At 64.6% G+C, this 56,620-nt stretch carries 51 protein-coding genes (1 of these 51 cut by a window edge); 34 read left to right on the forward strand and 17 right to left on the reverse strand.

From position 1 onward, the window contains the following. The first annotated feature begins 780 nt into the window (after window positions 1-780). Together WDM24_RS32485 and WDM24_RS32490 are read left to right on the forward strand one after the other, a co-directional pair. Window positions 781-1,809 (forward strand): MerR family transcriptional regulator, encoded by a 1,029-nt coding sequence (locus WDM24_RS32485; protein WP_338828667.1) that lies wholly within the window; start codon window positions 781-783, stop codon window positions 1,807-1,809. Between the two features lie 86 nt (window positions 1,810-1,895). After that, on the forward strand, window positions 1,896-2,891 hold the full coding sequence (locus WDM24_RS32490) for a LysR family transcriptional regulator (protein WP_338828668.1): 996 nt from the start codon (window positions 1,896-1,898) through the stop codon (window positions 2,889-2,891). 32 nt (window positions 2,892-2,923) lie between these two features. Here the strand turns inward: WDM24_RS32490 and WDM24_RS32495 are convergent, their stop codons facing one another. After that, the gene (locus WDM24_RS32495) at window positions 2,924-3,316 is read right to left on the reverse strand and encodes a hypothetical protein (protein WP_338828669.1); all 393 of its coding nucleotides are present in this window, start codon (window positions 3,314-3,316) and stop codon (window positions 2,924-2,926) included. Window positions 3,317-3,680: 364 nt separating this feature from the next. Between WDM24_RS32495 and WDM24_RS32500 the strand changes: the two genes are divergently transcribed. From WDM24_RS32500 to WDM24_RS32515, 4 genes are all read left to right on the forward strand, one after another. Further along, on the forward strand, window positions 3,681-4,004 hold the full coding sequence (locus WDM24_RS32500) for a hypothetical protein (protein ID WP_338828670.1): 324 nt from the start codon (window positions 3,681-3,683) through the stop codon (window positions 4,002-4,004). A gap of 265 nt (window positions 4,005-4,269) precedes the next feature. Beyond that, window positions 4,270-4,722, forward strand: coding sequence for a signal peptidase II (locus tag WDM24_RS32505; protein ID WP_338828671.1), 453 nt, complete (start codon window positions 4,270-4,272; stop codon window positions 4,720-4,722). Between the two features lie 44 nt (window positions 4,723-4,766). Beyond that, window positions 4,767-5,228 carry a GNAT family N-acetyltransferase gene (locus tag WDM24_RS32510; protein WP_338828672.1) on the forward strand — a complete coding sequence of 154 codons (462 nt, stop codon included), beginning with the start codon at window positions 4,767-4,769 and terminating at the stop codon, window positions 5,226-5,228. A gap of 250 nt (window positions 5,229-5,478) precedes the next feature. Then, entirely contained in the window at window positions 5,479-6,627 is a 1,149-nt protein-coding gene (locus tag WDM24_RS32515; protein ID WP_338828673.1) for a calcium-binding protein, read from the forward strand. Window positions 6,628-6,713: 86 nt separating this feature from the next. On the opposite strand, the gene WDM24_RS32520 is transcribed toward WDM24_RS32515, so the two are convergent. After that, window positions 6,714-6,926, reverse strand: coding sequence for a hypothetical protein (locus WDM24_RS32520; protein ID WP_338828674.1), 213 nt, complete (start codon window positions 6,924-6,926; stop codon window positions 6,714-6,716). Window positions 6,927-7,308: 382 nt separating this feature from the next. Between WDM24_RS32520 and WDM24_RS32525 the strand changes: the two genes are divergently transcribed. Beyond that, window positions 7,309-7,677: a YciI family protein gene (locus WDM24_RS32525; protein WP_338828675.1), complete on the forward strand. Its 369-nt coding sequence runs from the start codon at window positions 7,309-7,311 to the stop codon at window positions 7,675-7,677. A 159-nt stretch (window positions 7,678-7,836) separates the two neighbouring features. Next, window positions 7,837-8,985: an ABC transporter substrate-binding protein gene (locus tag WDM24_RS32530; RefSeq protein WP_338828676.1), complete on the forward strand. Its 1,149-nt coding sequence runs from the start codon at window positions 7,837-7,839 to the stop codon at window positions 8,983-8,985. A gap of 14 nt (window positions 8,986-8,999) precedes the next feature. Here the strand turns inward: WDM24_RS32530 and WDM24_RS32535 are convergent, their stop codons facing one another. From WDM24_RS32535 to WDM24_RS32545, 3 genes are read right to left on the reverse strand one after another with little or no spacing between them, the layout of a single operon-like run. After that, window positions 9,000-9,245, reverse strand: coding sequence for a hypothetical protein (locus tag WDM24_RS32535; protein WP_338828677.1), 246 nt, complete (start codon window positions 9,243-9,245; stop codon window positions 9,000-9,002). Window positions 9,246-9,276: 31 nt separating this feature from the next. Then, a complete protein-coding gene (locus WDM24_RS32540; RefSeq protein WP_338828678.1) occupies window positions 9,277-10,395 on the reverse strand; it encodes a M48 family metallopeptidase in 1,119 nt (372 codons plus the stop codon). Between the two features lie 4 nt (window positions 10,396-10,399). Beyond that, window positions 10,400-11,545 carry a DUF898 family protein gene (locus tag WDM24_RS32545; protein WP_414645781.1) on the reverse strand — a complete coding sequence of 382 codons (1,146 nt, stop codon included), beginning with the start codon at window positions 11,543-11,545 and terminating at the stop codon, window positions 10,400-10,402. A 327-nt stretch (window positions 11,546-11,872) separates the two neighbouring features. On the opposite strand from WDM24_RS32545, the gene WDM24_RS32550 reads away from it, so the two are divergent. The 5 genes from WDM24_RS32550 (at window position 11,873) to WDM24_RS32570 (ending at window position 19,704) form a co-directional block, all read left to right on the forward strand. Continuing rightward, on the forward strand, window positions 11,873-12,232 hold the full coding sequence (locus tag WDM24_RS32550; RefSeq protein ID WP_166298448.1) for a hypothetical protein: 360 nt from the start codon (window positions 11,873-11,875) through the stop codon (window positions 12,230-12,232). A 243-nt stretch (window positions 12,233-12,475) separates the two neighbouring features. Then, the gene (locus tag WDM24_RS32555) at window positions 12,476-13,747 is read left to right on the forward strand and encodes a cytochrome P450 (protein WP_338828680.1); all 1,272 of its coding nucleotides are present in this window, start codon (window positions 12,476-12,478) and stop codon (window positions 13,745-13,747) included. 30 nt (window positions 13,748-13,777) lie between these two features. Beyond that, window positions 13,778-15,052: a cytochrome P450 gene (locus tag WDM24_RS32560; protein ID WP_338828681.1), complete on the forward strand. Its 1,275-nt coding sequence runs from the start codon at window positions 13,778-13,780 to the stop codon at window positions 15,050-15,052. A 322-nt stretch (window positions 15,053-15,374) separates the two neighbouring features. Next, a complete protein-coding gene (locus tag WDM24_RS32565; protein WP_338828683.1) occupies window positions 15,375-17,624 on the forward strand; it encodes a hypothetical protein in 2,250 nt (749 codons plus the stop codon). Window positions 17,625-17,862: 238 nt separating this feature from the next. Beyond that, on the forward strand, window positions 17,863-19,704 hold the full coding sequence (locus WDM24_RS32570) for a class I SAM-dependent methyltransferase (RefSeq protein ID WP_338828684.1): 1,842 nt from the start codon (window positions 17,863-17,865) through the stop codon (window positions 19,702-19,704). A 72-nt stretch (window positions 19,705-19,776) separates the two neighbouring features. Here WDM24_RS32570 and WDM24_RS32575 read toward each other — a convergent pair whose 3' ends face one another. Next, a complete protein-coding gene (locus WDM24_RS32575; protein WP_338832487.1) occupies window positions 19,777-20,730 on the reverse strand; it encodes an ABC transporter substrate-binding protein in 954 nt (317 codons plus the stop codon). Between the two features lie 166 nt (window positions 20,731-20,896). Next, window positions 20,897-22,624, reverse strand: a complete 1,728-nt coding sequence (locus WDM24_RS32580) for a cache domain-containing protein (protein WP_338828685.1) — start codon at window positions 22,622-22,624, stop codon at window positions 20,897-20,899. Between the two features lie 359 nt (window positions 22,625-22,983). Here WDM24_RS32580 and WDM24_RS32585 point away from each other — a divergent pair, with 359 nt between their 5' ends. Beyond that, window positions 22,984-23,544, forward strand: a complete 561-nt coding sequence (locus tag WDM24_RS32585) for a phosphonopyruvate decarboxylase (RefSeq protein WP_338691526.1) — start codon at window positions 22,984-22,986, stop codon at window positions 23,542-23,544. Beyond that, window positions 23,544-24,137: a thiamine pyrophosphate-dependent enzyme gene (locus WDM24_RS32590; protein ID WP_338691527.1), complete on the forward strand. Its 594-nt coding sequence runs from the start codon at window positions 23,544-23,546 to the stop codon at window positions 24,135-24,137. The genes WDM24_RS32585 and WDM24_RS32590 overlap by 1 nt, the downstream gene beginning before the upstream one ends. 14 nt (window positions 24,138-24,151) lie before the next feature. Here the strand turns inward: WDM24_RS32590 and WDM24_RS32595 are convergent, their stop codons facing one another. After that, a complete protein-coding gene (locus WDM24_RS32595; protein WP_166298456.1) occupies window positions 24,152-25,075 on the reverse strand; it encodes a LysR substrate-binding domain-containing protein in 924 nt (307 codons plus the stop codon). A 122-nt stretch (window positions 25,076-25,197) separates the two neighbouring features. Here WDM24_RS32595 and WDM24_RS32600 point away from each other — a divergent pair, with 122 nt between their 5' ends. From WDM24_RS32600 to WDM24_RS32620, 5 genes are all read left to right on the forward strand, one after another. Beyond that, window positions 25,198-26,367: an acyl-CoA dehydrogenase family protein gene (locus WDM24_RS32600; protein ID WP_338828686.1), complete on the forward strand. Its 1,170-nt coding sequence runs from the start codon at window positions 25,198-25,200 to the stop codon at window positions 26,365-26,367. Window positions 26,368-26,378: 11 nt separating this feature from the next. Continuing rightward, the gene (locus WDM24_RS32605) at window positions 26,379-27,476 is read left to right on the forward strand and encodes a CaiB/BaiF CoA-transferase family protein (protein WP_338828687.1); all 1,098 of its coding nucleotides are present in this window, start codon (window positions 26,379-26,381) and stop codon (window positions 27,474-27,476) included. Window positions 27,477-27,700: 224 nt separating this feature from the next. Continuing rightward, on the forward strand, window positions 27,701-28,549 hold the full coding sequence (locus WDM24_RS32610) for an FAS1-like dehydratase domain-containing protein (protein ID WP_338828688.1): 849 nt from the start codon (window positions 27,701-27,703) through the stop codon (window positions 28,547-28,549). A 105-nt stretch (window positions 28,550-28,654) separates the two neighbouring features. Then, window positions 28,655-29,707, forward strand: coding sequence for a histidinol-phosphate transaminase (gene hisC / locus WDM24_RS32615; RefSeq protein ID WP_338828689.1), 1,053 nt, complete (start codon window positions 28,655-28,657; stop codon window positions 29,705-29,707). A 141-nt stretch (window positions 29,708-29,848) separates the two neighbouring features. Next, window positions 29,849-30,739, forward strand: coding sequence for an MBL fold metallo-hydrolase (locus WDM24_RS32620; RefSeq protein WP_338828690.1), 891 nt, complete (start codon window positions 29,849-29,851; stop codon window positions 30,737-30,739). A 59-nt stretch (window positions 30,740-30,798) separates the two neighbouring features. Here WDM24_RS32620 and WDM24_RS32625 read toward each other — a convergent pair whose 3' ends face one another. Further along, on the reverse strand, window positions 30,799-31,404 hold the full coding sequence (locus WDM24_RS32625) for a VOC family protein (RefSeq protein WP_338828691.1): 606 nt from the start codon (window positions 31,402-31,404) through the stop codon (window positions 30,799-30,801). Window positions 31,405-31,518: 114 nt separating this feature from the next. Between WDM24_RS32625 and WDM24_RS32630 the strand changes: the two genes are divergently transcribed. The 4 genes from WDM24_RS32630 to mdlC all read left to right on the forward strand — a co-directional run bounded on the left by WDM24_RS32630 (window position 31,519) and on the right by mdlC (window position 35,319). Beyond that, window positions 31,519-32,025, forward strand: coding sequence for a helix-turn-helix domain-containing protein (locus tag WDM24_RS32630; RefSeq protein ID WP_338828692.1), 507 nt, complete (start codon window positions 31,519-31,521; stop codon window positions 32,023-32,025). Window positions 32,026-32,138: 113 nt separating this feature from the next. Further along, window positions 32,139-32,522, forward strand: a complete 384-nt coding sequence (locus WDM24_RS32635) for a tautomerase family protein (RefSeq protein WP_338828693.1) — start codon at window positions 32,139-32,141, stop codon at window positions 32,520-32,522. A gap of 139 nt (window positions 32,523-32,661) precedes the next feature. Continuing rightward, window positions 32,662-33,549 carry a BJP family subclass B3 metallo-beta-lactamase gene (gene blaBJP, locus WDM24_RS32640; protein WP_338828694.1) on the forward strand — a complete coding sequence of 296 codons (888 nt, stop codon included), beginning with the start codon at window positions 32,662-32,664 and terminating at the stop codon, window positions 33,547-33,549. 144 nt (window positions 33,550-33,693) lie between these two features. Continuing rightward, window positions 33,694-35,319, forward strand: a complete 1,626-nt coding sequence (gene mdlC / locus WDM24_RS32645; protein WP_338828695.1) for a benzoylformate decarboxylase — start codon at window positions 33,694-33,696, stop codon at window positions 35,317-35,319. 310 nt (window positions 35,320-35,629) lie between these two features. Here mdlC and WDM24_RS32650 read toward each other — a convergent pair whose 3' ends face one another. Then, a complete protein-coding gene (locus WDM24_RS32650) occupies window positions 35,630-37,177 on the reverse strand; it encodes a 4-hydroxyphenylacetate 3-hydroxylase family protein (RefSeq protein WP_338828696.1) in 1,548 nt (515 codons plus the stop codon). An 89-nt stretch (window positions 37,178-37,266) separates the two neighbouring features. Here WDM24_RS32650 and WDM24_RS32655 point away from each other — a divergent pair, with 89 nt between their 5' ends. Then, window positions 37,267-37,881, forward strand: coding sequence for a helix-turn-helix domain-containing protein (locus WDM24_RS32655; protein WP_338828697.1), 615 nt, complete (start codon window positions 37,267-37,269; stop codon window positions 37,879-37,881). Between the two features lie 138 nt (window positions 37,882-38,019). Continuing rightward, window positions 38,020-39,102, forward strand: a complete 1,083-nt coding sequence (locus tag WDM24_RS32660; protein WP_338821920.1) for an ISAs1 family transposase — start codon at window positions 38,020-38,022, stop codon at window positions 39,100-39,102. A gap of 227 nt (window positions 39,103-39,329) precedes the next feature. Here the strand turns inward: WDM24_RS32660 and WDM24_RS32665 are convergent, their stop codons facing one another. Both WDM24_RS32665 and trhA read right to left on the reverse strand, forming a co-directional pair. Continuing rightward, window positions 39,330-40,124 (reverse strand): SDR family oxidoreductase, encoded by a 795-nt coding sequence (locus tag WDM24_RS32665; RefSeq protein ID WP_338828698.1) that lies wholly within the window; start codon window positions 40,122-40,124, stop codon window positions 39,330-39,332. 250 nt (window positions 40,125-40,374) lie between these two features. Further along, window positions 40,375-41,070, reverse strand: a complete 696-nt coding sequence (gene trhA, locus WDM24_RS32670) for a PAQR family membrane homeostasis protein TrhA (protein WP_338691539.1) — start codon at window positions 41,068-41,070, stop codon at window positions 40,375-40,377. A 177-nt stretch (window positions 41,071-41,247) separates the two neighbouring features. On the opposite strand from trhA, the gene WDM24_RS32675 reads away from it, so the two are divergent. Beyond that, the gene (locus WDM24_RS32675) at window positions 41,248-42,711 is read left to right on the forward strand and encodes a YcjX family protein (RefSeq protein ID WP_338828699.1); all 1,464 of its coding nucleotides are present in this window, start codon (window positions 41,248-41,250) and stop codon (window positions 42,709-42,711) included. After that, a complete protein-coding gene (locus WDM24_RS32680; RefSeq protein ID WP_338828700.1) occupies window positions 42,708-43,739 on the forward strand; it encodes a TIGR01620 family protein in 1,032 nt (343 codons plus the stop codon). The genes WDM24_RS32675 and WDM24_RS32680 overlap by 4 nt, the downstream gene beginning before the upstream one ends. A gap of 141 nt (window positions 43,740-43,880) precedes the next feature. On the opposite strand, the gene WDM24_RS32685 is transcribed toward WDM24_RS32680, so the two are convergent. Next, entirely contained in the window at window positions 43,881-45,431 is a 1,551-nt protein-coding gene (locus WDM24_RS32685) for a glycosyltransferase family 39 protein (RefSeq protein ID WP_338832488.1), read from the reverse strand. Between the two features lie 206 nt (window positions 45,432-45,637). Here WDM24_RS32685 and WDM24_RS32690 point away from each other — a divergent pair, with 206 nt between their 5' ends. The 5 genes from WDM24_RS32690 (at window position 45,638) to WDM24_RS32710 (ending at window position 50,012) form a co-directional block, all read left to right on the forward strand. After that, entirely contained in the window at window positions 45,638-47,392 is a 1,755-nt protein-coding gene (locus WDM24_RS32690; RefSeq protein WP_414645643.1) for an adenylate/guanylate cyclase domain-containing protein, read from the forward strand. A 164-nt stretch (window positions 47,393-47,556) separates the two neighbouring features. After that, complete coding sequence (locus WDM24_RS32695; RefSeq protein ID WP_029080319.1) at window positions 47,557-47,784, forward strand: hypothetical protein; 228 nt, start codon at window positions 47,557-47,559, stop codon at window positions 47,782-47,784. Window positions 47,785-48,004: 220 nt separating this feature from the next. Continuing rightward, on the forward strand, window positions 48,005-49,204 hold the full coding sequence (locus WDM24_RS32700) for a molybdopterin-dependent oxidoreductase (protein ID WP_338828701.1): 1,200 nt from the start codon (window positions 48,005-48,007) through the stop codon (window positions 49,202-49,204). Window positions 49,205-49,215: 11 nt separating this feature from the next. Further along, complete coding sequence (locus WDM24_RS32705) at window positions 49,216-49,527, forward strand: c-type cytochrome (RefSeq protein WP_175612297.1); 312 nt, start codon at window positions 49,216-49,218, stop codon at window positions 49,525-49,527. A 284-nt stretch (window positions 49,528-49,811) separates the two neighbouring features. Further along, on the forward strand, window positions 49,812-50,012 hold the full coding sequence (locus WDM24_RS32710) for a cold-shock protein (protein ID WP_029080322.1): 201 nt from the start codon (window positions 49,812-49,814) through the stop codon (window positions 50,010-50,012). Window positions 50,013-50,212: 200 nt separating this feature from the next. On the opposite strand, the gene WDM24_RS32715 is transcribed toward WDM24_RS32710, so the two are convergent. The 4 genes from WDM24_RS32715 to WDM24_RS32730 all read right to left on the reverse strand — a co-directional run bounded on the left by WDM24_RS32715 (window position 50,213) and on the right by WDM24_RS32730 (window position 53,770). Continuing rightward, window positions 50,213-51,952 (reverse strand): tetratricopeptide repeat protein, encoded by a 1,740-nt coding sequence (locus WDM24_RS32715; RefSeq protein WP_338828702.1) that lies wholly within the window; start codon window positions 51,950-51,952, stop codon window positions 50,213-50,215. 47 nt (window positions 51,953-51,999) lie between these two features. Beyond that, window positions 52,000-52,308: a hypothetical protein gene (locus tag WDM24_RS32720; RefSeq protein WP_338828703.1), complete on the reverse strand. Its 309-nt coding sequence runs from the start codon at window positions 52,306-52,308 to the stop codon at window positions 52,000-52,002. Between the two features lie 253 nt (window positions 52,309-52,561). Beyond that, window positions 52,562-53,182, reverse strand: a complete 621-nt coding sequence (locus WDM24_RS32725) for a hypothetical protein (RefSeq protein WP_029080324.1) — start codon at window positions 53,180-53,182, stop codon at window positions 52,562-52,564. A 123-nt stretch (window positions 53,183-53,305) separates the two neighbouring features. Then, on the reverse strand, window positions 53,306-53,770 hold the full coding sequence (locus WDM24_RS32730; protein ID WP_166298476.1) for an Lrp/AsnC ligand binding domain-containing protein: 465 nt from the start codon (window positions 53,768-53,770) through the stop codon (window positions 53,306-53,308). 126 nt (window positions 53,771-53,896) lie between these two features. On the opposite strand from WDM24_RS32730, the gene putA reads away from it, so the two are divergent. After that, a protein-coding gene (gene putA / locus WDM24_RS32735) for a bifunctional proline dehydrogenase/L-glutamate gamma-semialdehyde dehydrogenase PutA (RefSeq protein WP_338828704.1) crosses the window boundary here: on the forward strand, window positions 53,897-56,620 show its 5' portion. It continues 282 nt past the right edge of the window; 2,724 of the gene's 3,006 nt are visible here — the first part of the coding sequence; the start codon lies at window positions 53,897-53,899; the stop codon falls past the right edge of the window.

Here is a 56,620-nt window from a genome sequence, read left to right on the forward strand (position 1 = left end):
CGTCCGAGCTTTGCTCTTCGGCTTGCCCTCCTATCGATCAGAGGGCGCAGGGAAAGCCGGGTGCCGATCGCACCCATGGGCCCCGAGCAAAAGGTAGAAAGCTCGGGGGTAGGACCACAGGTGTAACCGGAAACACTCCGGCTTTCCCTGCGCGATGGGTTACGGCTTATTTCGTGCTCTCCCCGGCGAGACTGGGCTTGCTTGTCACCGCCTTCGCAAGACGCAATTGCGTCTTACAAGGGGACACCGGCCGCTAGGGCGTCAGGACCACACGACTTCACCGTCCGCATCACATGCGTTCGTCGCTCGCATGATCAGCGTCCACCGCATCCCACACCGCGTTCGTGACGATCGCGAGCCGCCCCTCGTACCGGGTGAGACCGGCGAACCATACACTGAGTTGCCATTCCGATAAACGGAAATATTTTTGTTGTGGGGGCTTGCCACGTCGGGCAACTCAGTGATTGGCGCGTCAGGGACGCACCGGCGGCAGGGTTCCCTCTCCCTTGCGGGGGAGGGTTAGGGAGAGGGGTGCCACACGACGTGCTCCTTCGTTTCTGCGACGGCGACAAGCGAACAAGTTGCGAGAGCGATGCGCTCATCAATCATCTCGCCCGGGGCCACCCCTCTCCCCGCCCTCTCCCGCAAGGGGAGAGGCAGCCCGAGATACGTGCTCACCTCACCGCTATCCGATAGATGAGGATCACCACCCTCCCCGCTTGACCTTGCCCCTGCGGCCGCCTCCATAAGAGACGCGGTCAGACGATGCGAGGTGATTCGATGAATGCTGCCGCCCGTTTTCTCAGTCCGTCCGAAGCTGCGAGGCAGCTCGGCATCTCGGCCAAGGCGCTGCGCCTGTACGAGGAGCGCGGCCTGATCGCGCCTTCCCGCACGCCGGCGGGATGGCGCGCCTATGGTCCGGCCGAGATGGCGCGCGGCGCCGAGATCGTCGCGCTGCGTGCGCTCGGCCTTGGCATCGGTGAACTGGCGCGGGTCCTGAGCGGCGATGCCGCCGTGCTCGACCGCGTGCTGGCTGCGCACGAAGCCACGCTCGAAGCGCGCGTCCGGCAATGCGGCGACAGCATCGCCAGGGTGCGGGCGCTGCGCGCCGACCTCGGCCGCGGCAAGATGCCCGCGGCGCGCGACGTGATCGGCGCAGTCAGGGCGCGACCGGCGATCGCCGTCGCGTTCGATCTGCCGTGGCCCTGGGGCGGCGAGCGCTTCGAGCTGCGCGACGTCAAGCCGCTGAACTACATCGTCGGCCCGCTCGGCAGCGGCAAGACGCGCCTCGCGCAGCGGCTTGCGGAAGCGCTGCCCAACGCCACCTTCGTCGGCCTGGACCGCGCAGCCGATGGCGGCGCGGCGGTTCGCGCGCGTCTCGATGCCGATCCCGCCCACAAGGCCAGGGTCGATGCAAGCCTTGCCGCTCATCTCGCTGACGGCGCCGTGCAGACCCCGGCATTGACCACGCTGCTCGCAGAGCTCGAGGCCGACGGCGACGCGATCCCCGTGATCGACATGCTCGAGCACGGGCTCGATGCGGCAAGCCAGGAAGCGGTGATCGCGCAGCTGCGTCGTCGCGGACCGGAGGCGCGGCCGCTGTTCTTCCTCACGCGCTCCAGCGCTATCCTGGATCTCGACGCGGTCGGCGACGACGAAGCGATCATCCTGTGCCCCGCCAATCACAGCGTGCCGGTCTGCGTCACGCCGGTGCCCGGCGCAATGGGCTATGAAGCGGTCGCGACCTGCCTCGCCTCGCCGGAGGTACGCGCGCGGACCGAAGGCATGATCGCGTGGCGGCCGGCCTGATTTCTCGTCTTGGTTGTATTCTGATAATATAATAGTGCACGATGCCGGTCGATGCGCGGCGAAAAAGTGTGCTATAAGCCCACTCAATGACCGACCTCCCCCGTACCCAGGCCTTGCGTTGCTTCATCACGGTTGCCCGTGAGGGCACCGTGTCGCGCGCGGCATCGATGCTGAAACTGACCCAGCCCGCGGTCAGCCTGCAACTGAAGGCGCTGGAGGAAAGTACCGGGCTGCAGCTGTTCAACCGCACGCCGGGCGGTTTTACGCTGACCGAGGCCGGCGCCGCGCTGCTGCCGCTGGCGCACCGGGCGGTGGCGGCGGCATCCGACTTCAAGGCGACGGCGGACTCGCTGAACGAGGCGCAGCGCGGCACCTTGCGCGTCGGCACCATCCTCGACCCCGAATTCACCCGGCTCGGACCGTTCGTGCGCAGCCTTGCGATGTCCTCGCAACGCACCGAAGTATTCCTGCGCCATGGCGTCAGCGACGACGTGCTGGCGCAGGTCGGCCGGGGCGAGCTCGACGTCGGCTACTATGTCGACGCCACGCCGCCGGAGCAGCTCGCCCATCACAGCTTCACTGAACGGACCATCGCCGACGGCCGCTACCAGCTGGCGCCGCTACTCAGCTACGACTACCGGGTGATCGCGCCGATCGCCTGGCGGGAGCGGGTGATGGGCAAGGGCTGGGCCGAGCTCGCCGAGCTGCCCTGGCTCGCGACACCGCCGCATTCCGGCCACCGCCGTCTGCTCGACGACATCTTCCGCCCGCTCGGCCCGTTGCCGAAGCGCATCGGCTACACCGATCAGGAAGAGGCGATGATCGACTTCGTCGAATCCGGCCTCTGCCTCAGCCTCGCGCGCGACAGCGTGCTGGCGCCGCGGATGGCACGCCCGCATCAGTTCGTGGTCGTCGATAAAGTGAAGCTCACCTGCGATCTCTCTTTTGCCTGCCTCGCCGCGCGCCGCCAGGAGCCGGTGATCGCGCACGCCTTCGCCAGCGTGCGGGCCGTGTGGAATATCAAGCCGGCGATCACCGGTGCCGGACCGACGCGGACGCGAAAGGTCGCGAAGAACGTGTGACGCGGCGGGGGCCACGATCGAGGCCGCGAGAGCTAGAGACAAACCGGATAGAGCTGTCCTGCCACGTCTGCGACCTTTCCATCTGCCGTCTGCTCGATCGTAATGGCGTATCGCTCGCCGCACGGGCCTGCATGGCGATTCCATAGAAGCGCGACCGAGTTCGGTCTATCTGACTTCTCAGCCCGAAAACCACCGCCGGTGATCTGGGCAATTGCGATTCTCGCGTCGGAGCCAACCGGAAATGCGTTCTTCACGAATTGAGAGAAGGCGCGCTTCGTCTCGTCGTAAGAGCTATGGCCCTTTGCAAGATCCTTCTCCATGAAGGCTGGATAGGCGTCCACCCGCGTCAGTTGGTAAGCGAAGAGAACTGTCCCGGCACCGATCACAACGACCGAACCGCCGAACAATATGCCGAGGATGATCAAAGCGCGTCTCAACGAGGCTTATCCTTTGCAGTTGCAGCCCGCCAGCCAGGGGGCCGGAAGGCGCCGCAAGTCTGCGGCGCCGCGATTTCGGCATGGGCCAGGCCCGACATCGGACTTACGGACACGACTCCCGACATCGGACTTTCGGACACGACTAATGTGTCCTCGTGCTCTCTACTTCAAAGCCAGGCTGGTGCAATACGCAGAGACTTCGCCGCTTCTCCAACCGTTATTCAGTCCGGTTTCCGTGCACTGAGTATAGCTCTTGAAGGGGATGCCGCCGGGCCCGATGTTTCGGCACCCGGTGTAGGCAGACGCGCCGGCAGACCAGGAGCATCCGATCCAGGGGCGGTCACCTGACTTCATGCTCGTCACGCAACCGCCGATGCAAAACACTGAGGTCGAAGCCGTACGTGAAGACGAGGTGCTGCGGGCCGCCGCGCGCTGCGTCGGCCTGTGTTGCGTGCTGACGTGCCTCGGCGCCTCGACCGAAATGTTGGGAAGCGGGTTGATGGCAGTGTCCGGGGCTGGCGTGGGTTGCGACCACGCCGGGCCATTTGATGCACATACTAGCGGCACGATCGACAACAGAGCGACAGCGAAATTCGTGACGAAGAGCGACGAGCCTTTCATAGCCGTGTCCTCCCAAAAAGCCGAGATGGCAATTCCATCCCGGGATGCAGGGTAGCACACATTCAACTGACTGAAATTCCTATTCGGCGCGATTGCTTGAACCGGAACAGCGGACCTCAATTCGCCGCGACGTGATCGCGCCCGGGATACAATCAGCAACATGGCGCGCTCAGGGCCGTAGGAGATATTGGCTCATACGACACGTCACACTATGGTGGGGCACCGGGGTTACCCCATGGCTTGAATGGAAGCGGCGCGAGAAACTGTTCGTGAGAATATCCCGAAGCTCACACTTCATCGCGTTCGGTGCCGCATGTGCGATGCTGGCCCTCGATCAGCTGACAAAGCATTGGGCGGTTGGATCATTGGAAATTGGCACCACCGTCAAACTACCAGGTCCCATTGACCCTACCCTTGCGTTCAATCGCAGCAACGCATTTGGTCTGATTCCAGACTACGGTGAGTTCTCGCGATGGGCACTCGCTTCCATCGGCCTTGCGGTAGCGTCAGTTTTGCTCGGATCCATACTCTGGCGACCGACATCGACCATCAATGCTTTTGGACTCGCCTTCATCGGCGCCGGAGCAGCCGGAAACGCTATCGACCGTCTTCGATTGGGTGCCGTCGTTGACTTGTTCGACGCCTCGAAACTTCGATTTGTCTGGATTTTCAACGTCGCCGACGTTTCAATCGATTTGGGGATCGCGCTCATTTTGCTCGCTGCGCTCCTGCCGTCTTTGGAGGCCGCCAAGGTAGACCACGGCAACAGCTAGGTTGAGATATTCGAATGCGACCCTTGAGCGAGCGGAGGCGACCGATGGAATGCACGATCCGGCCGGCGCGCCAAGACGACGCCGGCGACATCAGCGCGGTCATCCTGCGTGCACTGCGCGAAACCAATGCCAGGGACTATGCAAGCGAGATCATCGAGCGGGTCGAGCGCAGCTTCAGTCCGGACGCCGTGCTGCAGCTGATCGGCAAGCGCACCGTCTTTGTTGCCGCGATTGATGGTCGTGTGGTTGGAACGGCAAGCCTCGACGGAAACGTGGTCCGTACGGTGTTCGTATCCCCCGACGTTCAGGCGAGGGGTATCGGCAGGCTGCTGATGGAAGCGGTCGAGCGCACGGCACGCGAGAGAAGTATCCCCAACCTGGCTGTGCCCTCATCGATCAGCGCCGAGACCTTCTATGCGCAGCTCGGATACAGGGCCGTGCGCGACAGCTACCACGGTGAAGAGCGGACCATCATCATGGAGCGATCGCTGGCGGACGGTGCTTAGGTTCGGTCGGGGCCCACAAGCGGCACAGGAAACGGCACTGTCCGCATGGACGACGAGGTCGTCACCTCCGGTGCAGAGGCGCATCTCCTCCATCCGTGGCCTCTTGCGACCTCAATACCAACGGCGTAGCCCATTTGGGAGTTCAGTCGTTTGGATATTTGAGGCGCAATAATAGCGGCGATTGATCTCGCAGGCGCAACCAGAGGCAGAGGCTCGCCCGCTACCGGCAAAGAGCCGACAGGAGGGGAAGTTGGTTACCTACACAGGAACTCTGGCAGCCGACAGCCATACCGGCAACGAAGACGTCATGTATGGCCTGGACGGAGGCGATACCCTGACCGGGAATTCCAGCGCGGTCCAGCCAACCATTTACGGTGGTGAGGGCGATGACATCCTGACCGCCGGTGCCGCTTCTCCTGGTGGTATAGTTTACGGTGGCTCCGGCAATGACACGATAGCCGGCTACGGGACATTCTACGGCGACGCAGGGAATGATCGGATCACGGTGTCCGACTTTGGACCGGGCTACGGTGGTGACGGCGACGACACCATCAACTCCGTTCTGACCGCATCCTACAATGGCGTTGCGTATGGCGACGGCGGCAATGATCTCTTCACCGGCTTCGCCGTGCATTGGGACGGTGGCGACGGCAACGACAGCCTTTACGGCTCCTACGATCACGACGATGGCCCGCAGCCAGTGGTGTTGGGCGGCAACGGCAACGACGTGATCGTATTCACCGGCGATGGGCAGGTTGGCAAAGCTCTTTTCTACGGCGGGTTGGGCAATGACAGCATCTATGGTGGCGCAGCAGAAGAAACCATCGTCGGCGATGTCGGAGTAGACCTGTTGGAAGGCGGCGGCGGGGACGATTGGATCTATCTTCCAACGGGAGGCGGCAACGCCTACGGGGGAGCCGGCAACGACGTGCTGCTGGGGTCGCAGGTCTTCGATGTCCTGATCGGTGATGATGGCAACGACATCATGTACGGCTATGGCGGAAACGATTACGCCTATGGCGGCAACGGCGACGACGTGATATACGGCGGCGATGGCGTAGATGTTCTGATCGGCGGCGCCGCAAACGATTATTTCGAGGGCGGCGCCGGCGTGAATTACTATTTCGGCGGCAACGGCGGCGGTCCGGGCACCGGTGTGGGCAACGACACTTTTGTCGTCAACGATGTTCCTGGAGTGCAGGTCGTGCAGGACTGGACGCCGAGCCTGGACGTCGTGCAATTGAACGGCTCCGGTTTCACGTCCTTCGCCGACGTGCTGTCGCACTCGTATCAGAACGGCGCTTATTTCGTGGTTCAGGTCGACGCCGACACCGCGGTGTGGCTGAATGGCGCTACGGCGAACACGGTCACGGCGGCAAATTTCTCCATCGTGAGCTGATGCGTATTCGGCACGAGGCGCGCCAAGCGGTACCTTATCCGCGCGCCTCGTGCCGACCTCGCAAGCACCGTCGGCAGGTCATAGGCCTAGGCGGCAACGACCAGCGGTCTCGTCATGTCGTGCATCGCGGGCACCAGCGACGGCGCGTCGCATTCCTGCTGGGCGAGCTGGTCCACGAGCTCGCGCAACCTTGGCGGCAAATCCGCGTAGTCGCCGCGCAGCGCGTGGCGCAGTCTCCAGCCGATCTCTTCGCAAATGGCGCGCGCGTGCTCGGGCGCGATCGAATGGTGCTCGATCATGGACTTGAACTGCCAGGACTTGAACTGCCAGGACTTGGACCGGTCACGGCGACCGCGCCGTCAAACTGCATTTCCGTCAACACGGATCCCGCATACGCAGATGCGATCAAGACGAGGATCCGAACAATGCTGGACATCGCTCGTACTCCCTTTTCCTCTCTTTCAATAGCAGCAGGTCGTTGCCGCCCGATTAGGGAAACTGGTTCGCGCGGCCTTTAAGGGAATGGTAAACGTGAAGTTCACGAGCGATCGGTGACCCCGACGCTTGCCGCCCGCCAGCGTCCCGGCTGGATGAAAAATCTGCGGGGCGGTGTCGGCCCTCGAAAACCCCGTTCGTCGTTCCGATGCCCCATGAGGCGGGGCTCAGATAAGGAGACGGACGATGCGGGTGATGGTGCTCGTGAAGGCCACCGAAGACAGCGAAAAGGGGCTGTTCGACACGGCCTGGCAGGCCGAGATGATGGCGGCGATGGGCCGGTTCAACGACGAGCTGCGCGATGCCGGCATCCTGCGCGCCGCCGACGGCCTCAGGCCCTCCTCCCACGGCAAGCGTGTCGCATTCGACGGCAACGCCCGTACCGTCATCGACGGGCCCTTCGCCCCGGCGCGCGACCTGGTCGCCGGCTTCTGGCTCTGGGAGGTCAAGGACATCGACGAGGCGGTTGCCTGGGTGAAGCGTTGCCCCAATCCGATGCCGGGACCAAGCGAGATCGAAATCCGGCCGCTGTACGAGATGACCGATTTCGGCTGAGGCTTCGATGCCGGCGGGCGCGCCGCCCCGCTGATGCCGTGCCCTGATGTCCCCAATCAGGGGGACAGACGTATCGGGCGGAATCAATATGATGCGGAACCGGACGCCGGTCGGCTATCATCGGCCGCGCATAAGAAGAACTTGCTGGGAGGATTTGCAATGAAGCTGGCCATGGCCGGACTCTGGGTACTCGCGGGCGCGATCCTGATGGCGCCGGACGCACATGCGGACATCAAGGTCGGCGTCGTGGTGTCCGCGTCAGGACCGGGCTCGGCGCTCGGCCAGCCGCAGATGCGCACCATCGCCGCGCTGCCGAAGGAGATCGGCGGCGAGAAAGTGACCTATATCGCGCTCGACGACGAGTCCGATCCGACCAAGGGCACGCAGAATGCGCGGCGCCTCGTCATCCAGGACGGCGTCGACATCCTGATCGGCTCCTCGCTGACGCCTGTGACCATGCCGATGCTCGACATCGCCGTGGAATCCAAGACGCCGATCATCTCGCTCGCGGCGGCGACCGCGATCGTGCAGCCGATGGACGACCGCCGCCGCTGGGCGTTCAAGGTGGTGCCCAACGACGATCTGATGGCGGCGGCGATCCTGAAACATATCGCGAAGTCCGGCATCAAGACGCTCGGCTATATCGGCGTGTCGGACGGCTATGGCGAAGGTTACTACAAGGAGGTGTCGCGGTTGGCGCCGACGCTGGGCCTCACCGTCACGACGCATGAGGTCTATGCGCGCGCCGATACCAGCGCGATGGGCCAGGCGCTGAAGGTGATCGCGACCAATCCGGAGGCGGTGTTCATCGCTTCCGCCGGCACGCCGGCCGTGCTGCCGCAGGAGGCGCTGCGCAGCCGCGGCTATGCCGGCAAGATCTTCCAGACCCACGGCGTCGCGTCGGAGGAATTCATCAAGCTCGGCGGCGCCAATGTCGAGGGCGCGGTCTTCACCGGCGAGGCCTTCACCATCGCCGACGACCTGCCGGCGAACGATCCGTTCCGCCAGGCGCGCGACGAATTCGTGTCGTCCTACGAGAAGGTCAACGGGCAGAAGCCGAATATTTTTGGCGCGCATCTGTGGGACGCGGTCACGCTGTTCAAGCGGGCGGCGGCGAACGCGCTGAAATCGGCGAAACCGGGCACGCCGGAATTCCGCGCCGCGCTGCGCGACGAGCTGGAGCGCGGCAAGGACGTCTATCTGAACAACGGCCTCTCGACGATGAGCCCGACCGACCACAATGGCTATGACGAGCGGTCCGCGTTCCTGATCAAGGTCGAGGGCGGCAAGTTCCGGCTGGTGAAGTAGGCGCTCGAAATTGGCTAGTCGCCGCCCCATCGCCATCGCGGCGGCTCGCCCTTCCACCAGCACACGCCGGTGAGCAGGACGCTCAACCCGAGCACATAGGCAATGAAGCCTGTGCGAGAGTGCGGAAGGATCATCGCGGCGCCGACCGCGATCAGAATCACGAAGCCTGCGACGACCGCCCAGCCTTGCCAGGAGACCGGCGGTCCCCAGCCCCAGCCATACCGCTTGGCGGGAAACCAGTAGTCGCTGTCATGCTGCATGTGAGTGCTCCAGCAAGCGACAAAAAACCCTTCACACCTTGCCCGGTGCGCAGATGCCCTTGAGCGCCTGCCATTCCGTCGGCGATAGCAGCGGCCGGCCGGTCGCCGGGCTGGCGGCGTCCGCCTTGCTCATGCGCGCGAGGCGGTCTTCGGTCAGCGGATGGCTGGAGACGATCGAGATCCCCTTGCCGCCCTCCTTGCCGGTGACGCGGAACATCAATTCGCCCATCGGCTTCGCCGGGCGGCCGAGCTTGTGCATGGTCTCGATCGCGAAGCTGTCGGCATTGGTTTCGGCGTCGCGCGAATAGGATGACGTCACTAGCGAGCGCGAGGCAAAGATCAGCGCGCCGGAGCCGGTGATGTCGCCGAACAATAGCCCGATCAGGAACGAGGTGCCGCCATTGTGGATCAGCTCGCGCATGCTGTCGCGATGGCGGAGATGGCCGAGCTCATGCGCCAAAACGCCGGCGATCTCGTCCGGGTTCTCCGCCTTCTCAAGCAGCCCCTTGAACAGAAAAACCTTGCCGCCCGGCAGCGCGAAGGCGTTCGGTACCGGCGTCGCCAACACGCCCGACTGCACCGAGTTGTCGAGGCCTGCGGACTCCCGCAATTTGCCGACGAGCTTCTCGAATGCCGCTTGTCCCGCCGCGTCGCTGCACGGCTTGCCGTCGAACAGCACCTTGACCTGCGCCTCTGCGACATCGCCGAGGCGGCGTTCGAAAGAGTCAGGCACCAACGGCGTCAGCCGGTCGGCGGCGAGCGGCACGCCGAACAGCACCACCAGCACGATCGACACCGCGGCCGCGAGCGACCAGCCGACGATCGCGGCGACGCCCTTGCGGTTCGGCAGCCCCTCCTCGAGCGTGTCGCAGCGCGCGACGAGCGCGGCGATCAGCTGCGCGTCGCGGATCTCGAGCCGCGCCAATTGTGGTGCGGTGAGGCAGCTCAGCCGCAACAGGCCGGACGGGCTGTCGGCGCGGCGGATGTCGGCATAGGCCCAGCGCGCGAGCAGCTCGCCGTCCTCCCTGATCTCCAGCGCATCGGACAGTTTGAGCGCGACCAGACGCCTCCGGCTCGACGCGCCGTCGAAGAAGACGCCGCCTTGTGCAGGCGTCGCCGCGGGGTTTGTCTGGCCGGAATCGGTATCCATGTCGCTAGAAGCCCGCGACGTCGAGGCCGTCGGCAAAGCCTTCGCCGAGCGCATTGGCGAGTTCGCCGCGGGCGGTGACGTTGGCCGCCGCCTGGATGTTGTGCACGATGGTCGACGACAGCACCCGGACCCAGAGATCGCGCATCAGATAGACGCGCATCACCACATTCATCGCCAGCACGAAGGCGAGATAACCGACGCCCGCGAGAGTGATCAGCGGAATGCTCTTGGCGAACGCCTCGGTTTTGAAGAAGGTCTCGATCGAGGAGCCGTCCATGCTGGCGACCAGGAAGGTGCACAGCACGAGATAGGCAAGGTACACCGTGCCGAGCAGCATGGCCCAGCCGATCACCTTCCAGTACAGCCCGATCAGCGCGCTGCGACGCATGGTGGATTCCAGCCTAACCCCGCCGAAGCGGATGCCCGACAGCCACCAGCGCCACTCGATCGCCTTGAACGCGGCATAGATGAACGGCGCGAAGATCGTCATGTACAGCGCGAACGGCGTGAGCAGCCAGAGCCACCAGCCCTGCTTGAAGAAATCCCAGCCGCGGCCTTCGAAGGAACCCCGCAGATCGCCGTAATAGGAATGCCGCATCTTGTAGCGTTCGAGCGCCGCCTCGCGCCATGGCAGCGCGAGGCCGAGCGTGATCACGACCAGCAGGCCCCATAGCGAAGCTTTCAGCGCATAGATCCATCCCGAGCCGCTCATCCAGAAGCGGACGCCGCGCCACACTGTGCGGGTCAGCCGGTAACGCCGCGCGCGATAGATCGCGAACTGGCCGAACAGGTAGAAGAACGCGACCAGCGGCAGCGAGAAGAACGTCTTGACGTGCTCGGCTTCAATGACGAGCAGGGAGTAGCCGAGATAGATCGGCACCAGGATCGCGAGCGCGACCAGGAAGCCGATCAGCAGTTCCTTGGCGCGGCCGGTATATTCCGGCGCGTCGCCATCGATCTGGGTGTTCGACCAGAGGTGACGGCGGATGTCGGTGGTGAGCCAGAACCGGTAGAAGCCGACCGTGACGAGCTCGAGCCCGGCGCCGCGCGCGACCAGGCGGAAGAACTCCTGCCGCTTCCCTGAAAACCCCACCGGCATCGGCGGCGGGACCGGCGGCGGCTGCGGCGACCCCAGCGGGGTCCAGCTCATGTCGTTCACGGGATAGCTCCAGGACGGGACAATCTCTGCGTATCAAAACCACAGGTTTGTCGCTGCGAGTGTGATCCAGGTTTCACATAAGGTCGAGAGCGTGGGGGTGTTTTTGGCGGCAGGCGGTTGGCTTTACCTTAACGGGATCGCCGGAAAAGGGTGCAGCCTTTGCTGCGGACATCGGCCGCGGGCTGAGCAAAGCGGGCCCTCCTTCCGACCCTCGTCCCAATCCTTGCGAGCGAGCCCCGCTCGCCTCGAACCCCCGCCAGAGATAAACCGACAGAACGGCTAGCAAAGACACCGCCGCAAAAGCGAGGAAACCTGGCGATGAACAAGTGGATATTGTCGGCATGTTTTTTGGCGCTGACGGCAGCTCCCGCCGCTGCCGCCGACGTGCGCCTGGAGTCCTATCGCAATCCAGCGAACGAGAATTTTCGCATCTTCAATCATATGTACCTGGACGGCGCGCGGGGCGGCATGATGGCTTCCAATGCCTGGCTGAAACGGCATGGCGGCCAAATGTTGTTCTGCATGCCCGACAACCTCGCGCTGAGCACTGAGCAAACCGAAGAGATCATGCTCAAGTCCGCCGACAAGCGGGCCGCGAAAGGCGACATGGCCGTCGCCTCCCTGCTGCTATGGGGCCTGCAGGATACCTTCCCCTGTGAAAAACCCGCCAGCCAATAAGCGCCCTCTCCACCCGCATTGTTCGCAAGCGCACAGCCAAATCAACCGCCGTTTCAAACAGACCCGCACGCCGCGCCCGCCCGCGGCCGGTGCAAAAGGCCCGGATTCGGCCGCTTTGGCCTGACATCAATGCGGCCAAATGCGCGTTGAGAGCCCTTGCGCAAATGCCCGAATGAGAATGTAATTCGGTAAAACATGCCGCGCCGGCGATGCCCCGGCTGCGAAACGGTTGAGGAGCCGCTCATGCACGGGACCGCCGATCTCGTCAAAGATGTGAATTTGGACACCGCACGCGAGCGCGCCAATGCGCTTCCACTTGCCGACTATGATCCCGGCGATCCCGAGCTGTTCAAGACCGATACGTTCTGGCCGTATTTCGACCGGCTGCGCCGCGAGGACCCGGTGCATTACTGCAAGGACTCGATGTTCGGTCCGTACTGGTCGATCACCCGCTACAACGACATCATGGACATCGAGACCAACCACGCGATGTTCTCCTCGGCCGCCTCGCTCGGCGGCATCACCATCCGCGACGTGCCGCCGGACCTGCGCCGCGAAAGCTTCATCGCGATGGACCAGCCGCGCCATTCCGCGCAGCGCAAGACCGTGGCGCCGATGTTCACGCCGACCCACCTTGACGACCTTGCGCTCAACATCCGCAAGCGCTCGACCGAATGCCTCGACAATCTGCCGCGCGGCGAGGTGTTCGACTGGGTCGACAAGGTCTCGATCGAGCTCACCACGCAGATGCTCGCCGTGCTGTTCGACTTCCCCTGGGAGGACCGTCGCAAGCTGACGCGCTGGTCCGACGTTGCTACCACCCTGCCCGGCGCCGGCGGCCTCGTCGCCACCGAAGACGAGCGGCAGGCCGAACTGATGGAGTGCGCGACCTATTTCGCAAGGCTCTGGAAGGAGCGCTCCGGCCAGCCGCCGAAGAGCGACCTGCTCTCGATGATGGCGCACAGCGACGCCACGCGGAACATGGACCCGAAGAATTTCCTCGGCAACCTGATCCTCTTGATCGTCGGCGGCAACGACACCACGCGCAACACGCTGTCCGGCAGCATCTATGCGCTGAGCAAGCATCCGGAGCAGTACCGCAAGCTGCGCGAGAACCCGGCATTGATCGACAGTTTCGTTCCGGAGGTGATCCGCTGGCAGACGCCGCTCGCCCATATGCGGCGCACCGCGCTCGCCGACTACGAATTCCGGGGACGCCAGATCAGGAAGGGCGACAAGGTCGTGATGTGGTACGTCTCGGGCAACCGCGACGAGGAGGCGATCGAGAAGCCCTACGAGTTCTTGATCGACCGCGCCCGCCCGCGCACCCACATCTCCTTCGGCTTCGGCATCCACCGCTGCGTCGGCCTGCGGCTCGCCGAGCTGCAGCTCAAGATCATCTGGGAGGAAATCCTGAAGCGCTTCGACACGATCGAGGTGGTGGAGGAGCCGCTGCGGGTGTATTCCAGTTTCATCAAGGGCTACGAGACGCTGCCGGTGCGGATTGCCGCCTGACGCCTCTCGAGCCAACCGGGATCAAGAGCCATGAACGTCCAGACCGCCATCCGTGCCGATCGGGTCGAGCTAGAGCGCCAGGCGCGCGAGGAAGCCTATGCGACGCCGCTCAGGGATTTCCATCCCGGCGCGCCAAAGCTGTTCCAGAACGACACGCTGTGGCCGTGGTTCGAGCGGCTGCGCAAGGAAGAGCCGGTGCACTACTGCACCAATTCGCCGATCGAGCCGTACTGGTCGGTGGTGAAGTACAACGACATCATGCATGTCGACACCAGCCACGGCATCTTCTCCTCGGATTCCACGCTCGGCGGCATCTCGATCCGCGACGTGCCGCCCGGCTATGACTATCCGAGCTTCATCGCGATGGACCAGCCCAAGCACGCCCATCAGCGCAAGACCGTGTCGCCGATGTTCACCCCTGATCATCTCGACGAGCTGGCAAAGTTGATCCGCCAGCGCTCGGCCAGCGTGCTCGACAATCTGCCGCGCAACGAGACCTTCAATTTCGTCGAGCGCGTCTCGATCGAATTGACCACCCAGATGCTGGCGACGCTGTTCGACTTCCCCTGGGAGGAGCGGCGCAAGCTGACGCGCTGGTCCGACGTCTCCACCGCGCTGCCGAAGAGCGGCGTCGTCAACTCGCCGGAACAGCGCCGGCAGGAGATGGACGAGTGCTACGCCTATTTCTCAAAGCTCTGGAACGAGCGCGTCAACGCGCCGCCGAAGAACGACCTGCTGTCGATGATGGCGCATAGCGACGCTACCCGGCACATGGATCCCGACAATCTGATGGGCAACATCATCCTGCTGATCGTCGGCGGCAACGATACCACGCGCAACACCATGAGCGGCTCGGTGCTGGCGCTGCATGAGCATCTCGACCAGTTCCAAAAGCTCAAGGAGAACCCCGGTCTGATCGACACCATGGTGCCGGAAGTGATCCGCTGGCAGACGCCGCTCGCGCATATGCGGCGCACCGCGCTGGTCGACACCGAGATCGGCGGCAAGACGATCAGGAAGGGCGACCGCGTCGTGATGTGGTACGTCTCCGGCAACCGCGACGACGAGGTCATCGACCGTCCCGACGAGTTCATCATCGATCGGGCGCGGCCGCGCATCCACCTGTCGTTCGGCTTCGGCATCCACCGCTGCGTCGGCATGCGGCTCGCCGAGCTGCAGCTCAAGATCGTCTGGCAGGAGATGCTGAAGCGCTTCGACCGCATCGAGGTGGTCGGCGAGCCGAAGCGGGTCTATTCCAGCTTCGTGCGCGGCATCGAGAACCTGCCGGTGCGCATTCCGGGCTGACGCGCTCCCCCGAACATTCTGCAAATCTGACCAGAGCGAAGCGCCTGCCCACGGGGCAGGCGCTTCGTCGTTCAATTACTGGATACTGCGTCACAATGGCCGCGACGTGGACGCGGTTGACAAAGGCTTTGGCCCGGTGCGATGTAAACGGCAACGACGCAACCTCGACGTGTTCACGCAAGCTTTTCCGGCCTCATGCTAGGACCGCAGGCATCCTCGCCTGCTGGCGACGAACAGGATCAATTTCAAGATCGATCGTATTTGGCAAGCGGCGGCAGGCCAGGACGCCTGCGGTCCGGGTGCCGCCAAAGGGAAAACGCCAATGTCATCTCCACGTGCAGCACCGACCGTACTCGACGTCTACACGCAGGGAGCCCCCTGGACCAACGCCACTCCGAACCGCATTCTGAAAACCACCGCAGTACCGGTTTCATTGCCTTATATCGGAATGACCGCGTGGGACGCGAACACCGCACGGTTCAGCGCGGTTTCCGCTCCCGATCCAACAACAGGAATACAGTATTTTTGTCTTGTCCTGGACGATGGCGGCACGCCAACCGGGATGCGCTATGACTTTAGCCTCAATCCGGTCGCCATACCTGATCATCCAGACACAGCAGCAGGCGTCTTCATGACCCTCACTGACGGCTGTCAACTCTCCACGTTCTACGGATGGACCTACATCATCGATCCGGCGAGCGGCGGCCACTACTTCGTCTGCGCTGCATCAGGCACAACACCATCTCCAACGAACGGCCTGTATTGGATTTGCCTGACTGAAACCTACAAACTACTTCCGCCGAGCATGCAGCCGTACCAACCGGCCTCCGGAATAGAACCGCAGGGGGTCTGGTCGACCGGCGACACCGTCTGGTTCACAAAACAGGACGGCTCACTTTGGCAAGTCTTGCTTGCCGATGTGCTCGCGAACAAGACCACCTCGTTGCAGCAGGTCAGCTCAACGGGAACTGTTCAAGGCGTCATTTCCGACGGCGCAGCTGCTCCGACGTATTATGTGCTTTCGGTGGTTGCGACCAGCGGCGGCTACAGCCTTGTCCAGTTTCAAGCGGGCAATCCGGCAAACGCCGTGACGATCGAGGCGGGCTTTAATCCTGGCGGAATCAAGACGACCCCCGACGGCGCCGTCTGGAAGGTCATTTCCGATTTAAACCCCGGCGATCTTCAGCAGCCGAAGTCGGAAGTCCGCTTGCTTGTCCCCAGCTATCCCGTGCGAGGCCAGCTCCCTGCGTGGGTCGATCCGTTTCTCACCGCCGATCCATCGCTTTATGCCGCCGGACTGACGCAATCCATCATGGATGCGATCCCACTCTCAGCCACGAACATTTTGCTTTTAACGACCCCGAATGCGAGCTCCTACAGCCTGAATCCCACCGATCCGACCATGCTCTGGCAGATGACTCGCGTTGGAATCGGAGTCTTCGATCAACCGGCGATTCCCTTGAATGTATACACCGGCACAGCACTCACCGCTTACTCCCAGATCAGCCAGGACTTGATCAACGCCGGCCCAAGCGCAAACGACATCAGGGCGCAGTATAGCCAGATGTCTTCAGCGCAGGCCGCTGACTACATCGCCGCTCTTTCAACGATGACCGTGCCCCCGGCCTTCACGGAACCTGCTGTGTGGAATGGCGTTCAGACCGACCTTTACAACGAGTTGAGTAACCTGGTGTCGACGTCGTCGTTTTGGACCGCGATTACACAGCTCGTCTGGGTGCAAAGTCAGGTCGAAAGCCTGGCGGCAGGTTCCGTCTCAGGCAATCTCGCGATCAAGACAACCGCAACCTTGATCAACAGTACCTCTCGTCAGGTTAACGCCTTGAACATTGCCAGCCTGACGACGGGCGGCACAGCCTCCGTTCTCACGTTCATCGGAGGTATCCTGGCGGTCAGCGCGCCGGCAGGCGCTGCGACACTGGGCCTGGCCACAGCAGCCGCGGCGATCGTCGGGCTGATTTGTGCGTTCTTCGGATCTCGAAATACCGACTATTCCATCAGCGTGAGCGATCCGATGTACTACATCAGCGCCAAGCTCGGAGAGATAGACAACGCCCTCGGCAAAGTCTTCACCGCGACACAGGATACAATGACGGCTTACGCCGTGGCCAACACCAAGGACGGCGGGATGTTGGCGACAGTCGGGGCCCTCTACCGAAGCGGTCTATGGACGGCGAGCCCGCCCGACTTCACAAAGGGTTCAACTCTAGTCCCCTCCGATTTTGAGGCCTACTACAACGCGTGCGTACTAACCTATCTCCAAGCGTTCGTGCCCCTCATCACCGGGATGAATCTCATCATTATCGGCGACGGGGAAAAGTGGAGCACCTACAAGGGTCAACCGGTCTATGTAAGTCCTGCGCACACCTGGTGGAATACGATGGGTGACAACTATCAGGGAGCATTGCTGCAATACGCGTCAAAAGACAATCAAAGCAAACCACTCGGCCAGGATCTTGACGCACTGCTGTTCACGACCCTGGGCGTTTCTTATGAGGAAGTGTTTCAGCAATGGAATATTCCGACAACGCCGTCCTGGACCTCGAGCGAATAGACAATGACCCGATAGCGCAGCGCCGGAGCGCTTCGACGATCATCGCGCCGCCGGCGGCGAGAGCATTGGCCGCACCTTGCGAGGCGCATCGTTCATCAGCCACATGGTAGATTATCCTTGGCTGTCAGCGCGGTAGGCCCTATGTCTGCCGGGCATGGGTGATGCGCCACGACGAGCTGCCGCCTTTTCCGGCGTGCTGTTTCGGCGGCGTCTTGCAGCTTGGACCAGTTGACGAGACATGAACCGAAAAGAACGCCGCGCGGCCAATAAGCGACGTGACGACTCCACAAGCAGGCCCGCCGCGCCTGGCTTCGGCTCGGCGGTCATCAGTACCGCTGACCTCGCCGCTCAGGCGAGTCGCTCCTACGGCGCGGGCCGCGTCAGCGAAGCGCAGGAGATTTGCCGGCAAATTCTCGCCCGCGAGCCGGCCCATGTGCAGAGCCTGAATCTTCTCGGCCTGATGGCGCAGGCCTCCGGCGATCACCGCGCCGCAGCGAAGATGTTCGTGAAAGCGATTGCTGCGGACGAGGTGAACGCCGCTTGCCATTACAATGCCGGCTATTCGTACCAGGCACTGGGCAATCGCGCCAAAGCGGCGACGCATTTGAGCAAAGCGCTTGCACTCGGCATGGACGCGAAGGCCGGCAGCCTCATCCTGCAGAGCCCTGTCATTACCAGCCATCTCGGGCGGATTGATGCCAAGTGGCCGCTGCCGGTAACGAACGTCGAATTGTTCGGCACCGAAGGCGTCGCGCCGCTTGCGAGCGACCTCTTCCTGCGCTGTGCGATGGAGACGACGACGCTGGCCAGCATGCCGATCGAGGTGCTGCTGGGATATGCGCGCGCCGAGCTGCTGCGGCTCGCCGGCAATCAAGGCTCGGAGGACGAGGATATCGTCGCCTTTGCGTGCGCGCTCGCCGGGCAATGCTTCATCAACGGGTATGTCTATGGACGGACTGAGGCAGACGCCGAAGGTGCGAGCGCCCTGCGCGATCGGCTGCTGCAGGACCTGGCGTGCGGGGCCGCCATCACGCCGCTCACGCTGGCGGTGGTTGCGGCCTATTTCCCCCTGCATGCCCTGCCGGCGGCGGAAACGCTGCTGCGCCGGGACTGGCCCGCGGCCGTCACCGGCCTGTTGCGGATGCAGCTGCGCGAACCCCTTGAGGAAATGGCCGAGCGCAGCGCCATCACGGCGCTCACTCCCATCAAGAACAGCGTCTCGGTCGAGGTGATGCGCCAGTACGAGGAAAATCCCTATCCGCGCTGGACCATCAACCCGCTGACGGCCCTCGTCGCCGATCAGGCGCGGGGAAAGATCGCCCTGACGGCAGAGCGGCAAGCCAAGCTTGATATTCTGATCGCAGGCTGTGGCACCGGCTCGCACGCGATCCAGATCGCGCAGGTCTATCCGAACGCCCGCTTGCTCGCGGTCGACATCAGCATGACCAGCCTCGCCTATGCGCGCCGTAAGACGCGTGAGCTGGGCCTGCGAAACATCGAATATGCGCAGGCGGATATTCTGGAATTGGGCTCGATCGATCGCACCTTCGACAGCATCGAGTCGGTCGGTGTGCTGCATCATCTTGCCGAGCCGATGGCCGGCTGGCGCGTGCTGGTCCCGCTGCTGCGGCCGGGCGGCACGATGCGCATCGGGCTCTACAGCGATCTGGCGCGCCGCGTGATCGTTGAGGCCCGCGCCCGCATTGCCGCGCGCGGCTATCGCGCCACCGCAGAGGACATCAGAAGGTGCCGCCAGGACATCTTCCGCGAAGCCGAACAGTGGAAGCCGCTGATCGGCGCCAAGGATTTCTACAGCATGAGCGGCTGCCGCGACCTGCTGTTCAACATCATGGAGCATCGCCTGACGATCCCCGAGATCGCGGCATTCCTGAACGATCATGGCTTGTCGTTCACGGGCTTCGAACCGTTTGACGATCCGACGGTGATGGAAAAATTTCGCAAGCAGTTTCCGGGCACGGCCGACGAGGCCAGCCTCGATCAGTGGCACCGCTTCGAGATCGAGCATCCGGAGACGTTCTGGGATATGTATGTCTTCATGGTGGGCAAGAACGCGAACTGAGGCTTCAGGGCGCCATCATAAGCGCACGCGATGCCTCCGACCGGCCGCACGCTCAGTTCGTGCGCAAGCGGCTTACTCGATCACCTCATCCGCGCCGCTGACAACTGAAGCAGAGAACTCGCGGCCAAGCAGCTTGGCGGTCTTCAGGTTGATCACGAACTCGACCTTGGTCACCAGTTGCACCGGAAGATCGGCAGGCTTTTCGCCCTTCAGAACCCGGCCGGCATAGATGCCCGCGCGCCGATGCGACTGCACAAAATCACCTCCATAGCTCATCAACCCTCCAGCCAGGGGGAAGTCGCGGGTCTGCGTGATTGCGGGCACGCCATACTTCGTCGCGAGATCGGCCAGTCGCTGGCTACGAAATGCGAAATAGGGATCGGAGGTGAATACGAGTCCGTTTGCCTGCTCCTTCGCCACGGCAGAGAACAGGGATTCAAATTCATCTTCCTTGCTTGCACTCAGGATCTGCAGCTGGACCCCCAGGGTTTCGGCGGCGGAACGCAGCCTCTGCACTTGTGAACCGGCAGTTGGACTTGTCGGGTTGGTGACGACCCCCAATGTGGTGGCCGCCGGCAGCAGCTCGTGCATCAACTCAAGCCGCTTCGGCGACACGTCGACGCTCAGGCTCGAGACTCCCGTGATATTGCCTCCCGGCCGCGACAGGCTGTCCACCACGCCCAACTGGACCGGGTCGCCGCCCATCTCGAAGACGATGGTCGTGGTGGTGCCGGTCGCTTTGGCGGCAAGTGCGACCGGGGCGCCGCCGGGTGCGACCACCACATCCACATTGCGTGCGACCAGCTCGGCGGCCAGAGCGGGCAAGCGAGCATACTGCCCGTTGGCCCATCGATATTCGATCGCAACGTTGCGGCCCTCCACGAAGCCGACTTCGGCAAGTCCCTGGTGAAATGCTTTCAGCCGACTGCCAAACAGATCAGGCGATTCCGGGCAAAGATAGCCGATGACCGGCATGGACGATTTCTGCGCATGCGAGGATGTCGCCCAGGTAGCGGCGGCGGCCATCAACGAGAGGAAGTCGCGCCGTCTGGCACGTCCGCGCAACGTTGCTGCTCCAGCGTCAACGCATCTCATGCTCACGAACTCGCCGCTCGCCGTCGACCGAAGCATATCTCAGGGGGCTCAGCCAGTCGCCAACGGATTGCGCCGAGCACCCGCGAGCCGGCATCAGCTAGGGCACATCAAAGGAAATTTCGGAGACCGGAACGGCCTCATCGAAGCCCTTGATTTGTCGATTCCCGATCTCCTGCACAGCCCGCTTGCCCCGCACGCTTGCGGCGATCTCGGCGTCGACCAGGATTTCCCGGTCTGCGGCAGATGCGCACAGGCGGGCCGCCAGATTGACCACGCTGCCGATCGCCGTGTAGTCGAGCCGGTCCTCGTACCCGATGCGGCCGACGGTGGCCGGTCCGCCGGCGAGCCCAACGCCGAAGCCGACATGGTAGCCTCGCGATCGCCAGCCGGCGATCAGCCCTTGCACGCGCTTCTGCATTTCGATCGCAAGGTCGACGGCTCTTAACGCCGGCTGCTCGACCGCAACGGGTGCGTTCACCAGCACCATCAGTCCGTCTCCGGAGAAGCTGATGAGCGTTGCTTCGAACTGCGCAATGACCCGGCCCAGAACCTCATAATATTCGGACAGCACGCTCATGACTTCCTCGGGCGCGACGCCGGCGGAAAACGCGGTGAACCCTCGCAAATCGCAGAACACAACGACGACGTCGGTACGGCGGCCATCCAGCACACTGTCGTCGCCGGCCCGATCGACGAGATCCGCGACCTGAGGCGCGAGAAATCGCTTGAGCTTCGCGATACGCTCCTGGTGCTGCTGTGCGAGCGCGAGTTCGGCGGCCATCCTGTTGAAGCTGTTTGCAAGACGCTGAAACTCGTCTCCGGTCTGGATCGAAATGCGGTGCTCGAACGATCCGGCGCCGATCCGTTCCGTCCCCTCCTCGAGCAACTTGATCGGCTCCGTCATCCGGTGCGCAAATGCATAGGCCAGCAGCCCTGCAAACAGGGTGCTGCCTGCGAGAAGCACTGCGGTCCGCCGCAGGGCGGCGTAGATCGGCGCGTAGGCTTCAGAGAGCGGCTGTGCCACTACAACGGTCCAGTCGGGCCCCGCCACGGGAGCCGCGCTGGCGGCAACCTGACGTCCCTGTGCGTCCCGGCTCGTTGCAAAGCCTGCTCCCGGGCCGATCGCGTCGCGTATGGTGCGAAATGGCTGTGAGGTTCTCTCTTCCATCCCACGGAGGACGAGGCTGATGTCGGGATGGGCAATCAGGCGACCCTGACGGTCCAGGACAAAGGCGAGACCGGTCTCACCCACCTTGATCGCCGAAACGACATCCCAGATCAGCTTGAGATTGACTTCGGCGATGGCTGCGCCGACTGCGGTTCGGTTACCCACCAAAGCAACCGTCAAATAGGGTTCCGAGCCCCTGTGATAGCTGACATCGCTGAACCAAACCTGCCTCGCGTGGGCGCCGATCACCGCAGGATCATTCGACCGGTCTGTACGACTTTCAATCCGATTGAGGCCGACCCGCGAGACATAGAGACGCTCCAAGCCGTTGTTGTCGATGAGCGTCAGGCTCACAATGGCAGGCGCTTGACGAAACAGACGCAGCGTATCGGTCCGCCGCTGCTCATCCAGTTCATCGGTCCATGGCAGCTGGACCAGCCAGCCAAGCTGACTTGCAATATCGGAAATGAAGTTATGAATTTCGGCGGCAGCGGACGTCGCCTGAACGCCAAGCAGTTGGTCCAGCCTTGCGCGCTGATCGCGGTAACCGAACCAGGCTTCAATGCTGCCATTGATCGCAATCGGAAACGCGACGGCCAGGAAGAGCACGAGAAAGTACTTTGGGAAGAGGCCGCGAAAGCGATCTCGGACAATCATGCCCCGATACCTGAAAATGCGACGGGTCTATCAATATGCCGAAAATGAAGCCTTGAAATGAAGCTTGCCCTGCGGCCCGGCGGCGGCCGCCATTTTGCATTCTGAAGATAGGGAGCCGCTTTTTTGGCTGCAATGAGGCTGTCTGCCGATCCGGCCAAAAGACGCTCCGTCCGCCTCCCCGCTCGCTTGGCGGCTATACAATTCTGGCATAGCTGCGCAAAGCAGATGCGAAGAGAATATAGCCCCCATCTGGCCTAAAGCCTGTGACGTGAGGCCGCGCCCATGCGCGCCCCTTGTACTGACGCGTTTTTCTTCGCGAACCGATACCCGGTTCGCTCGAAAACGCTACCGCCGAGGCCATGATGGACCAGATTGCCGTTCACCAGGACAACGCGACCAGCACCGACTGGCCGGTTACGATCTACCGCACGCTGAAGGATTTTGGCGTGGCGCAGGTGTCCTATGTCCCCGATGCGGGGCATTCCAAGCTGATCAAGCTGTCGCATGCGGATGCCGACATCAAGACCACCGTGCTGACGACCGAGGAAGAAGGCGTGGCGCTGTCCGCCGGCGCCTGGCTCGGCGGCGATCGCGCGGTGCTGCTGATGCAGTCGAGCGGCGTCGGCAATTGCGTCAACATGCTGTCACTGATGGCAAGCTGCCGCTTCCCGCTGCTGACCCTGGTGACGATGCGCGGCGAATGGGCCGAGTTCAATCCCTGGCAGATCCCGATGGGCCGAGCGACGCCGCAAGCGTTCGAGATCATGGGCACCACCGTGCTGCGGCTGGACAACCCTGACGATGCCGAGGAAGTGGTCTCGGCCGCCGCCTCGCTCGCCTATGACGGCGACCAGCAGGTCGCGGTGCTGATCTCGCAGCGGATGATCGGCCGCAAGAAGTGGACCAAGGAGACGCATTGATGTCAGCTGCAACAGGCACTCTCGATCGCCGCGCCGCCGTGAAGGCGCTGCTCACTGAGCGCGGCGACCTGCTCGTGATCTCCGGGCTCGGCTCCTCGTCCTACGATGTGTTCGACGCCGGCGAGCACCCCGGCAATTTCTATCTCTGGGGCGCGATGGGCGGCGCCGCGATGGTTGGGCTCGGCCTCGCGCTGGCGCAGCCGAAGCGCCCGGTGCTCGTCGTCACCGGCGACGGCGAGCAGCTGATGGGGATCGGCAGCCTCTTGACCATCGCCACCAAGCAGCCCGGCAATCTCTCGATCGCGGTGCTCGACAACGGCCATTTCGGCGAGACCGGGATGCAGCTCAGCCACTCCGGCCTCGGCGCCAGGCTCGAGGTGATCGCGAGCGGCGCGGGCATTGCCAGCATTTCCGATATCGCCGACATGGCCGGCGTTGAGGCCTTCCGCGCCAGCCTGCGCGATCTCGGCGGCGGCCCGCGGCTGGCGCGCATCCGCATCGCCGCCGGCGAGGTCGAGCGCGCGCTGCCGCCGCGCGACGGCACCTACCTGAAAAACCGCTTCCGTGGCCATCTCGGCTTCGCGGTGAAGTGATGCGCAAGCCGCGCTCAGGCGAGCTGGATATCCCAGAGCCCCTCGGCGCGCAGCGCGGCGACCTCGTCGCGCAACAGCTTTGCGAGCAGCGTCATCGCATTGGAGCCGGGATGCTCGACCGGCGAGGCCAGCGTCAGCTCGCGCCGCGGCGCCGGCCGCGCAATGGAGGCGGTCTCGAGCCGCCCCTCCGCCACCTCGGCGCGCACCGAGGACGGCGGCAGCAAGGTATATCCGAGGCCCTCCTCGACCAGGCTGGTCAGCACGCGAAACGAATCCGCCTCGAGCCTGACGTCGAGATCGATCTTCTTTTTGGCCGCGGCATGTTCGAGCAGCGCACGGAGCCCGTGCGAATGACTGGGCAGCACCAAGCGCTGGCGCATCAGCCAGCCGAACTCGACCTGCTTCTTCTGCTTCAGCCCGCTGCCGCGCGGGCCGACCGCGACGATGCTATCGCGGCCGAGGCTCTGCACCGTCAGATGCAGATCGACCGACGGCCCGTAGATCACCGCGAGGTCCATCTCGCCGCGATGCAGCCACTCGATCAGATGGCCGCTGTAGCTTTCGACGATGCAGAGCGAGATGCCGGGATAGCGCTCCACCGTGCGCCGCGCCAGCCGCGCCGACAGCACGCAGCTCACCGTCGGCACCAGCCCGAGCACGACGCGGCCGGACGGTGCGCCGCCGGCGGACTGGATGTCGTCCCGGATCTGGTCGATCTGCCGCACGATGCCGCCGGTGCGCGCCAGCAGCAGCCGGCCGGCATCGGTCAGCACCATGCCGCGGCCGTTGCGCGTGAACAGTTCGGTGCGCAGCTCATGCTCCAGGAGCTTGATCTGCCGGCTCAGCGCCGGCTGCGCGACCCGCAGCGTATCGGACGCCTTGCTCAGACTCCCGAGTTCCGCGACACACGCAAAGGTCCTAAGCTGGCGGAAATCCATACTTGCCAATCCTGGAAGGCAGGTTCATACGCTATAACAAAACAGCATAGGGAGTTTACCGGGGCCCCACAACAGCGGGCGCTTTGCCCGTTTCAGGCGCAACCTCTCGGCAAAACAGCATCATGACCGCACACGACCAGAACATCGACGACCACACAGACATCCGCGACGCGGTGGCAAAACTCTGCGCGCAGTTTCCCGGTGAATACTGGCGCAAGCTCGACCGCCAGATGGCCTATCCGAAGGAATTCGTCGATGCGCTGACAGAGGCCGGCTATCTGTCGGTCTTGATCCCCGAGGAATATGGCGGCGCGGGCCTGAAATTGTCGGCGGCGGCGGCGATCCTGGAAGAGATCCAGCGCGCCGGCTGCAATGGCGGCGGCTGCCATGCCCAGATGTACACGATGGGCACCGTGCTGCGGCACGGCAATGATGCACAGAAAGCCAAGTATCTGCCGAAGGTCGCGACCGGCGAATTGCGGCTGCAGGCGTTCGGCGTCACCGAGCCGACCAGCGGCACCGATACCTCGTCGCTGAAAACCTTCGCGCGCCCCGAGGGCGACCATTACGTCGTCAACGGCCAGAAGATCTGGACCAGCCGCGCCGAATATTCCGACCTTATGGTGCTGCTGGCGCGCACCACGCCGAAGGAACAGTCGAAGAAGCGCACCGACGGGCTTTCGGTGTTCATCGTCGACATGCGCGAGGTCAAGGGCAAGGGCCTGGAGATCCGCCCCATCAGAACCATGATGAACCACGCCACCACCGAAGTGTTCTTCACCGACATGAAGGTGCCGGCGGAGAATCTGATCGGCGAGGAAGGCAAGGGCTTTCGCTACATCCTCTCCGGCATGAATGCCGAGCGCATCCTGATCGCGGCCGAATGCGTCGGCGACGCCAAGTGGTTCATCGCCAAGGCGACCAACTACGCCAAGGAGCGCAGCGTGTTCGGCCGTCCGATCGGACAGAATCAAGGCATCCAGTTTCCAATTGCAAAAGCCTACGCCTCGATGCGCGCGGCCGAGCTGATGGTGAAGGAAGCCACCCGCAAATATGAAGCCGGGCTCGATTGCGGCGCAGAGGCCAACATGGCCAAGATGCTGGCGGCCGACGCCTCCTGGGAAGCGGCCAACGCCTGCGTGCAGACCCATGGCGGCTTCGGCTTCGCCGAGGAGTACGACGTCGAGCGCAAGTTCCGCGAGACGCGGCTCTATCAGGTGGCGCCGATCTCGACCAATCTGATCCTGTCCTTCGTCGCCGAGCACGTGCTCGGCATGCCCCGCTCCTACTGAGTTCTGTGATCATGCTGCCGCTTGAGGGATTGACCGTCATCGCCGTCGAACAGGCGGTTGCCGCGCCGTTCTGCTCGTCACGCCTGGCGGACGCCGGCGCCCATGTGATCAAGATCGAGCGGCCCGAGGGCGATTTCGCCCGCGGCTATGATGCCGCGGCGAAGGGCCAGAGCAGTTATTTCGTCTGGCTCAACCGCGGCAAGGACTCCGCGGTGGTCGATCTCGCCACCAAAGAAGGCCTCGCCACGCTGGAAGAGCTGATCGCAGGCGCCGACGTGCTGTTGCAGAACCTCAAGCCCGGCTCGATGGACAAGCTCGGCTTCTCGCGCGAGCGGCTGCGCAAGGACTATCCGAAGCTGATCATGTGCACGATCACCGGCTACGGCGACACCGGCCCCTATGCCGACCGCAAGGCCTATGACCTGCTGATCCAGGCCGAGAGCGGCCTCGCCTCGATCACCGGCGGCCCCGAAGGCGCCTCGCGCGTCGGCATGTCGATCGTCGATGTCGCGACCGGCGCTACCGCGCATGCCTCGATCCTCGAAGCATTGATTGGCCGCGGCCGCACCGGTGAGGGAGCCGACATCAGGATCTCGATGTTCGACGTGATGGCCGACTGGCTCACCGTGCCGCTGCTCAATGCCGAGGACGGCAAGTCGCCGAAGCGGATCGGCCTCGCTCATCCGTCGATCGCGCCCTATGGCGTATTCCGCTCGAAGGACGGCAAGGAAATCCTGATCTCGATCCAGAGCGAGCGCGAGTGGAAGACGCTGTGCGCCAAGGTGCTGGGACAGCCTGCTCTGCCCGACGATCCGCGCTTTGCCAACATGGTCGAGCGGGTGCGCAACCGCACGCTGACCGACCAGATCGTCAACGACAGCTTTGGCAAGCTCACGCGCGAGGAATTGCTGGCGAAGCTCGCGGAGGCCGACATCGCCTTTGCCGAGGTCAACAGCATGGACGACCTCGCCAAGCATCCGCATCTGCGTCGCATCGAGGTCGACACGCCGAACGGCAAGGTCAGCTATCCGGCGCCGGCCGCGATCGTCGTCGGTGAAGACAGGCACTACGGCAAGGTGCCCGCGATCGGCGAGCGCACCAAACGTTAGGCTGCAATGAGATCAGGCGCGATCGCAATCAAGAACGAGCTGCGCCCCCTCTCCCGCTTGCGGGGGAGGGTTGGGGTGGGGGCTCTCTCCACGAATCCTACCGTGGAGAGAGCCCCCACCCGGCGCTGCGCGCCGACCTCCCCCGCAAGCGGGAGAGGTGTGCCGAGTTTGCCGTCACACCGACGCCATCACGCTCAGATTTCTCTCACCGCGGGCAAAATCTCATGACCGATAAACTCGACCTCGATCATCTCCGCCAGTGGATGGGCCGCTCCCAGGAGGCCTCCGACGTCGTCACCAAATATCTCGTGATGGGGCTGCGCGCGACGCTGTTCCAGGAGATCGGCGAGCCAAAGGCCGGCGATGCCGCGCCGTGGACCACGCATTGGTGCCTGGCGCAGCCGGTGTTTCCGATGTCGCAACTGAGCCAGGACGGCCATCCGACCCGCGGCGGCTTCCTGCCGCCGGTCCCGCTGCCGCGCCGGATGTGGGCCGGCGGCGAGCTCGAATTCTTCGACGCACTGCGCATCGGCGACGACGCCAAGCGGACCTCGCGCATTGCCGACGTCACAGTGAAATCGGGCTCGACCGGCACGCTGTGCTTCGTCTCGGTCAACCACGAGGTCACGACCTCGCGCGGGCTTGCGGTCCGCGAGCGGCAGGACATCGTCTATCGCGAGATGACGACGCAGGCCGCAGCGCCCGCCAAGGCGCCGCCGCCTCCGGTCGCGCAGCATCGCGAGAGCCACGTCTCCGACCCGGTGCTGCTGTTTCGTTATTCGGCGCTGACCTTCAACGGCCACCGTATCCATTACGACCGCGACTACGTCACCAAGGTCGAGGGCTATCCGGGCCTGATCTTCCACGGCCCGCTGCAGGCCTCCTTCATCGTCGAGCTCGCCGCCAGGCTGCGCGACGGCAAGCCGCCGAAGAAGCTGTCCTATCGCGGCGTGCAGCCGCTGTTCGAGGGCAGCGAGTTCTCGATCAATGCCAACGACAAGGACGGCGGCATGGAGCTGTGGACCGCCAACGCCGAGGGCCAGCCGACCATGAAGGGCACGGCGACCTGGTAAGGTCCGCACGCGGCGCTGCTGATTGCGACACAAGATGAACGGCCCGCTTTCGCCGGCGTCTCGCATCCTTTACTGTGATCGCATTCAGCCATGGATCACGGGATCATGAGTCGCTTCTGGAGTTCGGTCGTCCACAATCTGTCGCCATACGTGCCCGGCGAGCAGCCGAAGATCGATGGCCTCGTCAAGCTCAATACCAACGAGAATCCCTACCCGCCGTCGCCGCACGCGCTGGCTGCGATCACAGCGACGACGGATCGACTGCGGCTCTACCCGGATCCCCGTGCAACCGCACTGCGCGAGGCGATCTCAGCGCGCTATGGCGTCACGCCAGACGAAGTGTTTGTCGGCAATGGCTCGGACGAGGTGCTGGCTCACGCCTTTCCGGCGCTCCTGAAGCACGACGCGCCGCTGCTGTTCCCCGACATCACCTACAGCTTCTACCCGGTCTACTGCCGCCTCTATGGCGTCAGCTACGAGGCGGTGCCGCTCGATGCCGCGATGCGGGTGAATTTGACCGACTACCGGCGGCCCGGCAGCGCGATCCTGCTGTGCAATCCGAACGCGCCGACCGGGATCGCGCTGCCGCGTGCCGCAATCGAGGCGCTGCTCCGCGAGCATCCCGACCGCCTGGTGGTGGTCGACGAGGCCTATGTCGACTTCGGCGCCGAGAGCGCCGTGCCACTGGTGGCGCGGCACGACAATCTGCTGGTGGTGCAGACGCTGTCCAAGTCGCGCGCGCTGGCGGGGCTTCGGGTCGGCTTCGCGATCGGCCAGCGCCCGCTGATCGAGGCGCTGGAGCGGGTGAAGGACAGCTTCAACTCCTATCCGCTGGATTGCTTTGCAATCGCGGGCGCGGTCGCCTCGATCGGGGACGAGGCCTGGTTCGAGGAGACACGGCAACGCATCATCCGGAGCCGCGAGGCGCTGGTCCGCGGCCTCACCGAGCTTGGCTTCGAGGTGCTGCCGTCGCTGGCGAATTTCGTGTTCGCCCGCCATCCCGCCCATCGCGGCGCGGATCTCGCCGCGAAGCTGCGCGAGCGCGGCGTCCTGGTCCGGCATTTCCAGAAGCCCCGGATCGAGGACTTTTTGCGCATCACGGTCGGGACGGACGACGAGTGCGGCCGCCTGATCGGCTTGCTGCGCGAGATCGTCTGATCACCGTCCGCAAGCCGCGCAACTTGCGATCGATGGCGGCAACCCGCATAGTGAGCTTCGAGCCGGCGGCGCGGCAAAGCAACTGAACGACGACGCCGCGCCCCGCGGCGAGATGGCACGGTTCTCCGGGAAGGAGCTGTCATGCAATTTGCGATCGGCGACGCGACCGTCGACGTCATCGTCGACGACAATGATTTTGCGCTTCCGCTGTCCGAGTTTCTGCCCGGATATGATCGAAGCCTGATCGAAGCGCATCGCGATATCCTGGAGCCGGTGTTTATCGATCTCGCCCGGGACCAGGCGAAACACGCGATCCAGAGCTTCGTGGTGCGAACGGGCGGACGCACCCTGCTGATCGACTCCTGCATCGGCGAACACAAGGACATCCCCGAGATCCCGGCCTGGCACCGGCGGAGCGGCAGCGGCTTCCTCGATCGGTTGCGCGCGAGCGGCGTCGATCCGGCCGACATCGATCTGGTGTTCTGCACCCATCTGCATGTCGATCACGTCGGCTGGAATACGCGCCAGGACAACGGCCGCTGGCAGCCGACCTTTCCCAACGCGCGCTATCTGTTCGGCCGCCGCGAGCTCGCCGACTGGATGACGCAACACGATGCCGGCCGTGCCGCGCCGATCCACGCCCGCGCCCTGGAACAGAGCGTCATTCCGATCGTCGAGGCAGGCCGTGTCGATCTGGTCGACGACGGCCATGAGCTCGGTCCCGGTCTGCGGCTCGTGCCGCTGCCGGGCCACACCAGCGGGCAGATGGGCCTGCTCGTCGACTACCCACAACATCGTGCGATCTTCTGCGGGGATGCCGTGCACAATCCGGTGCAGGTCTTCCAGCCCGATCTCTCGACGTCATCCTGTGCCGACCCGCGGCTGGCGGGCGAGACGCGCACGAAAATCCTGGCAGAGGCCGCGGACAGCGGCCGGCTCGTCATACCCGCTCACTTCCGCGGCCAGCGCTGCGCCCACATCCGTCGAGACGGCAACGCCTACGCGCCGGTGTTCGACACCGGGCATGGGTGAGACCGTGATGCGCGGCCGCGTGACTTATCGCGATGGAGAGGATACTCCTGTTTGATCGCTCACTCCGGCAGCGGCTGGCCGGCCTGCTCGCGCACGATGTCGTCGGCGTACCAATCCGGCCAGTTCGCATCGTGCCCGCCGGTGCGCTTCTCGTGCTCGCCATGCGCGGCTGCCGCACGGCGGAGCGCGGCGGCGAGATCCGCCGATGACGAGAAGGTCGTGCTGCTGGTATCGACGCGGCCGGGCAGGCGCTGCGTGACCTGCTGCAGCAGCCAGACATTGCCGTCGGGGTCGCTGAACGTGGCAAGCGAACCGTAACTCGGCCGCTCCGGATCGGGTCCCTTGATGCGGCCTTGCGGTCCGCGGTGGAACACCTCGCTGACATCGACGCCGCGCGCGATCAGCTCGGCGCGCGCTGCCTCGATGTCGTTTACGATCAGGAAGCGCGGCAGCGCGGATCCCTTGTCGAGATGAACAGAGGTCGGCGAGCCCGGCGGCGTCAATTGAAGCGCACGGGAGCCGTCCGCCCTGACGAAATCGGCGTCGAGCCGCCAGCCCAGATTTTCATAGAAGCGCTTGGCGCGATCGACATCGGTCACCGGGATCACGACGACTTCGAGCTTCATGTCGACACCCGGTTTCGAACCCTTGCTTTCGGTACTCATGGCTCGCTCCTTGAAATGTGAGAGACCGGGCGGAAGATGCCCGTTGCACCCGCATTCACGATAGCTCATATTACTATGAAAATCATAGCAACAATGCCGGATGAAGAAAACGTGATGTCAAAGCCAAAGGGCAACCCTGCTGACCGAACGCTCTGTCCGGTGGCACGCGCGGAGACCGTCGTGGGCGATCGCTGGACCGTGCTGGTGCTGCGCGAGCTGTTCGCGCGCAACCACCGCTTCGAGGAGATTCAGGCCTACACCGGCGCGACGCCCCAGATGATCGCGGCACGGCTGAAGAAGCTGGAGGCCGACGGACTGGTGACGCGCCGCATCTACAACAAGCATCCGCTGCGCCACGAGTATCATTTGACGGAGAAGGGCGCGGCGTTCTTCCCCGTGATGTTCGCGCTGCGCGCCTGGGGCGAGACCTGGTGCAAGTCGCCCAGGGACGGTCTTTCGATGAACTACACCCACCTCACCTGCGGCAAGCTGGCCGGGCTCGGTCCGGTCTGCCAGGCCTGCGGCGAACCGCTGCATTGGGCCGACACGGTCGCCGAGCGAATGCCAAAATATCAACGAGAGCGCGACGCGCGCTGGGAGGCCTTCAAGGCGACCCGCTGAATTTCCCGACGCCGCCGGCGCAGGCGGACGGCGCGAAAGCATTCGCGCCGTCGCAGCGTCTCGATCACACGGGGCCGACCCGGCCGACCCCCGCACAACAAACGGAGACCACCATGCCATTCGTTCGTATCGACCTGAAACGCGGCAAGTCCGCCGAATACCGCAAGACCCTGGGCGAGATCGTCTACAAGGCGATGCTCGACGTGATCAACGTGCCGCAGAATGACAAGTTTCAGATCATCACCGAGCATGATCGCGGCGACCTGAACTACGCCGAAAGCTATCTCGGCAACAGCGACAGCGACGATCTCATCTTCATCCAGATCACGTTGAATGCCGGGCGTTCGGTCGAGATGAAGAAGGCGTTCTACAAGCGGATCGTGGACGATTTCCAGAACCAGTTGCAGGGCCGCCCGGACGATATCTTCATCAGCCTGGTCGAGGTCGCCAAGGAAAACTGGTCATTCGGCAACGGCATCGCCCAATACGCAAGCTGACCCCGGGGAACAGGGACGCGGCGGACGGTTCGCCGCCTGCATGGCGGCTCAGCAAAATGCCGGCCGTCCGCCGCTTGCGATCGGCATTGCCAGCCCGCATAGTGCGCCCGCACGAACAACAACAAACAGGGAGGCAACCATGAGGACGATCGCAGCCGCGCTGTGTGCGCTCGCGCTGATCGCAACCGGTGCGCAGGCACAGACGCTCAAGGAATTCATGGCCGTGGTCATGAAGAAATGGACCGCGCCGTTCGAACCGTTCCAGCTGATCGGCAACATCTATTATGTCGGCACTGACGGCATCGCGGTCTACATCATCAAGACGTCGCAAGGGCTGATCCTGATGGATACGGCGATGCAGCAGTCGACCGGCATGATCAAGGACAACATCGCCAAGCTCGGCTTCAAGGTCGCCGACATCAAGGACATCCTCAACACACATGCCCATCTCGATCACACCGGCGGCTTTGCCGAGATCAAGCAGGAGACCGGCGCGCAGCTGATTGCCGGCGAACGCGACAAGCCGCTGCTCGAAGGCGGCTACTATCCCGGCGACGAAAAGAACACCGATCTCGGCTTTCCGCCGGTCAAGGTCGACCGCACCGTGAAGGAAGGCGACAAGGTGACGCTCGGCGACGTGACGCTGACCGCGCACACCACGCCCGGCCATTCGCCCGGCTGCACCAGCTGGGAGATGACGGTGAAGGATGGCAACCAGGAGCGCAACGTGCTGTTCTTCTGCAGCGGGACGGTGGCGCTGAACCGGCTGGTCGGCCGCCCCACCTATGCCGGCATCGTCGACGACTACCGCTCGACCTTCGCCAAGGTCAAGGGAATGAAGGTCGACGTGCTGCTCGGGCCGCATCCGGAGGTCTACGACATGCAGGCCAAGCGCGCGCAGATGAAGGACGGCGCACCGAACCCGTTCGTCAAGCCCGGCGAAAACGCCAGCTATGTGGCGGGCCTCGAGCAGGATTTCGACAAGCAGCTCGACAAGCAGACGGCGGCGTTGCAGAAGGCGAATTGATCACGCAGTTTTTCGGCCGTTGCCGCGGCAACTATCGGCGCAGCGGCTTGACATCGCCGGGCAATCCATCGACAGGTGGATTGCCTTTCCGCTTTTGCCGCGCGCAATGACGGAACATAACAAGACAGAAATGGGAACCGCTCGATGTCGTCCCGCAAGCCCGCCGCCACACGCAAAGCCGTCACCGTCAAAGACGCCACCTTCGGCCTGCTGCGCGCGTGGGGCATCCAGAAGGTTTTCGGTAACCCCGGCTCAACCGAATTGCCGTTCCTGAGCGACTGGCCCGACGACATCGATTACGTGCTCGGCCTGCAGGAGGCCTCGGTGGTCGGCATGGCCGACGGCTATGCGCTGGCGACGCGCAATGCCGGTTTCATCAATCTGCATTCGGCGGCCGGCGTCGGCAACGCGCTCGGCAACATCTACAACGCCTATCGCAACCAGACCCCGCTCGTCATCACCGCGGGACAGCAGGCGCGTTCGATCATGCCGCTGCAGGCGTTCCTCTATGCCGAGCGCGCGTCCGAATTCCCGCGTCCCTACGTGAAATTCGCCGTCGAGCCGGCGCGCGCCGAGGACGTGCCGGCGGCGATCGCGCGCGCCTATTATGTCGCAATGCAGCCGCCCTGCGGGCCGACCTTCGTCTCGGTGCCGATCGACGATTGGGCGCATGCGACGCAGCCGCTCGATGCGCGCCAGGTCAGCCGCGAGGTCGGCCCCGATACGTCCGCGATGCAGGCGCTGGTGGCGGCGCTCGGCGAAGCCAAGCGCCCTGCTTTCGTCGTCGGCCCCTCCGTCGATCGCGCGCAAGCCGTCGATCTCATGGTGAAGGTCGCCGAAAAGACCAAGGCTGCGGTCTGGGCCAGCCCGTTCTCGGCGCGCTGCTCGTTCCCCGAGCGGCATCCGCAATTTGCCGGCTTCCTGCATGCCGCACCAGGCCAGCTCTCCGACGCGCTGCGCGATCATGATCTCGTCGTCGTGGTCGGCGCGCCGGTGTTCACCTTCCATGTCGAGGGCCATGCCGCGATCTTCGACGGCGCGACCACGATCTTCCAGATCACCGACGATCCGGACGCTGCTGCGATGACACCCACCGGCCACAGCATCGTCGCGACCATGAAGCCGGCGTTGTCGGCGCTGCTCGAGATGCTGCCCGAGACCAGGCGCGCCGCAGCCGCGGGACGCGTCCTGCCGCCGGCGCCCGCGGCCGGCGATCCGATTCCCGCCGAATACGCGCTGCACGCGCTCGCGGCCGCGATGGGGCCACACGATGCGCTGGTCGAGGAAGTGCCGTCACACCGCCCGCTGATGCAGAAGGCGATGCCGATGCGCGGCCAGGACAGTTTTTACACCATGGCGAGCGGCGGCCTCGGCTACAGCCTGCCGGCCGCGGTCGGCATGGCGCTCGGGCGCAGCGCGGGCCGCACGGTATGCCTGATCGGCGACGGCTCGGCGATGTATTCGATCCAGGCACTGTGGACCGCCGCACAGCGCAAGCTGCCGCTGACGGTCGTGGTGCTCAACAATTCCGGCTACGGCGCGATGCGCTCGTTCAGCCAGGTGATGCAGGTGCGCAACGTGCCAGGCCTCGATTTGCCGGGCATCGATTTCGTCAAGCTCGCCGAAGGCATGGGCTGCGATGCAGTGCGGGTGACGAAATCGGCCGAGCTCGCGAGCGCCTACAAGCGCGGCTTGTCGCATCAGGGCGCGAGCCTGATCGAGGTGATGGTGGATTCCGCCGTGCCGCTGCTCTACACGCAGAAGGCGTAAGATCGCGCCGATCAAGTGGCGGACTTCTGACGCACGCAGTGAGGAGGGCACCAGCGGAAGGGTTCCCTCCCCCCTTGCGGGGGAGGGTTAGGGAGAGGGGTGCCACACGACGTGCTCTCTCAGTATGAGTCTCAACGATGCGCGATCGAAGTTGCCAAAGCGCAACGCACTTCAATCATCTCGCCTGGGGCTTACCGCTCTCCCCAGCCCTCCCCCGACGCAAGTCGGGCCTGCCCGACTTGCGCAAATTTGCAATGCGCAACCGGGGTACACCCCGGTTGCGTTGGGGGAGGTTGCCTGACGAGCGTGCTCACCTCACGAGTGCAGGCTCCTGCTCCAGCGCAGGCGCTGATGGCGCCGGCACCTCGCAGCCGGTGGCGCAGCAGCGGCCGGGCTGCTTCGACACCCGCTGTCCCTCGTCGACGAGACCGCGGCCGAGCAGGTTCTCGACCAGCTCGGCCTTCTCCATCACCGGATAGTTGCGCCAGATCTCGCGCTTCATCGCCTCCGGCGAACCGCCGCCATGCAGCGAGATCACCGAGTACCAGCCGGCTTGGTGCGAGACCGTGAGGTCCTCGATCAGCCGCGCCGCCTCGGCGCGCTGCTCGGCCGGGATGTCGGGACGTCCGCCCATGACAGCGGCGAGCGAGGCGCGCGTCTCCGGATTGTGGTCCTCATCGGGCCCCGGCAGCGCGACGATCAGACCGCCAGAGACGTAATGCGCCACGCGGTGCATGTCGTAGATCTTGGTCGCAAGCAAAAGCTTGCCGATGTTCGAGAACACCGCATCCGGCATCACCGAACCGGCGGGGTCCTTCGTGCAGTAGACCGAGGACGCGACGCCGCACGCGTAGAAGCTCTCGGTGATGGTGATGAGCTCGACCATCGCCTCGCGAATGTGCGCATGCTGCTCGGCATCGAGCCCGTTGGCCTCGATCATCAGGGCGCCGGCGCCGATCAGAAGATCGCCGAACCCGGCGCGCGCGCCGATGCAGGAGTGGCGGTGATGGGTGGCGTAGGACGTGGTGAGGAAGCCGCCCTCCTCGGTCTCGCCGGCGAGGAAGACACGATCATGCGGCACGAACACGTCGTCGAAGATCACGACACCGACCGACTGGCCGTATTTCGCCGAGAATTTCGCAGCGGCATCGCCGGGCCGGCCGGCCGGGCGCGCGACGATGGTGACGCCGGGCGCATCGACCGGCACCGCGCAACATACCGCAAAATCCCTGTCGTCGGGCACATGGGTGCGGCACGGCATGACAAGGAATTCGTGCATATAGGGCGCGCCGGTGACGATCGCCTTGGTGCCGCGGATCACGATGCCGTCGGCGCGGCGCTCCTTGATGTGGACATAGACGTCCGGATTGGCCTGCAGGCCCGGCCGCTTGGAGCGGTCGCCCTTGGCATCGGTCATGGCAACGCCGAGCGTCAGGTCCTGGTCCTGCACCTCGTGCAGGTAGTTGAGGAAGCGCTGGCTGTAATCGGTGCCGTGCCGATCGTCGGTCAGCTTCGTCGCCTGATAGAGGCCGTTGAGCGCATCATGGGTGAGATAGCGTTGCGCGCAGCCCGATGTCCTGCACACCAGCCGCACCGCCTCGAGCTTGGTGAGCAGGTCCTGCGAGCTCTCATTGATGTGGAGCATGCGGTTGACCGTCTTGCCCGAGGTGCCCTGCCGCGCCGTCATGATCGGCGCGTGCTCGGCGCGATGCGCGAAATCGTAGGTCACGCCGACACCCGCCACGCCCGGCGCCAGCAACGGCTCGTCGGCGACGCTCGCGACCGCCTCGCCATTGACGAAGACCCGCGGCTTGTAGCGGCGCAGGGATTCCCGGTAGTCCGCAGCCGTCATCAGCATGGCGTTCTCCCTTGCTCATTTATTCTAACACTGTTAAATTATCTAACGGTGTTAGAATTGAGTCAAGACGGATTCGCCTGAACATGCAGATGCGCGAGAGCAGGAAGGAAGCGGTCAGCCGCCACAAGCGGGAGCTGATCCTCGATGCGGCGCGCAGCGTGTTTGTCGAGGAAGGCCTCGAGGGCGCGAGCCTGCGGGCGATCGCGACCCGGGCCGGCTACACCCCGGCGGCGCTGTATTTCCATTTCGATTCCAAGGAAGCGATCTATGCCGAGGTGCTGCGGCAATCGCTGGCCTCGCTCGGCCAGGCCGTCAGCGCCGCGGTCACGACGACGCGCGGCGCCAAACAGAAGTTGCATTCCGCTGGCATGGCTTTCTTCCGTTACTACGCGGAGCATCCACGCGACCTCGATCTCGGCTTCTATCTGTTCCGCGGCGGCATGAAGCCGGCCGGGCTCGGCCACGACCGTGACCACGAGCTGAACGCCGCGCTGGAGGCTGCGCTGCATCCGATTGCGGAAGCCGCCGAGGCGCTCGGCGCGTCCAGGCTAAAGGCGAATACGGTGATGGTGGATTGCTTCGCGCACGCGACCGGCCTGCTGCTGTTGCTGCACACCGGCCGCATCAGAATGTTCGGCGCCTCGGCGCCCGATCTGATGGATACGTATTTGCGCGACAGGATCGCGCAACTCGGCAGGGAGTGAGGCCCGTGAGGATGGCACCGGCGGACGGGTTCCCTCCCCCCTTGTGGGTAGGGGAATCGCATATGGCTCAGGAGGGGTGTTGCCAAGCGGTTGGAACTGGATTCTTTGGGGGTCTCTCGATTGTCGAGGGAGACCCAAATGCGCAAACTCAGGCGCCTGTTTCGACCGCTCAAGGATCCACGCGCCGGCAACACGCGACACGATTTGTTGGAGATCCTCGTCATTGCCTTGGCGGCGACGCTGGCCGGCGCCAAGACCTGCACCGAGTTCGAGTTCTTCGGCAAAGGCCGAGAGCAGCTGTTGCGGAAGTTCCTGGAGCTTGGACACGGTATTCCTAGCCACGACACGTTCAGCAACGTCTTCCGCGTGCTGGACCCGAAGGGTCTGGAAGCGGTTTTGCGTAAGTTCAGCAAGAGCTTCGGCGTCAAGGGCGTGGTCAGCATCGACGGCAAGGCGTTGCGCGGAGCCTTCACGCGTGGCCGGCGGGCTACGCCGCTACATATGGTCAACGTCTGGGCGGCAGGCACGCGCATGGCGTTGGCGCAGAGAAAGGCTCCCAATCGCAACGAGATTGCCGGCGCTCTCGAAGTCCTCGCCCTGCTCGATCTGGATGGTGCTCTTGTCACCGCCGACGCCTTGCATTGCCGGCCCGACACGGCGCAGGCCATCCGCGATCGGAAGGGCCACTATGTATTGGCCATCAAGAGTAATCGCGGCCGGCTCTTCAAAGCCGTCAAGGCGCTGCTCGATACGGCCCGGAAGCCAGCGCGGGCGAGCCAGCGAAGGACATCGGCCCACGGCCGCATCGAGCGCCGGCAGGCCATCGTCGTGCCGGCCCCAGACTTGGCAAAGCAATACAGCTTCCCTGCTATCGCTGTCGTCGGTCGCATCGATAGTTGGCGCGCCAAGGCCGGCAAGACAGCCAAACACACGGCCCGATACTTTCTGGCCTCACGCCGGTTGTCGGCCAAGAAGCTGCTCGAGGCCGTCCGCGCCCACTGGGGTATCGAGAACAACTTGCATTGGGTTCTCGACGTTCTGTTCGACGAAGACGCCTGCCGTAGCCGCAAGGGCCATGCCGCCGAAAATCTTGCCGCCATCCGAAAGCTGGCACTTAACGCTCTACAAGCCACGCCAGGTCCCACGCGCACCAGCCACAAAATGCTCCAGGCCAGATGGAATAACGACTTCCTTCTCTCCGTCCTCGCCCATATGCGATAGCCCTACCCTTGTGGGGGAGGGTTAGGGAGAGGGGTGTCACACGGCACACTCTCTCAATATGAGTCTCAACGATACGCGATCGAAGTTGCCAAAGCGCGACGCACTTCAATCATCTCGCTCGGGGCTTACCCCTCTCCCCAACCCTCCCCCGCAAGGGGGGAGGGAGCCTGACCAGCGTGCTCACCTCACGTCGCAGCGACATGCGCGGCCAGCCTCGGCTACAGATTTCACTTCCCGTGCGTCTCGCGCATCTTGGCCTGGATCTTGGCCATGCCGCCGATCCAGCGGTCGTAGTTCTCGGTCTTCTTGCGCATGTAGCCGAGCACCTGCGGGTGCGGCAGGATCAGGAAGGTCTCCTGCTCGATGCCCTTGATCGCGTCCTGCGCGACCTGCTCCGCGGAGAGATCGCCATCGCCGGATTGCGGGCCCCTCGGGATCGAGCGCAGCATGTTGGTCTCGACGCCCTGCGGACAGAGGATCGAAACCTTGATGTTGTCGGCGCGGTGCGAGATCGCGAGGTTTTCGGCAAAGCCGACCGCGGCGTGCTTGGTGGTCGAATAGGCGGGGCTGCCGACCTGCGACAGCAGGCCCGCGGCAGAGATCGTGTTGAGGAAGTAGCCGCCGCCGCGCGCCTTCATTCGCGGCACCAGATGCCGTGCGGCATAGACATGCGCCATCACATGGATCGCCCAGCTCCGCGACCACGGCTCGTCCGAGGTGCCGCCGGCATTTTTCGACAACGGATCGAAGCCGCCGCCGATACCGGCATTGGAGCAGAACAGCGCGATCGGGCCGAACATTCGCTCGGTCTCGTCGATCACGTGCAGGATGTTCTTCTCCTGCCCGACATCGCATTTGAAGGCGGCGCCGTCGACCGAGGCCGCGACCTTCTCGGCCGCCGCGTGATCGAGGTCGACCACCACGACCTTGGATGCGCCCGCGGCGTGGAACGCCTCGCACAGCGCCTTGCCGATGCCATTGCCACCGCCGGTGACCACCACAACCTTACCCGCCACCTGCATGGCCATCCTCCCGATATCTTTAGCTGGCACGCTATCGCTTTGCCCACCCTATCCCGTGCGTCCCGTCATCCCCGCGCAAAGGCTGCGCCTTTGTCGCTGGAGGAGCGCGGAGCGCGTCTCGAAGGATGCACGGCCCAGCTGGTGGCGTCGACCCTTCGAGACGCGCGTACCGCGCTCTTCAGGGTGACGGGAGAGAGCGGGCAAGCCTATCGGGATCATGATAGCCCATCCGCCGCAGATGGCGAAAGGCTCAGCTCGCCAGCACGACGTCGAACACCGCCGTATAGTGGCAGGCGGCCCCGAGCAGCACGAAACCGTGCCAGATCGCATTCTGGAAGCGCAGCCGCCGCCAGGAGTGGAAGATCACCCCCAGGCTGTAGAGGATGCCGCCGGCCAGCACAAAGCCGAGCGCCATCGCCGGCAGCGCCTTGACGACGCGGTCGTAGAGCATGATGCCACTCCAGCCCATCGCAAGGTAGAGCCCGACTGCGACCCGATCGAAGCGGCCGGGATAGCGCAGCTTGAGCCAGATCCCGACGATCGCCACGCACCACACCCCGACGAGCAGCGCGAGCGCGAAAGTGCTGTCCTTCAGTTCCACGATGAACGGCGTATAGGTCGCAGCGATCAAGAGATAGATCGCGGAGTGATCGAAGCGCCGCAGCACCCATTTGGCGCGCGACACCGGCCAGAGATTATAGGTCGCCGACAACACCAGCATCGCGAGCAGGCCCGCGACATAGACCGACACCACGGCAACGTCGAACGGACCGGCATAGACCGCGGTCAGCACGATCAGCGCGGTGGCGGCAACCAGCCCGAAACAGACGCCGATGATGTGGACGACGCCGTCGGCGATCAGCTCGGCACGGTCGTAGTTCCACAGAGCGGCGCCGGCCGCGTGGATCGAGGTCGAGGCGAATTGCTTCAGGCGGAAGACCGTCATGCAGGCTTTCCTGTGGGCCGACAGATTATGGGTATCGCTGATGTCGCGGCACGTTCAACCCCTCGCCTGCAAAGGCGCCGGAAATGTGAAGCTTGATTTTGCCCTGATAATCGCCACCTTGCGGGTGATCGCCCGCCCCTTTTGGCTCCTCCTGCCGGGTCCTTTCGTTAACCCTCCATGCCCCCCAGGTTTCGAGATATCGTCGAGGAAGCGCGTCTCTCGGCGCGGGCGCTGCTCGACTATGGCGAGGGCTTCTTCAACCCGACGGTACGGCTCGGCGTCACCGGGCTGTCGCGCGCCGGCAAGACCGTGTTCATCACCGCGCTGGTGCACGGCCTGACCCGCGGCGGCCGCTTCCCGGTGTTCGAGCCCTATGCCTCGGGGCGGATCGCGCGCGCCTATCTCGCACCGCAACCTGACGATGCGGTGCCGCGCTTTGCCTATGAGAGCCATGTCCGCACTTTGGTCGAGGAGCTCAAATGGCCGAGCTCGACCACCGACATCTCCGAGCTTCGGCTGGTGATCGAGTATCAGCGGCAAAATGGCGCGGACCGCACGCTGACCCTCGACATCGTCGACTATCCCGGCGAGTGGCTGCTCGACCTGCCGCTGCTGGCCAAGAGCTACGAGCAATGGTCGGCGGAAAGCCTTGCGCTGTCGCGCGAGCCGCTGCGCGCAAAACTCGCGGCGCCCTGGCACGCGCATCTGGCAACGCTGAAGCCGGAGGGCAAAGCGGACGAGCAGGCGGCGCTCGCCGAGGCAAGATTGTTCACCGACTATCTGCGCGCCTGCCGCGACGAGCGCTTTGCGATGAGCCTGTTGCCGCCCGGCCGCTTCCTGATGCCGGGCAATCTCGCCAATACGCCGGCGCTGACCTTTGCGCCGCTCGACGTGCCCGTCGACGGCAGCGCGCCCGACGGTTCGCTGTGGGCGATGATGCGGCGACGCTTCGAGGCCTACAAGGACGTCGTGGTGCGGCCGTTCTTCCGCGATCATTTCGCGCGGCTCGATCGCCAGATCGTGCTCGCCGATGCGCTGGCCGCATTCAACGCCGGTCCCGAGGCACTGCACGACCTCGAGGCCGCGCTCGCCGGCATCCTCGACTGCTTCCGGATCGGCCGCAGCACGATGCTGAGCGCGCTGTTCCGGCCGCGCATCGACCGCATCCTGTTCGCGGCGACCAAGGCCGATCATCTGCATCACCAGAGCCACGACCGGCTGGAGGCCGTGCTGCGGCGGATCGTGGCCAAGGCCGCCGAGCGCGCCGAATATGCCGGTGCTGCGATCGACGTGGTGGCGCTTGCCGCGGTGCGCGCCACCCGCGAGGCGCAGGTCACCCGCGGCCGCGACAGGCTGCCGTCGATCCTCGGCACCCCGGCGCCGGGCGAGGTCGCCAATGGCGAGCGGCTTGACGGCGAGACCGAGGTCGCGACCTTTCCGGGCGACCTGCCCGACAATCCGGAGGAGCTGTTCAACGGCGGATTCCGCGGCCTCTCCAGCGCCGGCGCCGAGGCGGCCGACTACCGCTTCCTGCGCTTCCGCCCGCCCAAGCTGGAACGAAACGGCGATGCGGAGCCGGCGCTGCCTCACATCCGCCTTGACCGCGCCCTCCAGTTCCTGATCGGAGACAAACTGCAATGAACGAGAAGACGCCCCCGCGGCGGCCGGCGACGTTCAAGCTCGACGATCCCGGCGTGGTCGTGATGGATCCGGACGACAGCGGCCGCCTCAGCCGCGGCACGATCCAGATCGTACCTGAGGCCGAGCCCGCGCAGCTCCCGGTGCCAACAGATACGCCGCTGCTGCCGGAACGCCGCGGCTTTCGCTGGGGCACGCTGTTCTGGAGCGCGGTCGCGGGCCTCGTGGTGCTCGGCACCGGGCTTGGCGTCATCAATTTGGTCGAGGATCTGTTTGCGCGCAACGAGGGCCTCGGCTTCCTCGGACTGGGGCTTGCCGTCATCGCCGCAGTGGCGCTGGCGGTCGTTACAATGCGCGAGCTCATCGGTCTCGCGCGGCTTGCGACCATCGAGAAGCTGCATCTGCGCGCCGCCGAGGTGCTGGTCAGCGACGACCGCGCCGCGAGCCGGGCTGTTGTCGCCGACCTGCTCAAGCTCGCGCACCGGACCCCGCAGCTCGCCCGCGCCCGCAGCGCGGTGCAGAGCCACACCGACGACATCATCGACGGCGCCGACATGATCCGCCTCGCCGAACGCGAGCTGATGACGCCGCTCGACGAGGAGGCGCGGCGGCTGGTCTCGACCGCCGCGCAGCGCGTCTCCGTGGTCACCGCGGTCAGCCCGCGCGCGATGATCGACGTGCTGTTCGTGTTCGTGGCGTCATTGCGGATGATCCACCAGCTGGCGCGGCTCTATGGCGGCCGGCCCGGCGCGCTCGGCATGATCCGCCTGCTGCGCCACGTCATCGCTCATCTGGCGATCACCGGCGGCATGGCCGCAAGCGACAGCCTGATCCAGCAGATGCTCGGCCACGGCATCGCGGCAAAGCTCTCGCAGCGGCTCGGCGAAGGCATGCTCAACGGCCTGTTGACCGCACGGCTCGGCCTCGCCGCGATCGACGTGACCCGCCCGCTCCCCTTCAACGCCCTGCCGCGCCCCGCGCTGACCGATCTGGCGAAAGACCTGATCCGCAAGCGCGAGGAAGAGGAATAGCTCCTCGCCTTTTCAACGCAGCACGATGCCAGTTGTTGCGCCCTCTCCCCTTGTGGGAGAGGGCAGCTCAGATACTCGTCACACACTCGCTTGGGTGAGGGGTATCCATCCACGCGCACCGCTCCCGCGGAGAGAGACCCCTCATCCGGCAGCCTTCGGCTGCCACCTTCTCCCACAAGGGGAGAAGGTGATCTCGCAAGGCTCCAGACGCATCGCCAGCACGCGCCAGCGGTAGAATGTGGTGTCCGGCGGCGGCGACAGATCGGGCGTCCAGCCGTTGATCTTCTCCAGCGCATAGGTGTCCATCACCATGCCGCGCCAGCTCCGCGTCACGCGCTCCAGCGGCTGACGCACTGCTGATGTCTCGCTCCACAGCGGCAGATTGTTCTCTGGCTCGCGCCCGACATAGATGCCGACATGGTCGCGGATCACGCTCATGCCGGGATCGGCAAAGCCCTGGAAGCGGCCGCGCTCGTTGACCTCGATGACCGGCACCCGCCCGCGCAGCAACCAGCGCAGCATCGCATAGGTGCGGTAATCCGTGGTCGCGACCCAGGTCGCGCCGGTCGCCTGCACCTGCGCCAGGGTGCGCGCGGCCACCAGATCGTAGCCCGCCTCGGTGCCGATCGGATCGGTGCGGCCGATCAGATTCCACGGCGCGAACATGTAATAGAAGAAGACGCAGACGACGAACACGATGCCGGTGGTGACAGCGGTTCGGGCCCAATAGACCGTCGATTTGACCAGTCCGACCGACCAGCCCTCGAACGGCATCCTTGTGACATTGATGGCAACCGCCGCAAAGCCGGCCGGCCATAGGAACATCGGCCAGGTGTCGCCGACCCGCAAGGTCAAGGACTTCCAAAGAAAGTAGCCAAACGGCACCAGCACCGCCGTCGCCAGCAGGATCGCGACCGGCTCGCGCCTGATATAGCCGCGCCATGCCGTCAGCGCCGTTCCGAACAGCGTCACCGGCAGCAGCACAAAGCCGACCAGCCCGAACTGCATGCCGATGAACTCGCCGAGGGTGCGGAGCGTCAAGTCGCGCTCGGCGGTGGCGCGCACCGCCTGGAAGCGGAACGAGGCCCAATCGTGCTCGGCATTCCAGATCAAGACTGGCGAGAACACGACGATCGCGATCAGCGCGGCGAGGTAAGGATACGGGCTGCGCAGCCAGCGCCAACGCCAATCCGGCACGAGCGCGAAGGCGAGCACCGCCGGCGCGAACATGATCGCGGTGAATTTCGACAACAGCGCCAGCCCGGCAAACAGCCCCGCGGCGAGCCACCAGCGCCCGTCATTGCTTTGCGCAAGCCGCACCAGCGACCACAGCATCGCCACCGAAAACGGGATCAGCGCGGTATCGGGTGCCACCTTGGCCATCAAGAGCCCGTAATAGAGCGCCGCCTCCGGCAGCAGCAGCGCCAGCATCACGGCGCGGACATTGTTGGATGTCACGCGGCGGACGATGTCGGCGAGCAACAGCTGGGTCGCCAGCATCGCAACGATGCCACCGAGGCGGACGCCGAGATTGGTGTCGCCGAGGATCACGGTGCCGAAGCGGATGAACCAGGCCACCATCGGCGGATGGTCGAGGAAGGACAGCACGTTTTCCTTCGACCAGGTCCAGTAATAGGCCTCGTCGGTGCGCAGATCGAGCGCATGGGCATAGACCAGCCGCATTGCGGTCATGGCGACAACTACGGCGATGACGCCGCGCCAATCCGGCGCGCGCGACCGGGCCGGCTTAACGCTGTTGTTATCGGCGGGAGCTATCGTCACGGCGCTTTTTGTTCGACTCTTAACGGAGTGTCAACGTGCTGCAGTGCCCGCTGTCACGGCCCGTCCGGACCCGCGGTGGTGTTCAGCGTGGGAATTAAGCACTAGACTTGCCGATCATGAATCACATGGCCTCCCCCTCGCGCGAGCACCTGCAGGATCTACAGGATTTGGCCCGCGGCGTCGGCCTGCGGCAGATCCGCCTGGTCACGGGGGCGATCATGTTCGCCTACCTGATCAGCCATTTCCTCAACCACGCGCTCGGCAATATCTCGACGGAGGCGCTCGCGATCGGGGTGTACTACCACACCGAATTCTGGCAATTCCTGCCTGTCGCGATCACCTTCTACAGTGCTTGCCTGGTGCACACCGCGCTCGGCATCTGGGCGCTGTATCAGCGCCGCGAGTTCCACTGGAAGACGATCGAGCCGCTGCAGCTCACGCTCGGCCTCAGCGTCCCGATGCTGATCGTTGCGCACGTTGTAGGCGTGCGGCTCGGCCAGACCCTGTACGGACAGGAGAAGCTCTACCCGCAGGAGCTCTACACATTCTTCATCTCGTCACCGAACCGGCTGTGGCTGATGCTGGCGGTGCTGGTGATCGCCTGGGTGCATGGCTGCATCGGCCTGTACTTCTGGCTGCGGCTGCGTCCATTCTTTACGCGCGCCGCACCATACCTGCTCGCTGCCGCGGTGCTGATCCCGACCCTGGCGATGCTCGGCATCTATCAGGGCGGCCGCGCCACGATGGAAGACTATCAAGATCCCGACTGGCGGCGCGAGGAATTGTCGGTGCAGAAGCTCGGGACGGCCGCGCAGGCGACCACGCTCGAGAAGATCACGGACCGCCTGACGATCGGCTATCTCGGCCTGCTCGGCCTCGTGCTGCTGGCGCGCGGCGCGCGTGCCCTGCTGGAGCGCCGCGGCGGCATGATCGCGCTGTCCTACGGCAACGGCCGCACGCTGCGGGTGCCGAAGGGGTTGAGCGTGCTGGAAGCGAGCCTGCGCTACAACGTGCCGCATGCCAGCGTCTGCGGCGGCCGCGCGCGCTGCTCGACCTGCCGCATCCGTATCATCGGCGATCACGCCGCCCTGCCCGAGCCCTCGCCGCGCGAAGCCTTCGTGCTGCACCGGGTCGGCACTGACGATCCGTCGATCCGGCTGGCCTGCCAGTTGCGGCCGACCTCCGACCTGAACTTCTTCCAGCTGTTCCTGCCGCACACGATGTCGGCGAATGCGCACGCCACCAATCCGACGCGGGTCGGCCAGGAACGTTACCTCGTCAGCATGTTCGTCGACATGCGCGGCTCGACGCAGCTTGCCGAGAAGCGGTTGCCGTTCGACACCGTGTTCATCGTCAACCGCTTCCTCGGCGCGGTGTCGCAGGCGGTGCTGGAAGCCGGCGGGCGGCCGAACCAGTTCATCGGCGACGGCATGCTGGCGCTGTTCGGGCTTACCACCGAGCGGCAGGTGGCCTGCCGCCAGGCCTTGCGCGCGGCAGCGCTGATCGCGGCCAATATCGACGAGCTGAACCAGTTCCTCAGCCACGATCTGCGCGAGCCGATCCGCTTCGGCATCGGCATCCATGGCGGCGAGGTGATCGTCGGCGATATCGGCTATCGCGACCACATGGTGTTCACCGCGCTCGGCGATGCCGTCAACGTTGCGGCAAGGCTGCAGGACATGACCAAGGCGCTGGCCTGCGAGGCGGTGATCTCGGACGAGGTGCGCGTCACCGCAGGCCTCGCCGACGATGCCCTGCCGGCCCAGGAGGTCGCGATCCGCGGCCGCAACGAGCCGATGACCGTGCGCACCGTCGAAGCGACGCGCATCCTCGCCGCGCTGGTCGACGACCATCGCGCCGTCGCGGCCTGACCGGGTTCATCTCCACCCCACTCCGAGTGTGACCTTCCGCACATCCAAGCGCGCGTCCAGCAGAGATGCTCGAACGTGCCCGATGCCGGATGCGACTGACTGGCGATGGGTAACACTGCAACCGCGCCGCGACAGAGTTCAACGCGCATCTGAAGGAGACGACCATGCTTCGCAAAGTCACGCTTGCTCTCGCTACTGCCGCAACCCTCGGTGCCGCCGCGCTGGCGCCGACCTCGGCCTCCGCCAAGCCGTTCTTCTGGCATCCGCATCACCATCACTTCTGGGGTGGCCCGGGCATCGCCGTCGGCTTCGTCGACTCCGGCTGCTACGCCACCCGCCTGGTGCTGACGCCCTACGGCTATCGCTATCGCACCGTGAACGTCTGCTACTGATCGAACCCTCCGGTTGGATCGAAATGCCCCGGTCGCCAATGCGACCGGGGCTTTTCGTTGTTGCGACGCAACGCTGTCGGACGCTGCGAAAGCTCAATTGACTTGCCCTTGTCAGGTGCGACATTTGCGGCCGCGCGCATTCCATGATGCGAACGCGCACAAGGCAAGGGTGAGCCTGGTGATGACCGGCTCACCACAGAACAGCTTCGGAGGAAGCGGAATGCTCGATCGACGAGACTTGATGAAGCGCGCCGGGTTGGCCGCGTTGGTGACGGGGCTGGGATCAAGGGGCGCATTCGCCCTCGACACCGTGACGCTGCCGTTCGGCAATGGCGAACGGCCGCTGGTGCGCTACCCGCAGAAGCGCCCGATGATCGGCCTGACCAGCCGGCCGCCGCAGCTGGAAACGCCATTTGCGATCTTCAACGACGGCCCGCTCACGCCGAACAACGCATTCTTCGTCCGCTATCACCTCGCCGACCTCCCCTACAATCTCGATCCGGACAAGTTCACGCTGGAGATCAAGGGCAAGGTCGACAAGCCGCTCAAACTGTCGCTGACGGAGATCAGGAAGCTGAAGGCGACCGAGCTCGTCGCCGTCAACCAGTGCTCCGGCAACAGCCGCGGCTTCTTCAATCCGCGGGTCGCCGGCGGCCAGCTCGGCAATGGCGCGATGGGCTGCGCGCGCTGGCACGGCGTGCCGCTGAAGACCGTGCTCGACATGGCCGGCGTGCAGGCCGGCGCCAAACAGGTCACCTTCAACGGCATGGACGGTCCGGTCAGCGACAAGACCCCGGATTTCGTCAAGGCGCTCGACGTCGACCACGCGCGCGACGGCGAGGTGATGCTGGCCTGGGGCATGAACGGCGAGGACCTGCCGTTCCTCAACGGCTTCCCGCTCCGCCTCGTGGTGCCCGGCTATTACGGCACCTATTGGGTAAAGCACCTCAACGAGATCAACGTCATCGACAGCGTGTTCGAGGGCTTCTGGATGAAGTCCGCCTACCGGATTCCGGATACGCCGAACAACGCGGTCGAGCCCGGCACCGCACCGAAGGCGACGATCCCGATCAACCGCTTCACCGTGCGCTCGTTCATCACCAGCGTCGCCGACGGCGCCAGGATCAAGGCAGGCCGAACCATGCTGCGCGGCATCGCCTTCGACGGCGGCAAGGGCATCAAGGAGGTCGCAGTCTCGACCGACGGCGGCAAGAGCTGGATGCCGGCCAGGCTCGGCAAGGATCTCGGCAAATACGCATTCCGTGAATGGAAGCTGCCGGTAAAACTCGCGGCCGGCCCCTCAGACCTGAAGGTGCGTGCCACCAACAATGCGGGCGACACCCAGCCGATGGATCCGTTGTGGAATCCGGCCGGCTATCTGCGCAACGTCGTCGAAACCGTGCGCGTCACCGCAGCGTGAGGAGAAGCATCATGACCAGCAAGCTGCTTGCCTCACTCGCCGCGATCGCTGCGCTGTCGATCGGCGCCGCGATCGCCGCGCCCGTGAACTACAAGGTTCCCGAGGAGACCGCGGCATTCAAGCCGGGTCCCAACCTGGAGGTCGCGCAGAACAACTGCACCGCCTGCCACTCGGCCGACTACATCAAGACCCAGCCGCAGGGCGAGAAGTTCAAGAAGGACTTCTGGCAGGCCGAGGTGACCAAGATGATCAAGGTCTATGGCGCGCCGATCGACGATGCCGACGTCGGCAAGATCGTCGAATACCTCACCGCGACCTATTGAGATGCGGTCGATTTGAACCCTCGCGCGCCGGCGGAAGACCTACGCGCGGGGCCATTGATCCAATATGGGTCGGTGGAACCGACACTTTTTTGCAGCGCAAAAATTGACCACGAAACAGGCAAACCGGCATCAAATCCCTGAAAAGCGAGTTGTTTCCGGTCAAAAACACACCGTCGTTTGATCTACCCAGCTTTTTCCAAACTGCTATCCTGTAGTTACGGACAAGCCGGTTTGTGCGGGGACCGGCTGGTCTGTTTTCGATTGATTCCGCGGAGACGACTGGAATGCCCAAAGGTACAGTGAAGTGGTTTAACCCGACTAAGGGTTACGGATTCATCCAGCCCGCAACGGGCGGCAAAGACATTTTCGTGCATATTTCGGCGGTTCAGAAGGCTGGTCTTCAGAGCCTCAACGAAGGCCAGACAGTTGAATACGAAGAGATTGCAAATCGCGGCAAGACGTCAGCCGAGAATTTGAAGGTCTAGCGCAACAGCGCCAGATCCGGCGGCGCACTCTCGGACGTCATCCGGGAGTGGGGGCCGATCCACACACCAGACCACGTGACGTTCGGCGGAGCGGGCACGGTGCCCGCGCGCCACGGCGGTGAGCTTTTTCGGACGCCATCGATCGCGTGCCGACACTTATTCTTTACTCCAGGAAAGCGCGCCGCGGCGGGGTTGCCGCCTTACAGACACGTGCCGCCCTGACCGGTGCCGCATGGCACCTTCTTCGACAATTCCTGGATCTTGCGTTTGGACTCGGCCTGCGCGAGCACGTCGAACACGCTCGACGGCGCGAGCTGGGTGGCTTTGCGGAAATCCTCGGTCGCCTTGTCGGTGTGGTTGAGCGCCTCATGCGCCTTGGCGCGCGCGAAGACACCCTCCACGGTCTCCTTCTGCGCAATCGCCCGATCGAGATCCTCGACCGCCTTGTCGTAGTTGCGCAGCGTCGACCAGGTGATGCCACGCAACGTCAGCGCCGCCTGATCATTGGGCCGTGAGCTGAGGACCAGATTGAGATCCTTCATCGCGTCATCCGGCTTCTTCGCCCCGAGATAGGCCCGCGCGCGCAGCACATGCGCGAAGGGATCGTTGGGCGCCCGTGCGACGATCTGGTCGAACGCGGCGATGGCGCGGTCGTACTGCGCTGAGGTCAGCATCGCGAGCCCGCGGCCGAGTTGCGCCGTGGGATTGTTGGGGACTCGCTCCAGCACGGCGTTGATGTCGACCAGCCCCTCGTCTGTGCGGCCCTTGAGCATCAGCGCAAGGCCGCGCCACGATTTGGCGATCAGATTGGTCGGCACCAGGGCCAGCGCCTGATCGAAATCCAATAGCGCCTTGTCGAGCTGATTGAGGTTGAAATAGGCGAGCCCGCGTTCGGTGAAGGCCAGCGTCTCCTTGGTGTTGAGCGAGATCGAATGATCGTAATCGGCGAGCGCGTCCTTCACCTTGCCGGTGTTGGCCTTGACAAGGCCGCGGGCGAGATAGGCCAGCGAGTTGTTCTGATCGAGCGTGATGGCGCGGGTGGCGTCGGTCGTGGCATCGTCGAACTGCCGCAAGCTCGCGGCGTTGAGCGCGCGGAAGGCAAGCAGCTGGGGATCGTCCGGCTTGAGCTTGAGCAGGTCGTTGAGATCGTTGCGCGCTTCCGCCAACCGGTTGAGCCGTGAATAGGCCTGCGTGCGCAGCCGCAGCGCCGCCTCGTTGCGCGCGTCGCCGCTCAGCACCTGGCTGAGATTGTTGATCGCGCCCGCGAAATTGCCCTGTGCGATAAACTGCTTGGCCTGCTCGATCTGCTGGTTGCTGGAAGCCGGCACCGCGGCGGACGGTTGCGCCGCCGGCGCGGCGGGAGCCGGCGTGGTCGGTGATGGCGCGGCTGCGCCCGATTTGGCGAGCTCGGCCTGCATCGCGACCGCCTGCTGGCGCTGCTCCTGGATCTCCTTGTTGCCGGGAAGCACCGCCAGCAGCCTGTCGAAGTCGGCAATGGCGCGGGCATAGTCGCCCTTGGCGCTGTAGAGCTGGGCGCGGGCGAAATAGGCGTTGCGCTCGGTCTGCGGCGCCTGCGCGATCGCACGCGAAAAATCCTCGATCGCGCGATCGATGTCGCCCTTGCGGCGATAGGCCTGGCCGCGCCAGTAGAACGCGTTCGGCGTGCTTGCGTTGACGGCAATCGCGGTGTTGGCGTCGGCCAGCGCCGCGTCGGGCTGTCCGGATTCGACATAGGCCCGCGCGCGCCCGACATGGGCTGCGGGGAGATCCTGCCGCAGCGTGATGGCCTGGTCATAGTCCGAGATCGCGTCAGTCCAGGCGCGCTGGTCGGCGCGCAGATTGCCGCGCGCGAGATAGCCGAACGGGCTCTTCGGCTCGAGCTCGATCGCGCGATCGAAATCGGCGCGGGCCTGATCCAGGCTGCCCTTGCGCTGCTGCACATAGCCCGATATCGCCTATCGCTTCTTCGACCATGCCGACCGGCTGATCAGCCACGAGATGAAGAGCGGTCCGGGCGGGGTGCCTTACCTCGCGCGATCAGCGCCGACACGAATTGCGGATTGAGCTGCAGTGCGGCATCGGCATCGCCCAAGGCCTGATCGATCTTGCCGCGGGCGATATAGAATCGCGAGCGGCCGGCAAAAGCCTTGGACCGATCCTCTACGGACCGTGCGGCATCGTTGATGATGGCCGAGCACGCCGCCTCGGCCTTGTCCGTCGGCGGCCCGTTGCAGTCCTCGACGTCGCCGGCGCGGGCTGGGCCGGCGAGCGCAGGCAGCAGCGCAAGCGCCAGCAACAGTTGGAAACGAACACCGCTGACAGCGGCATCGGTGCAGGTCGGACGTAAGCGCATATCGTGCCTCGGGTTGACCGAATGCCGTTCGTCTTATCGCGTCAGTTGGTTCTTATGGTGGTGGGCGTGGAAGGCATTTGTCGAAGCTTGTTTCGAACCTTGGAGCTCGGTTCCAGCGCCAATGACGCAGCTAACTATCCCTATAATCAATGCGAATGGAACACCACGGAACGCGCGCGCGGCAACACCAAGCCGTTCAATCTTCCGTCACCCATTGGGCGACCGTCATGACGTCAGGCGGTTGCAGATAGCCGCGGGGCCAGAGATCGACGACCCATTCCACCTTGGTGGCGCGCTCGACCAGAACGGCGGTGTTGTGCGGCGTTTGCCCCAGCGAAAATCCGCGATAGTGGGGATCGCCGACGTCATGGAACTTGAACAGGTTCCAGGCCTGCATCACCAGCATCAGGCTGGTTGTGTTGCGGGTGGTGTCCCAGCAATCGTAATTGTGCTTGTCGTCGTTGGCGCGGAAGTCCGCTTTGGCCACGCGCTTGTCGGTGCCGAGGATCGGCCCCATCCGGCGATCGAGCCAGATCACGGCCTTTTGCACCGCCGCCCGTTCAGCGGCGGCATTGGCGCGGCCACCGGCCATAATCTTGCCCAGGGCCGCCCTGTCGGCCGCGCTGAAATCCAGCATCTCGCGGCGCCGGCAGACGAAGCCGTAGCAGACCGTCATCGTCGAGGCCGACGGCGGATAGATCGAAACCGACGTGAAGAGCTGCATGATTCCCGAGCTGAGCTCGGCCGCGCGGGCCGGCGCCGCTGTTGGCAGGGACAGCATGAACACCGCCAGCGCGCCGGCGAACCCGGCCCGCATCGTTCGTATCGGCAGATCGACGTCTTTCATCACCACGGCCCCCAACTGAACCAGAGGATTATCGCGGGTGCGGCGCGATGCCAATACATCCCGCGCATGGCTGTGGATCACGTCGGGCGCATATCAGCCGACCGGCAACGGCGCGTCGCGCTTGACTTCTTCCATGACCGCGTAGGTTCGCGTTTCGCGCACGCCCGGCAACGCCAGCAGGGTCTCGCCGAGAAACCGGCGATAGGCGGTCATGTTGGCGACGCGCGCCTTGACCAGATAGTCGAAGCCGCCGGCCACCATGTGACACTCCAGCACTTCCGGCGCGGTCTGGACCGCCTTGGCGAAGCGCTCGAACACGTCGGGCGTGGTCTTGTCGAGCAGCACCTCGACGAACACCAGCAGGCCGAGCCCAAGCCGGTGCGGATTGAGCCGCGCGCCATAGCCCTCGACGAAGCCGTCGCGCTGCAGCCGCTTCAGCCGCTCGCCGACCGAGGTCGGCGACAGGCCGATCCTTTCCGCCAGCTCCACATTGGCAATCCGTCCATCCCCTTGGAGAATCGAGAGGATTCTGCGGTCTATCTTATCGATCTCTGTCATATCTACGGCAGTTTTCTAACTAGTCCTGATTTTCTAAGGCAAATCTTCTAATTTGTCTATCGAACTACGGTTCGTGTGCGCGTAGGTATTCCCGTGCAACCCCGAAGGAACCGCCAAGGAACCACCATGCCAGACCCGCTCCCGCCCCCGTTCAGCGCGCCCTACGCCCCCGACGACGCCGCCATTGCCGGCCGCCTGCGTCAGGGGGGGACACTCGGCGCGGAGGCGGAGGCACGGATAGATCGCACCGCGACGCGGCTGATCGAGGCGATCAGAGCGAACGACGATCCGCTTGGCGGGGTCGAGGACATGCTGCGGGAGTTCGCGCTGTCGACCAAGGAGGGGCTGGCGCTGATGGTGCTGGCGGAGGCGCTGCTGCGGGTGCCGGACGCGCGCACCGCCGACCAGTTCATCGAGGACAAGCTCGGCCAGGGCGACTTCGTCAATCACGAGACCAGATCGAGCGCGTTCCTGGTCAACGCCTCGGCCTGGGCGCTCGGCGTATCGGCGCGCGTGATCCAGCCCGGCGAGACCCCGCAAGGCACGATCGGACGGCTGACCAAGCGGCTCGGCGCGCCGGCGGTGCGCGCCGCGACGCGGCAGGCGATGCGGCTGATGGGCAGCCATTTCGTACTCGGCGAGACCATCGAGGCGGCGCTGGCGCGCGCCCAATCGCACACCGCGCGCGGCTCGCGCTATTCCTTCGACATGCTGGGCGAAGGCGCGCGCACCGCCGACGACGCCCATCGCTATTTCGAATCCTACGCCCGCGCCATCGAGGCGATCGGCAAGGCGGCCGGCGATCAGGCCCTGCCCGACCGGCCAGGCATCTCGGTTAAGCTCTCGGCGCTGCATCCGCGCTTCGAGGCGGTGAGCCGGGCGCGGGTCATGACCGAGCTGGTGCCGCAACTGGTCGATCTGGCGCGCCGCGCCAAGGCGTTCGATCTCAACTTCACCGTCGATGCCGAGGAAGCCGACCGGCTGGAGCTGTCGCTCGATGTGATCGCTGCTGCGCTCGCCGACCCGTCGCTCGCCGGCTGGAGCGGCTTTGGGCTCGCGATCCAGGCCTATCAGAAGCGCGCCGCCGAGGTGATCGACTACGTCGACGCGCTCGCGCGCAGCCTCGACCGCAGGATGATGGTGCGGCTGGTCAAGGGCGCCTATTGGGACACCGAGATCAAGCGCGCGCAGGAGCGCGGGCTCGACGGCTATCCGGTATTCACCCGCAAGGCGATGACCGACCTCAACTACGTCACCTGTGCGCGCAAGCTCTTGGCATTGCGGCCGCGACTGTTTCCGCAATTCGCCACCCACAACGCGCTGACGGTCGCGACCATCCTCGAACTGGCCGACGATCCCACGAGCTTCGAATTCCAGCGGCTGCACGGCATGGGCGAAGCGCTCTACGCCCAGCTCGGCGAGGACAGGCCCGAAATCGCCCACCGCACCTATGCGCCGGTCGGCAGCCACCGCGACCTGCTCGCCTATCTGGTGCGGCGGCTGCTCGAGAACGGCGCCAACTCGTCGTTCGTGGCGCTGGCGGCCGACAATCGCGTGTCCATCGTCGACCTGTTGCGCCGCCCGGCCGACATCGTCGGTGCCGACAACAATGCCGCCCATTCCGGAATTCCGCTGCCAGCCGATCTCTATCGGCCGCAGCGCGAGAATTCGCACGGCATCGAATTCGGCGAACGGAAAGCGCTCGACGAGTTGACCTCGGCGATTGCGGCCGAGCGCAAGGCTGCGCACAATGTCGTCGCGACGTCGACGACCGAGCAGGCGAACGCCGCGGTCGCCGCTGCGCGCCACGGCTTCAGGGCCTGGAACGGCACGCCGGCTACAAAACGTGCGGCGATCCTGGACAAGGCCGCGGACCTGCTCGAGCAACGCCGCGCCCACTTCCTTGCCCTGCTGCAGAGCGAGGGCGGCAAGACACTCGACGACGCGCTCTCCGAGGTGCGCGAGGCGATCGACTTCTGCCGCTATTATGCGGCACAGGGGCAAAAGTTGTTCGGCGACACCGAAGCGATGCCGGGACCGACCGGCGAAAGCAACGTGCTGGCGTTACGCGGCCGCGGCGCCTTCGTCGCGATCTCGCCGTGGAATTTCCCGCTGGCGATCTTCCTCGGCCAGGTAACGGCGGCGCTGATGGCGGGCAATGCGGTGCTCGCAAAGCCGGCCGAACAGACGCCGCGCATCGCGACCGAAGCCGTCGCGCTGCTGCATCAAGCGGGCGTGCCTGAAACCGCCCTGCATCTGGTCCAGGGCGACGGCGCGATCGGCGCCGCGCTGGTGGCGCATCCGGCGATCGCCGGCGTCGTTTTCACCGGCTCGACGGAGGTGGCGCGGTCGATCAACCGGACGCTTGCGGCCAAGGACGGCCCGATCGTGCCGCTGATCGCCGAGACCGGCGGCATCAACGCGATGATCGTCGATGCCACCGCGCTGCCCGAGCAGGTCGCCGACGACGTCGTGACTTCGGCGTTCCGCTCCGCCGGCCAGCGCTGCTCGGCGCTGCGGCTGTTGTTCGTGCAGGACGACGTCGCCGACCGCATGATCGAGATGATCGCCGGCGCCGCGCGCGAATTGAAGATCGGCGATCCCTCCGATCCTTCGACGCATATCGGGCCGGTGATCGATGCCGAGGCCAAGCAGCGGCTGGATGCACATATCGCGCGGATGAAGCAGGAGGCGCGGGTGCATCTCGCCGGCGCGGCGCCATCAGGCAATTTCGTCGCGCCGCACATCTTCGAACTGTCGGCGGCAAGCCAGCTCACCGAGGAGGTGTTCGGCCCGATCCTGCATGTCGTGCGCTATCCCGCCGAACGGCTCGGCGACGTGCTGGCCGCG

The sequence above is a fragment of the Bradyrhizobium sp. 27S5 genome (assembly GCF_037217225.1).
Taxonomy (GTDB): domain Bacteria; phylum Pseudomonadota; class Alphaproteobacteria; order Rhizobiales; family Xanthobacteraceae; genus Bradyrhizobium; species Bradyrhizobium septentrionale.

What these genes read in the sequence shown, in the direction of transcription:
- WDM24_RS32560 (WP_338828681.1), top strand. Translation starts at nt 13,778, where the DNA reads ATGAACGTCCAGACCGCCATCCGTGCCGATCGGGTCGAGCTAGAGCGC.
- WDM24_RS32680 (WP_338828700.1), top strand. Translation starts at nt 42,708, where the DNA reads ATGAACGAGAAGACGCCCCCGCGGCGGCCGGCGACGTTCAAGCTCGAC.
- WDM24_RS32690 (WP_414645643.1), top strand. Translation starts at nt 45,638, where the DNA reads ATGAATCACATGGCCTCCCCCTCGCGCGAGCACCTGCAGGATCTACAG.
- WDM24_RS32625 (WP_338828691.1), bottom strand. Translation starts at nt 31,404, where the DNA reads ATGAGTACCGAAAGCAAGGGTTCGAAACCGGGTGTCGACATGAAGCTC.
- WDM24_RS32570 (WP_338828684.1), top strand. Translation starts at nt 17,863, where the DNA reads ATGAACCGAAAAGAACGCCGCGCGGCCAATAAGCGACGTGACGACTCC.
- WDM24_RS32710 (WP_029080322.1), top strand. Translation starts at nt 49,812, where the DNA reads ATGCCCAAAGGTACAGTGAAGTGGTTTAACCCGACTAAGGGTTACGGA.
- WDM24_RS32485 (WP_338828667.1), top strand. Translation starts at nt 781, where the DNA reads ATGAATGCTGCCGCCCGTTTTCTCAGTCCGTCCGAAGCTGCGAGGCAG.
- WDM24_RS32650 (WP_338828696.1), bottom strand. Translation starts at nt 37,177, where the DNA reads ATGCTGATGACGGCTGCGGACTACCGGGAATCCCTGCGCCGCTACAAG.
- WDM24_RS32725 (WP_029080324.1), bottom strand. Translation starts at nt 53,182, where the DNA reads ATGCGGGCCGGGTTCGCCGGCGCGCTGGCGGTGTTCATGCTGTCCCTG.
- blaBJP (WP_338828694.1), top strand. Translation starts at nt 32,662, where the DNA reads ATGAGGACGATCGCAGCCGCGCTGTGTGCGCTCGCGCTGATCGCAACC.
- trhA (WP_338691539.1), bottom strand. Translation starts at nt 41,070, where the DNA reads ATGACGGTCTTCCGCCTGAAGCAATTCGCCTCGACCTCGATCCACGCG.
- WDM24_RS32510 (WP_338828672.1), top strand. Translation starts at nt 4,767, where the DNA reads ATGGAATGCACGATCCGGCCGGCGCGCCAAGACGACGCCGGCGACATC.
- WDM24_RS32665 (WP_338828698.1), bottom strand. Translation starts at nt 40,124, where the DNA reads ATGCAGGTGGCGGGTAAGGTTGTGGTGGTCACCGGCGGTGGCAATGGC.
- WDM24_RS32525 (WP_338828675.1), top strand. Translation starts at nt 7,309, where the DNA reads ATGCGGGTGATGGTGCTCGTGAAGGCCACCGAAGACAGCGAAAAGGGG.
- WDM24_RS32700 (WP_338828701.1), top strand. Translation starts at nt 48,005, where the DNA reads ATGCTCGATCGACGAGACTTGATGAAGCGCGCCGGGTTGGCCGCGTTG.
- WDM24_RS32685 (WP_338832488.1), bottom strand. Translation starts at nt 45,431, where the DNA reads ATGACCGCAATGCGGCTGGTCTATGCCCATGCGCTCGATCTGCGCACC.
- WDM24_RS32520 (WP_338828674.1), bottom strand. Translation starts at nt 6,926, where the DNA reads ATGATCGAGCACCATTCGATCGCGCCCGAGCACGCGCGCGCCATTTGC.
- WDM24_RS32660 (WP_338821920.1), top strand. Translation starts at nt 38,020, where the DNA reads ATGCGCAAACTCAGGCGCCTGTTTCGACCGCTCAAGGATCCACGCGCC.
- WDM24_RS32630 (WP_338828692.1), top strand. Translation starts at nt 31,519, where the DNA reads ATGTCAAAGCCAAAGGGCAACCCTGCTGACCGAACGCTCTGTCCGGTG.
- WDM24_RS32585 (WP_338691526.1), top strand. Translation starts at nt 22,984, where the DNA reads ATGATGGACCAGATTGCCGTTCACCAGGACAACGCGACCAGCACCGAC.
- WDM24_RS32605 (WP_338828687.1), top strand. Translation starts at nt 26,379, where the DNA reads ATGCTGCCGCTTGAGGGATTGACCGTCATCGCCGTCGAACAGGCGGTT.
- hisC (WP_338828689.1), top strand. Translation starts at nt 28,655, where the DNA reads ATGAGTCGCTTCTGGAGTTCGGTCGTCCACAATCTGTCGCCATACGTG.
- WDM24_RS32575 (WP_338832487.1), bottom strand. Translation starts at nt 20,730, where the DNA reads ATGGCCGCCGCCGCTACCTGGGCGACATCCTCGCATGCGCAGAAATCG.
- WDM24_RS32675 (WP_338828699.1), top strand. Translation starts at nt 41,248, where the DNA reads ATGCCCCCCAGGTTTCGAGATATCGTCGAGGAAGCGCGTCTCTCGGCG.
- WDM24_RS32535 (WP_338828677.1), bottom strand. Translation starts at nt 9,245, where the DNA reads ATGCAGCATGACAGCGACTACTGGTTTCCCGCCAAGCGGTATGGCTGG.
- WDM24_RS32730 (WP_166298476.1), bottom strand. Translation starts at nt 53,770, where the DNA reads ATGACAGAGATCGATAAGATAGACCGCAGAATCCTCTCGATTCTCCAA.
- WDM24_RS32600 (WP_338828686.1), top strand. Translation starts at nt 25,198, where the DNA reads ATGACCGCACACGACCAGAACATCGACGACCACACAGACATCCGCGAC.
- WDM24_RS32530 (WP_338828676.1), top strand. Translation starts at nt 7,837, where the DNA reads ATGAAGCTGGCCATGGCCGGACTCTGGGTACTCGCGGGCGCGATCCTG.
- WDM24_RS32545 (WP_414645781.1), bottom strand. Translation starts at nt 11,545, where the DNA reads ATGAGCTGGACCCCGCTGGGGTCGCCGCAGCCGCCGCCGGTCCCGCCG.
- WDM24_RS32500 (WP_338828670.1), top strand. Translation starts at nt 3,681, where the DNA reads ATGCTCGTCACGCAACCGCCGATGCAAAACACTGAGGTCGAAGCCGTA.
- WDM24_RS32550 (WP_166298448.1), top strand. Translation starts at nt 11,873, where the DNA reads ATGAACAAGTGGATATTGTCGGCATGTTTTTTGGCGCTGACGGCAGCT.
- WDM24_RS32540 (WP_338828678.1), bottom strand. Translation starts at nt 10,395, where the DNA reads ATGGATACCGATTCCGGCCAGACAAACCCCGCGGCGACGCCTGCACAA.
- WDM24_RS32655 (WP_338828697.1), top strand. Translation starts at nt 37,267, where the DNA reads ATGCGCGAGAGCAGGAAGGAAGCGGTCAGCCGCCACAAGCGGGAGCTG.
- WDM24_RS32695 (WP_029080319.1), top strand. Translation starts at nt 47,557, where the DNA reads ATGCTTCGCAAAGTCACGCTTGCTCTCGCTACTGCCGCAACCCTCGGT.
- WDM24_RS32595 (WP_166298456.1), bottom strand. Translation starts at nt 25,075, where the DNA reads ATGGATTTCCGCCAGCTTAGGACCTTTGCGTGTGTCGCGGAACTCGGG.
- WDM24_RS32565 (WP_338828683.1), top strand. Translation starts at nt 15,375, where the DNA reads ATGTCATCTCCACGTGCAGCACCGACCGTACTCGACGTCTACACGCAG.
- WDM24_RS32555 (WP_338828680.1), top strand. Translation starts at nt 12,476, where the DNA reads ATGCACGGGACCGCCGATCTCGTCAAAGATGTGAATTTGGACACCGCA.
- WDM24_RS32620 (WP_338828690.1), top strand. Translation starts at nt 29,849, where the DNA reads ATGCAATTTGCGATCGGCGACGCGACCGTCGACGTCATCGTCGACGAC.
- WDM24_RS32490 (WP_338828668.1), top strand. Translation starts at nt 1,896, where the DNA reads ATGACCGACCTCCCCCGTACCCAGGCCTTGCGTTGCTTCATCACGGTT.
- mdlC (WP_338828695.1), top strand. Translation starts at nt 33,694, where the DNA reads ATGTCGTCCCGCAAGCCCGCCGCCACACGCAAAGCCGTCACCGTCAAA.
- WDM24_RS32610 (WP_338828688.1), top strand. Translation starts at nt 27,701, where the DNA reads ATGACCGATAAACTCGACCTCGATCATCTCCGCCAGTGGATGGGCCGC.
- WDM24_RS32590 (WP_338691527.1), top strand. Translation starts at nt 23,544, where the DNA reads ATGTCAGCTGCAACAGGCACTCTCGATCGCCGCGCCGCCGTGAAGGCG.
- WDM24_RS32635 (WP_338828693.1), top strand. Translation starts at nt 32,139, where the DNA reads ATGCCATTCGTTCGTATCGACCTGAAACGCGGCAAGTCCGCCGAATAC.
- WDM24_RS32505 (WP_338828671.1), top strand. Translation starts at nt 4,270, where the DNA reads ATGCTGGCCCTCGATCAGCTGACAAAGCATTGGGCGGTTGGATCATTG.
- WDM24_RS32705 (WP_175612297.1), top strand. Translation starts at nt 49,216, where the DNA reads ATGACCAGCAAGCTGCTTGCCTCACTCGCCGCGATCGCTGCGCTGTCG.
- WDM24_RS32580 (WP_338828685.1), bottom strand. Translation starts at nt 22,624, where the DNA reads ATGATTGTCCGAGATCGCTTTCGCGGCCTCTTCCCAAAGTACTTTCTC.